Below are 56,049 nucleotides of genomic sequence, written 5' to 3'. Positions count from 1 at the left end.
GCGACGTGGATGTCCGCATGGCCGTCGACGCGACGGAGGGCGTCGTCTCGGGCCAGATTGACGTACTGGCCGTCGCCTCACGGGACACGGACTTCAAGCCGGCGCTTGAGGTGGCGGCTCGGGAGGGGGTCAGGACCGTCGCCATCGCACCGGGCGAGTACGGGCGCTCCGATGCGTTGCGCAACGCTGCCGAGGACGCGGTGACGCTCTGAGAATTCCAGGACGCCAACTGTTTTTTCGGGCAGTGCCATTGGGCACGTATGGACATCGACGACACGCCGGTACTCGACAATCACCTCCACCTCGACCCGGTCAACGGCCGGAACGTCGAAGCGGCCGAGGAGTTCGCCGACCACGGCGGGACGCACCTGCTGGTGCTCAACAAGCCGTCCTGGCATCTCGTCGAGAAGGCAACGGATGAGGCGACGTTCCGCGAAGTGTTCGACCTCACTGTCGAGGCCGCCACCGCAGCGTCGGACGTACTGGACGGCCGCGCCTGGCCGGTCCTCGGGGTCCATCCGGCGCTGATTTCGAAGCTCGTCGGCGACGGCTACACGCCGCCAGAAGCGCGGGACATCATGCAGACTGGCCTCGACATGGCGGCAGAGTACGTCGCCGACGGCGAGGCACTGGCGATGAAGTCCGGCCGGCCACACTACGACGTGGACGACGCCGTCTGGGAGGCCTCGAACGAGGTGATGTGCCACGGGTTCGAACGCGCCGCCGACGTGGGCTGTGCAATACAGCTCCACACCGAGGGCGGCGAAGACTTCGAGAATGTCGCACAGTGGGCCGAGGAGCGCGGTCTAAACCGCACGCAGGTCGTGAAACACTATTCCGGGGGCCGGCTCTCCGGCCCGGTCAAATCAGTGCTTTCGGACAAGGACGAACTGGAGATTGCGGTCGAGACTGACGAGCCGTTCCTGATGGAAACGGACTATATCGACGACCCCGACCGACCCGGGGCGGTGCTCGGACCGAAGACCGTCCCACGGCGCGTCCGCTGGCTACTGGAAAACGGCCACGAGGACGCGGTTAGAACGGCACACGTCGAGACGCCGGCAGAGGTGTACGGCATCGACACGGAAGCGACGTTGCAGCGATAGCGAAAAACGTTACCCGAACTTGCCGGTAATGTAGTCCTCGACGCGCTGGCTGTCCGGATTCTCGAATATCTTGTCCGTGTCGTCGAACTCGACGAGTTCGCCGCCGGTGAGGAACACGGCGGTTTTGTCGGAGATTCGGGCCGCCTGTTGCATGTTGTGGGTGACGATAACGACAGTATACTCTTCGGCCAGTTCCTCAATGAGGTCCTCGATTTTCGACGTGGCAATCGGGTCAAGCGCCGACGCCGGTTCGTCCATCAGGATGACATCGGGGTCGACGGCGATGGCGCGGGCGATACAGAGCCGCTGTTGCTGGCCACCAGAGAGGTCGAGCGCGCTCTTATCCAGTTGGTCTTTGACCTCATCCCACAGCGCCGCACGCTTGAGCGCCGTCTCGACTTTCTCGTCCAGATTCTCGGTCTGGTTCTGAATCTGGAGGCCGTAGGCGACGTTGTCGTAGATGCTCTTGGGGAAGGGGTTGGGGTGCTGGAACACCATCCCGATGCGTCGCCGCAGCGCGACGGGGTCCACGTCGTCGTCGTAGACGTTCTTGCCCTCGAAGTAGAGGTCTCCCTCGACCCGCGCCGCGTCGATGAGGTCGTTCATACGATTGATACACCGCAGGAACGTGGACTTGCCACAGCCGGAGGGACCGATCATGGCCGTCACCTGCTTTTCAGGGATGGCCAGGTTGACGTCTTGCAGCGCCTGCGTCTCTCCGTAAAACACGTTCAGGTCGCGTGATTCGATGACTGGCTTCCCCGTCGTACCCGTGGTTTCGTTGGTCCCCTCAACGTCGATAGACTGTTCGACGAGGGGGTCACCTGACGGGTCCGGCGACGACGCAGCAGCTTCGGCGGTCGATGTGGACTCGGTACTCTCGTTGCTCGTCATCTCGTTCTCTGTCATGAATTATCCTGTTCGTTGATACCGATTCCGGATGACAATCGCTGTCGCGTTCATCACCAGCAACACTGCAAGCAGCGTCACCACGCCGGCGGCCAGCACGCCGTGGCGGAACGCCGGGTCCAGCTCCGACGACCACGTGAATATCTGCCGGGGCATCATGCTCGCCACGTCGAAGAAGCTGTTGGGGGCAAGCCGGACCGACGCCGCCGCCCCGATCATCAGCAGTGGGGCCGTTTCGCCGATGGCCCGACCCAGCGCCAGTATCGTCCCGGTCAGAATACCCGGAATCGCTTCCGGGAGGACGACCTGTCGAATCGTCTGCCAGCGGGTTGCCCCCATCCCGTAGGAGGCCTGCCGTAACGAATCGGGGACGGACCGAATCGCTTCCTGGGCAGAGATAATCACGATGGGGAGTATCAACAGGCCGACGGCAAGGCCGGCGACGATGACCGAGCCTTGTGGCCAGTTGAGAATCCGGATGAAAAGCGCCAACCCGAGCAGGCCGTACACGACCGACGGCACACCCGCGAGGTTTCCGATGTTGATCTCGATGAGCGTGACGAACTTGCCCATCAATCCCGTTGAGGGAGCATACTCCTCGAGATAGATTGCCGCCCCGACGCCGACCGGGAACGTGGTAAGCACAATCACAATGATCATCATCACCGATCCGACCATCGCGGGATAGATACCGGCATCAGCGGCGGTCCGCGAGGTCGCGCTCGTCAGGAACCCCCAGTCGAGCCAGGATTCCGGGCCGGCGAACCCGAGTACGCCGGTGACGACGCTGCCGACGGCCACGCCAAGCACGGCGATGACCGGGAAGGCGAGTCCGCGGACGCCCTCACCGCGACGGACCACGCCTTCGACGTAGACACCAAGCGGGAGGATGGCGAACGTGATCAAGAGCAGCCAGATGTCAGTCCCGATTCCGAGCAGCGGCCCGGCGACGACCCCTAGCACAGCAAACACTGTCGTTATCCCTACGACAGCCAGGCTGTCACGCCGCGAGTCGCGACGCTGTCCGACGAACCAGCCTGCCGCGCCGGCCACCGGAAGCACGAGCGTCAGGAGCAGCATGGCCCAGTCTGTGGGCACGAACGGGAGCAACATGATAGCCTCCCGGAGGCTAATCACGCGGTAGTACAGTCCGAAATCGAGGCCGAGCGCCGCGGCGGCGTCAGTGACGAACCAGTTGAACTCGGTGGGTGGCAGACCGAACACCGTGAGTATCGGGGCGAGAAACATTACGGCGAGGCGTTCGAGTGCCGCCTTCGACCGCAGTCGGCCATGTGCAACGATCAGCCCACCCGCCACCGCCAGCGAGATGAGAAGCGCAAACCATTCGAGGACTGAAAGCAGTTCGATGAACAGCACTGCAAACCCACCCGTGAGCAGGAGTCCAACGACCGGGAGCCCGCTCGTCACATACGCGACTTCGCCGGCCGGTTCGTCCAGTCGGTAGTAGTAAACGCCCAGTGCGGCCAGCGGGACCAGGACGGTCGCAGCGTAGGTCGCCAGCCACCCCGTATCCGCGGAAAGGGGCCGAAACGCGTCCTTGGCGACGAACAGCAGGAGCAACAGGACCGAGACGAGTCCGAACGCGGTCAGCGCGAGACAGGTCGCCTCGAAGGCGCGCCCACGCAAGTGGTTGACGTCGCTTTGCTCCCCGTGCCACCCTGTTTCAGGTTCTCGTGTTGCCATCAGTTCAGTCCCTCGTAGTTCATTCGTACTCCTCCCGGTAGCGCGCCGCGATACGGTTGCTCAGCAGGTTCAGCAGGAACGTGATAACGAACAGCGTCAGGCCGATGGCGAAGAGGCTCGTAAAGCCCAGTTGGCTGACGGTGTCGGCGCTGTTTATTTGAACCATCGCCGCCGTCATCGGCTGGTATCCCTGGTAGATGTTCGCGAGCGGGTCCGAGAGGTTCAGCATTCGAGGTCGGCTGCCGGCCGCGACGACGACAATCATCGTCTCGCCAATGGCTCGCGACAGCGCCAGAATGAACGAGGAGAAGATACCCGATGCCGCCGCGGGGACGACGACGCCGGTGGTCACCTCGAACTTCGTCGCGCCCATCCCGTAGCCGGCCTGACGCAGCGAGTCCGGCACGGCACTCATCGCGTCTTCGCTCAGGCTGGAGACCATCGGGATTATCATGATACCGACCATGATGGAGGCGCTGAGGATGTTGAACGTGTTCACCGGGAGTCCGATTGACTGGAGGAACGGCGTCACGTAAACCAGCGCGAAGATACCGTAGACAACCGTCGGGATACCGGCCAGGATTTCCAGCCCTGGTTTCAGCACTGAGCGCATCCGGCTACTGGCGTACTCACTGAGATAGACCGCCGCCGCAAGGCCGGTCGGGAGTGCGATCACGGCGGAGATAACCGTGACCAGGAGTGTCCCGCTCAACAGCGGAAGCAACCCGTAGACGTCCCGGCTGATGAGAAACTCCGTCCCGGTGAAAAAGTTAACCGGATTCACCAGCGTGAAGAACGTGATTGCGTCGCGTGCGAGCAACACCACGATACTGACGGTGACGAGAATCGAGGTGGCAGCACACATGAGCAGGACGTACCGATACATGCGCTCGCGTGCTGCACGCCCGCTCGGTCTGGACGTGATATCCGGCCCGGGCGTCTCGGTACTCATTGTGTTGTCTCTCGTAATTTCTCCATGTAAATAGTCCGATTCCGTGCTGGGTTAGCCGGCGATTTCCGCAAGCTTTTCAAGGTTTTTGTCGCGTTGCTCCGGGCTCGAAGGCACGTACCCGATCTCCTGCACCACATCGGTTTCGGCCTGTTCGAGGTAGAACTTGACGAACTCGTACACCGACTCATCCTGAAGGGCCGACTCAGCCACGTAGATGTACAGTGGCCGGGCCAGCGGGTAGGAGCCGTCTTTGGCGTTTGCCAGGCTGGGCGGCGTACACTCACCGCCGTCGCCGTTTTTGATTTCGACGGCTTTCACAGCCTCGGAGTTCGATTTGTAGTAGGCGAAGCCGAAATAGCCCATGCCGCCCTTGTTGTCACGGATCCCCTGGACGATGGTTTCGTCTTCCTCGGTGGGCTGGTATTCGGTCGTGTGTTTGGTGTCTTCGCCGACGACGTTCTCGTTGAAGTAATCGAACGTCCCCGAGGTCGATGCTGGGCCGTAGCGTTCGATTTCCATATCAGGCCACTCGTCGCGCACGTCCGACCAGTTCGTGACCCCGCCCTCGCTCCAGATCTGGCGCAGTTCCTCGAACGTCAGGCAGTCGACCCAGTCGGCGTCGTTGTTGACCGCAACCGTCAGCGCGTCCCCTGCGATCTCGAACTCGACCGGCTCGACGTTGTTGCTCGAACACTGCTCTATCTCGCCGTCTGTGATGGGGCGAGAGGCCCCATTGATGTCGGAGTCGCCGGGACAGAACCAGTTCTTGAAGCCGCCACCGCTCCCCGTGGAGTCCACCGTGACGTTGACACCATCGTGTTCCGACATGAACTCCTCAGCCATCGTGTCTGAGATGGGGAACACTGTGCTGCTGCCCTTGATAATGACTTGGCCCGAGGACCCATCAGACCCGCTTCCGCCGTCTGAGCCGCTGCTGTCGGAGCCATCACCATCTCGTCTCGTGTTCTGAACACAGCCGGCAAGTGCCAGTGCCCCAAGCGAGCCGGACCCTGCCAGAAAACGACGACGTGAGAGACCACCGGTCGGTGAATCTGTCATCACGTGAACGGAGATGAAGAGTGGATAAGTACCCTACTATTAGCCCTATAGCTGGATATAAATACTATATAGAAATATATAGGTATTTGAGCGGACTCGTACTACATCGTCAAACGGGTTTCTTGAGAGTGTATTCCGGTCGTAGTGGCCACTACTGGGTCTCGCTTCCATCACTGGTCCGCCCTCGTTGGCCACGTCCTTGTGTTGTGGCCACATGACAAAGAATGCCGTATTTTCGGCCGGTAGTATATAGTTAGGGCATCTTTTATGCACCACAAACGCTTATTACTAGTACTATGGAGACACGCAAAGTACAGCTGACGGGCGGGTCTACGTTTACCGTATCGTTGCCGAAAGAGTGGGCAACCGAAAACGGTGTCGAGACCGGCAGCATCGTCGAATTCTACGCCGAGGACGATCTGCTCCTGGTCTCGCCACAGCACGAGGACGATCACGTCGAGGGTACGCTTGACGTGACCGGGTTCGAAAACAAACACGAACTCACGCGGGCAGTAATGACGATGTACGTCAGCGGCTTCGACATCATCAGACTGGAGGCCCCCCGAATAACGGCTGAACAGCGACGGATCATCCGCGACGCCACACAGGGACTTGTCGGCCTGGAAATGATCGAGGAGACGGCTGACCGGGTCGTGCTGCAGGACCTACTTGATTCGTCGGAGCTATCGGTTCTCAACGCCATCACGCGCATGCGACTCGTGTCACTGACGATGCTTTCCGACGCCGTCGAGGCGCTCATCGAGGACGACAGCGACCTCGCAACAGACGTGATACAGCGCGATGACGACGTGGACCGGCTCTGGTACATGGTTTCGCGCGTGTTCCGCACCGTCCTGCGGAACCCGACGGCCGCCAACGAAATCGGCTTCCCACGCGAGACGGTGTTCGACTATCAGTCAAGCGCCCGCCAGCTAGAGCGTATCGCCGACCACGCCACCAAAATCGCCAGTCTTTCCCAGGAGATCGGTGAGATCACCGGTGAAACCGCCGATCTGCTCGACCAACTGGAAGCCGAGGCCACGTCGGTTCCCGAAACGGCAATGGACGCCCTGTTGGCCGACGACAACGACGAGGCCGTCGAATTAGCGAACGAGGCCCGCGCCCGGATTCCCGACGTGGACGAAACGGCCCGCGAGGTCGACGGGAAGGTCAGGGACCTCGACCCACAGAGCGCGCAGTTGCTCGGCCGCGTCGTCGACTCGCTGTCCCGGACCGCAGACTACGGTGGCAACATCGCCGAGAGCGCGCTGCAGAAAGCCGCGCCACGACCCTGATAGCTGTCGCTCCGTAGTCCCAGGACGTTTTGAGAAGACAGTCGCTCGTTACGTTACTCGACCAGCACGGCGTTGACCTGGCCGTGCTGTCCGGGACGGGAGGTCACGCGGGCGCGCCCTTCGGAGGTCTCGATGATTGCGCCTTTCGTGATGATGTTCCGTCGGGCGTAGTTCGGGTTCGACGGGTTCTCGACGACGTTCTCGATAGTCGCTTCGACGGTTTCCGCGCCGTCAGCGATGCTCGCCACGTTGGTCTGGACCGCACGGACCTTCTGGGTGTTGCCGCGGGCGTCGACGGTCTTCAGCCGCTGTTCGCCGACCTGGGCCTCGATGGTGTCTTTGCCCAGTTCGTGTTTCTTCTTCTTGTGGTTCGGTCGTCGGCGGCCGCCTGTCCGCTTGCGAGGGGAGCGTCCCTGGTCTTTCATACGGGAAGGAAGACCCAGCGGCTACTTGAACCGTTCGATGCCGACTCGCCATCGAAATCGTTACCCCCGCGCCGACCGGTTGTGCTGACGATGAGTCTGAAGACGGCCGTCGCCGCACCCTTCCGTCAGCGCGGGACCGACCGGATGGCGGAAAGCGAGTTCGTCGTTGCGCTCTCGCTGGACCGGAACTGGTTCTCGCCAGACCAGGCCAAGACGTTAGTCGACGTGGCCGCGAGCGAGGGGTTAGTCGAGCGAGACGACGACGACCTGGTCGTCGCCTTCGACGCGACACACACCGACATTCCCGACGGGTTCACGCCGGGCGAGGAGATCCTCCAGTCGCGGTCGACGTTCGAGCGGGTGCTCGATGCGGTCGTCGAGGCCGGCATCGAGAAGCAGACCGCCGTCGCCGGTATCAACGCCCTCCAGTCCGACATCGGCGTGACGCTTGAGGCCGCGGCCGTCGTGTACGCACGGAGTGAAGACATTGCTGTGGACGACATCGCCGCGGACGTTCGGGAGGACCTCTGATGGTGAAAGACAGGATTGCTGACGGCCGGCGCATCGGACAGCTACTCGCCTCGGAACTGACCGGGCTCCAGCGCGGGCCACTCTCCGATGTTTCTGTCGTCGATGCCGACAGGGACGTGGAACCGACGCCGGATGGAGCCTTCGCCTACCGAGTGACAGCCGACGACACCGAGGTAGCCGTCGTCGAGGTGACACCGGAGACGGCCCGACTAATTCTAGAACAGGAGCCGGCGGGTGTCCCGGAGCGTGATGACCTCTCCGTCGACGGGACGACCGTCGTTGCACACAGCGGTGCGGCGGTGAAAGCCGCGGTCGACGTACTGGAGCAGACACTCTCGGAGTAGGGTGGTTTTTCTGACCGGGAGAACTGCGTGGCGGAGGCTTCGGTTTGCGGCTAGTGACGACTCGGCTCGGCGATCGCTGCAGATGTCCACGCGACGAACCCGGTGAGGATGAGGACGGAGCCGACCACAGACATCGTGGCGGCGATAGCAAGCACCAGCGTCGGGAGTCCAAGCGGCGTCCCGGCGGCGAGGACAATCGGTGTCATGGTGATACAAAGCGAGCCAAGCGCGACGGCCCGGCGCTGTGTCGCCGACAGGTCGATTCCGAGGTGGAACAGCGACCCTTGGTCCGGGTCGGGCGCGGCGAGGCCGAGACACAGCAGCGGGACGCCGATGAACACGAGCGTCGCGGCGACGGCGGACGACCAGAACAGCCACTGTCCGGACGCGGGCGCGAGCGACAACAGCGCGCCGACGGCGACGAGCGCGACACCGCCGACAAGCCCGAACTGTCGGAGCCGTGGGTCTTCCAGCGCATCGCTCAAATCTGGGAGCGTCTCGGCCACGTGGCCGACATCCATGAAGCGGTCCATGAGCGGTCTTGCGCCCGCGCTGTGAAATAGCCAGGGGGCCGGAGTATCAGATGTGATTCTGCTGTAGCGGGCGACGCCAGAGGGAAACGCTTGTATCGCTGCTAGCCGGCGCAGTATCTATGCACTTCTTCGACCGTCTCGCGGACCGCATCGCGGCCGCCGACAGCGTGGTGTCGGTCGGGCTCGACCCGGACCCCGCCCGCCTCCCGGACAGCGTGCGGGACGCCGACCTGCCGCGCTGGCAGTTCAACCGCCGCATCATCGACGCGACCCACGAGCACGCCGCCTGCTACAAGCCAAACGCCGCCTTCTACGAGGACCCCGACGGCTGGCGCTCGCTGCAGGAGACCATCGCGTACGCACACGGGAAGGACGTACCCGTGCTGCTGGACGCCAAGCGGGGCGACATCGGCAACACCGCACGACAGTACGCCCAGATACTTGATGACGATGAGGGGCCGGCGGCCGACGCCATCACGGTCAACCCATTCCTCGGGCGGGACTCGCTTGAGCCGTTCCTCCAGCGCGCAGATAAGGGCGTGTTCGTCCTCGGGCGGACATCCAATCCCGGCGGCGAGGACCTCCAGGACCTCGAACTGGCCTCCGGCGAGAAGCTATACGAGCGCGTGGTCCACCTCGCGGACCTCTGGAACGGGAACGGCAACGTCGGGCTGGTCGTCGGCGCGACCAACCCCGACGAACTCGAAGAAATCCGCGAGCTAGTCCCGGACATCCCGTTTCTCGTCCCCGGCGTCGGTGCACAGGGTGGCGACGCCGAAGCGGCGGTCGAACACGGCCTCGCGGACGGCGTCGGCCTCGTCAACTCTTCCCGGGGTATCATCTTCGCCGGCGAAGACGCCGACACGCGCCGCGACGACTCCGGCGACGCGTTCTTCAAGGCCGCCGGGCAGTCGGCAAAACAGCTCAAAGAGCGGTTGAATCAGTTCCGCTAATCAAAACCGGTACGTATCCACGCCGTCGGGCATATTTTCTGACGGGACGCGGTCGCTCGGCCGGCCGACCTCCGCGCCACACTCGACGCACATGCCGGTGTCGTCGTCCCAGTGGCGGTCACAGACGAGCCGTCCACACCTGTCGCAGTTGTGGTCCACGTCGGGGCGTTCACAGAGTTCACACAGTCCGGCTACGCTCATGCCAGTAGTTAGCACGCCGATATGTTTGAATCTTTGGCGAACGTGGCCACGAAGTATTTCCCCGTGGGCATTCCTATTTGTACTATGTTGCCACTCCTCCAGCTCGGGGCGCTCCCGTCACTGCCGGCGTTACTCGTCGGTCTGCTGGCAATCGCCGTCGTACTGCTTGTCGGTCGACTCGTCATGAAAGTGGCGTGGCGGCTCGTCATCATCGCTATTATCGCCGTCGCTGTGCTCTGGCTGCTGGGAATGCTGGGTTTCCAGGTTCTTTAGAGCCCGGCGAGGAAGTTCCGGATCACGTCGTGGCCGACCGCGGTCAGGACCGACTCCGGATGGAACTGCACAGCTTCGATGGGGTGCTCACGGTGGCGGACGCCCATCACCAGCTCCGTGCCGTCCTCAGTTTCTGTGGTTGCGCTGACGACGAACTCGTCGGGAACGTCTTCGGCGATGAGTGAGTGGTAGCGCCCGCCCTGGAACCCCTGTTCGAGGCCCGCGAAGACGCCTTTCTCGTCGTGGTCGATGGGGAACGCTTTGCCGTGAATCGGTTCCGGCGCGCGGCCGATTGTGCCGCCATAAGCGTACACCGCCGATTCGAGGCCAAGGCAGACGCCCAGCGTCGGCACGTCGGGGCTGACCTCCCGGAGCACGTCCAGCGTGACACCGACATCCCGCTCGTTCTTTGGATGACCAGGGCCGGGCGAGAGCACAATCGCGTCCGGGTCGAACGCCTCGACATCGTCGAGTGACGCCGTGTTCCGGACGACTTCAGTTTCGGCGTGTTCGGACACGTACTCGACGAGGTTGTAGGTAAAGGAGTCGAAGTTGTCCACGAACAGGACCCGCAGGTCGTCCCTGACGGCGGCCTCGCCGGCCGGCTGTGACGTGCTCATCGGGCCACCTCCTCGGGATCGGCGTCGGCATCAGCGGACGACTGGTCGCCCTCGTCCTCAATCCGCTCAAGCGCCGTCAGCACGCCGTCCATCTTCTGCTCGGTCTCGATGTACTCGCTTTCGGGGTCCGAATCCGCGACGATGCCGGCCCCGGCCTGGACGGTGATGCGGTCCCGGTCGCCCTCGTCTTCGACCGTCGCCGAGCGGATCACGATAGCGAAATCAGTGTCGCCGTCCCAGTCGAAGTAGCCGACGCCGCCGCCGTAGGGGCCACGCGGCGAGCGTTCGAGTTCGTCGATGATCTCCATGGCGCGGATCTTCGGCGCGCCCGAGAGCGTCCCCGCCGGGAACGTCGCACGGGCGGCGTCGAAGGCGTCCTTGTCCGCGGCCAGTCGCCCCGTCACTGTGGACTCGATGTGCTGGACGTGGCTGTACTTGAGGACGTTCATGAACTCCGGAACGCGGACGCTGCCAGCCTCGGCGACCCGGCGTACGTCGTTGCGCGCCAGGTCGACGAGCATCGTGTGTTCGGCCCGTTCCTTGCCGTCGGCGAGCATCTCGCCGGCGAGGCGGCGGTCCTCGACGGGCGAGTTCCCGCGCGGGCACGTCCCCGCGATGGGGTTGGATACGACGTGGTCACCGGCGACCGAGACCAGCGTCTCGGGACTTGCACCGACAATCGTCAGGTCGTCGTAGCCCAGCAGGTACATATACGGAGAGGGGTTCACCGCCCGGAGCGCCTCGTAGAAGCCCAGCGGGTCGACCTCGCCGTACAGCTCCCGCGTCCGGGAGATGACGCCCTGGTAGATGTCACCTGAGAGGACGTACTCCTTGGCGCGCTCGACGGCGTCCTCGTATTCGTCTTGGGGCCCGGCATTTTCGTCCTCACGGCGGAAACCGCCAGTCGAAAGCGGAGCCAGATCCGAGAGCACGTCCTCAACGCGCTCGGCCTCGGCGACCAGTTCGTCGTACCGGTCGCCGGCGTCCTCGTCCTGTCTGATGACAGGGGTAAACACCAGCGAGACGGTCTCCTCGACGTGGTCGAAGCGGACCGTCGACGTAGTCAGGACGAACTGGGCATCGGGGAACCGCGAGTCCGGGCGGTCCAGACCCACCTCGTCGAGCCAGAGGTCGTAGACGGCGTCATACGAGAGGAAGCCGACGAGGCCGCCTTCGAGATGCTGGCGGTCCATCGCCGGGAAGTTCCGCAGCGCCACGTCGGGCATCGCCGCCCGGAGGTCGTCGACCACATCGCCGCCCTCGGTCGTCACGAGGTCGGCGTAGCGGTCGTCGAAGGCCTCGACCTCGCTCTCCTCGCCGGTCACGGTAACGACGGCGCGCGGGTCGTAGCCGACGAAAGAGAAGCGGGCGTGGCGGTCGTCGGTCTCCGGCGCGAACGCGCCGTCGGGGTCGCTGGAGGCGACCTTCTCGGCGCTTTCCAGCAGGAACGTGTAGTCGTTTGCGGCCACGTCGCTCGTGCGACCGGTCAGGGCCGCGTACGCAGTCAATGGCTCCACATCCACGTTCAGTTCCGCGGCGGCGCGGACGACGACCGGGCGGTCGGCCTGTGCGTGCTTGACAAATTCCTCGCGGGAAATATCGAGGGTCATACTGCGCCCTCCGACGCCTGCGTGGCGTTCCGGACGAACCGCTCGACGGCGTCGTGGTCTTTCACCCCGCCCGAGGATTCGACGCCGCTGGCCACGTCGACGGCGAACGGCCCGACCGTCTCGACGGCCGTCGCGACGTTCTCCGGCGTCAGTCCGCCGGCCAGCACGATTGGCACGTCCAGCGAGTCGACAAGGTCGCGCGTGCGCTCCCAATCGTGTGTCTCGCCGGTGCCGCCGCCGCCGTCGGCGGCGACCGAATCGACGAGCAGGGCATCGGCGTGGTCGGCGTAGTCCTCGATGTCCGGCGCATCCGCCTCGACCACAGCGACGATATTCTGGGTGATGCGGCTGTCGAGTGCCCCGAGTTCCGCCGGCGAGAGCCCGTCGTGGACCTGCACCGCGTCCGGTTCGATTCTGTCCACGCGCCTGACGGCTTCCTGAACCGTCGTCGGCATCGTCACCAGCACGCTCGTCACGAACGGCGGGACGCCGTCGACGAGCGTCTCGGCGGTGGCCTCGTCGACTTCGCGGGGCGTGTCGACCGGGACGCCGTGGATGACGCCGACCGCGTCAGCGCCAGCCGCGACGACAGCGTCGCGGTCCTTACCGCCCGTCACGCCACAGATTTTCACGCGCGTCATGCCCCGATCAGATCCTCAAGTTTGTCGGCCGCCGCGCCCGACTCGATGGCCTGTCTGGCTTGTTCGACCCCGTCCTCGTGCGTGTCGGCGACCCCAGCGACGTAGATGGCCGCGCCGGCATTGGCGAGGATGATGTCTCGCTTCGGGCCGGTGACTTCACCCGAAACGATGCCGCGGAGGTCGGCCGCGTTCTCTTCCGGCGTGCCCCCGGCAATCGCCTCGATGTCGTGGGTCTCCAGGCCCATGTCCTCCGGTGTGATGGTGTATTCGGCGATCCGGTCGCCGGTGACCTCCGCAACGGCCGTCTCGCCGTGGATAGCGATCTCGTCGAGACCGTCGCCGTGGACGACCAGCGCCCGCTCGACATCCAGCCGGGCCAGCGCTTCGGCCATCACGGGAACGAGGTCCGGGTCGTAGACGCCAAGCACCTGCGCGTCCGCGTCGGCGGGGTTCGTCAGCGGCCCGAGGATGTTGAAGACTGTGCGCATCCCGAGTTCCTGTCGCGGGCCGATAACGGCCTTCATCGCCGGGTGGAACACGGGCGCGAGCATGAAGCCGATACCCTCGCGTTCGATTGTCTCCTCGACTTCCGGCGGTTCGGCCTCAATGTCGACGCCGACCTCTTCGAGCACGTCGGCGCTCCCCGACGAAGAGGACACCGAGTAGTTGCCGTGTTTGGCAATCGGGACGCCGGCACCGGCCGCGACGATGGCGCTCGTCGTCGAGACGTTGATGGTGTTGTAGTCGTCACCGCCGGTCCCGCAGGTGTCGACCAGCCCCTCCCGGTCCGGCCGGATGGTTCGTGCGGCGTCGCGCATCCCCTGGGCGAAGCCGGCGATCTCGGCCTCAGTCTCGCCCTTCGCCCGCAGTGCCGTCAAGAGCGCGCCGATCTGGGCCTCGGTCGCGTCCTCGAAGACAGTCGTCGCAACGGTCCGTGCTTCGTCCTGTGTCAGGTCCTCGCCGTCAGTGACGCGTTCGATGTACTCTTTCATTGTATTCACCAATGGACTATTTCGTGTTGTGATGTACAAATCCGTACATTGACTTAAGGCTATCGGGACCCCTGTCCGTCAACGGACATGTGTGAGCAATCAACAGACGACGTGGCGGTACTGAATTCGAAACCTTCAATTACACCCACCGGGAACACTGTAGTGTACCTCGCAGTGAGGGTTCGTGGTCTAGGTCGGTTATGACACCTCCTTGACATGGAGGAGGCCGGCGGTTCAAATCCGCCCGAACCCACTATTTCTGTCGCAACCAATTCGGGAGCGGCGGAAGCGTTCGTGAGGGCCATTTGAACCCTGAATGACGAACGAAGTGAGTCTTTCTCTGGTTCACAATCCGCCCGAACCCATTACTGACGGCGCAACCGACGAGCGTAGCGAGCGTTCCTCGATGACCGTACGTGTGCAGTGGTAAGCTGACCGAATCGAACGTATCTGAACGTCGCCTGCTGTGGGGTCTCGACCGTACAACCGCGATACCGGGGGCTCGGAGGGGTCGTTATACAGTGATTACGCGGCCCTGTCAATCCAGGCCAGAAGGGCCGTCGGTAGTTACTTCACTTATCAATCACTTATTTGGCTTAACAGCCAGATAGTGATATTGGAGACGGTCGTTCATTCACTCCCCACCGGGACATATGACTTCGCCAGTCTTCAAGCAACTGTACGAATCTGCCCTTTCAGATTCTCTGGACGAGGACGCCGTCCTCCTCGATATCGGTGCCAAGGACGGGAAGATCGCGTCCGAACTCGCCGAGAGCATCGGTTGTCGGGCCATCGTTCTCGACATCGACTTCGACGACGAGGCGGCCGCATGCAACTGTGACGCCGTGCAAGCGGAGGGGGAGACGATGCCGCTGCCGGACAACAGCGTTGACGCGATCATCTCTAACATGGTGTTCGAGCACGTCCCGGACGAGAAGCGACTCATCGCCGAGACAGCCCGTGTCCTGACAGACGATGGGGTCTTCGTGTCGATCTGTCCGAACCGTGCCTGGCCAGGCGATGGCCACGGCTATCCGTTCGGGATGCCCTGGCTGCCAAAAGCGCTCGGGAATCGGATCGCAAAGCCATACGACAAGCAGTACGGCCGAGGCGAGAAGTGGTATCAGGTCGCCTACCACCCCGTGTGGTCGGTCACGGTCCGCAGGGAACTGTCGGAGCATTTCGACAGCGTCGAGTTCCGGTCGGCGGAGTTACTTGAAGCCGACCTCGACCGGTCTAACACGAACCAGCGCCTGCTCGATACGTTCGCCAAGCCGCTGGAACTGGCCCTTGCCTCGGACGCAGGGGAACGGCTCGTCGAAGCCGTGTTTCCGACACCGGTGTACGTTTCGACGAAGCCGCGGTGACACTGCGAACTGGCACGGGTGCACCGTCCAGTACCTTCTTGCCCTGACCGTGTAGAGACATGTATATGCGAGATCAGGTCCAGTCGGCGGACGCGTTCGAACAGTTCGTGCTGCTCGCGGTTGCGGAACTCGAAACGGCCGACGAAACGCCGGCCCATTCCTATCACGTGACACAGACCATGAAGGCACATCTTGCGGACATCGAACGCCAGCCCTTCGGCGGCGTCGAGCGCCAGGAAGTCATCGCGACATTGGGTCGACTCGCGGACGAGGGTCTGTTGGCGAACGAACAGACGGAGTCGCCGACAGGGAAAGGGCGACCGGGGTACGAACTGGTCGGGGACGCCGACGACGTACTCGAAGCACTGTCGGAGGCAGAGGAGTTCGAGCCGTACGTCGAGACGATCCGGTCCTCGTAGCGAGTATCAGAATAGTTTCTTCAGACAACGCTCACGCCACTGTGTTCCGTGTCGAGCGCGGGTGGCTGGCCCGCTTTGAGGCGCTCAAGCCGGTCCATGATCGTGTGGACAACGTCGTCTTTCGTACAGGGTGCGACGTGGGCGAGTTCGTTGCCGTCGTACTCGGCCAGCCCCATGACGGGCAGCGCCATGGCATCGTAGGCCGACGCCGCCGCTTCCGAGTCAACGGTCGTGTCCTGATAGAACGATTCGAGCGAGACGTTGTTGGTCAGTGCCCACTGCTTGAACTCGGCGACGCGATTGAGAATGTACTTGCCTTCTTCTGTCCGTGCGGCGGCCGACTGGGGCGCGATCTGTTTGCCCCAGACGATGACGTTGAACCCGTCGATGTGGTCGTTCTCGTCGAGCGTTTCGAGTTGGGTGATGACTGCTTCCTGTCGCTCGTGTGCGCCGTCGGGGAGCATCGACCGGACGTACAGTTCGAGGTGAGGTGTCGGCGTCGTATCACTCATAGATATCTGACAGCACTCTCGGCTGTCACATATAGCTACTGTGAGAGATGTCTGCATAGCTCAGAAACGGGTATCAGGGCCTCAATCGTGTAAAATAGACATATTTAGTGAGCGGCTCTGTTTCCAGTTGTAACTCCGAGACAGTATCAGTTAACGGTCGAAACAAACGTCGGGTCGCTAACTATTCGCTGTTGGAACCGGAGGAACGACCGTGCACGTTTTCGTGGATGCCGAGGACGAGCGCGGGAACCACGACGATGAAGATGTGTTCCTCGATAGGGATGCCGAGGAAATCGACGCCGGTCCTGAGCGTGATTGCGAAGATGCCGACAGTGAGCGTGTACCAGTCCCAGACGTACGCGATGGGATAGAGGACGGCAATGGTCGTGGCTGCCCGTCGGAGCGCCCCTGCACGCCACAGCAGCGCGATGGCGACAGCGCCCCAAACGACCTCCGTGACCAGATACGTGTAGGGACCGAACACGCCGATGTCTGGAAGCACACCCATACGTCGGTTCCAGGATCCTAAAGGTTGGCCCGTCTCCCGGTTCTCGGGGATTAAACCAACCTTGATAACCCTTCACGTAGAACCTTCGAACTGTGAAGCACGATGGATATTGCTGATATCGCCACCAGAAAGTTTGTCGAGGTCGACGCCAACAAACGCCTGGGGAAAGTCCGGTCTATCTTCGAGCGCGAGAACCCCAAAGGCATCATCGTCAGGGAAGACGGTGAGTACGCTGGCGTTATCACGCAGAAACAGCTGGTCCAGTCCCACGTCGAGGACAACGCGAAAGCGGGGGCGATGACGCGCTCGGCGCCGAAAGTCGAGCGCACCGACGACGTGCGCGAGGTCGCGCGCGTCCTCGTCGAGGGTGGTGTCAAGCTCGCACCCGTCTTCGAGGCGGGCGAGCTCTGGGGTATCGTCACCGAGGACGATATCCTCGCTGCCGTCCTCCACAACCTCGATGCGTTGCGCGTCGAGGACATCTACACCCGGGATGTCATCACGGTCTCTGAGGACACCAACGTCGGGCAAGTCGTCAATCTCCTCCGGAAGCACGGCATCTCCCGACTGCCGGTGCTCGACGACGATGACGACCTGAGCGGGATGGTGACCCGCCACGACATCGTCGATGTCGTCGTCCGGGACATGAACAAGACGACTCGGGGCGACCGTTCGGGCGAAATCGAGCGCGTGCTCGACATGCCTGTCTACGATGTGATGAGCAGCCCGGTCGAGACGGCGAAGCTCGACGACTCCGTCGAGGACGCCGTTGCGCGGATGCTCGAAAACGACTTCGCTGGCCTCGTGGTCACGCCGGCAGACGACGACGCACACGTCGCCGGCATTCTCACGAAGACCGACGTGCTCCGCGCGCTGACCTACACCGAGGAAGAGCACATGGACGTGCAGATCACGAACATCAAACTGCTGGACACCATCTCGCGTGCGGACATCCGGTCGGACATCGAGACGGTCGTCGACAAGTACGGGGCGATGCAGGTCCAGCACGCCCACGTCCGCTTCCACGAGCACAAGGAGAAGCTCCGTGGCACGCCGCTCATCCAGTGTCAGATCCGGCTCCGGACCAACAAGGGCCAGGCGGCCGGCTCCGGCGAGGGCTACGGCGCTGAAACCGCGTTCAACGTCGCGCTCGATAAGCTCGAACGGAACGTCCTCGAACTGAAAGGCGTTCAGGCCGACGAGGAGTACCGCGGCCAGCTCCTCCGCAAACTCGGCGAACTGTAACTCGGCCAGTCGGTTTTTCTACCGCTCTGCGACCTGGACGAGCTGCTTCCCGATGTTCTCGCCCTCGAACAGCCCGAGGAACGCGTCGGGGGCGTTCTCGATGCCTTCGGTAACCGTTTCTCGGTACGAAATCTCTCCCGAGGCGACCCACTCCCCGAGCTGTTTCGTCGCTTCCTCGAACCGCGGCTCGAAGTCAGAGACCAGAAGTCCCTGGACGGTCGCGCGGGACTGGATGACCTGGGTCAGCTTCCGGGGACCAACCGGGACATCTTCGTCGTTGTACATGGATATCTGTCCACAGACGGCCACGCGGGCGTCGGTGTTGAGCCGCGTGAACACCGCGTCGGTGATCGGCCCGCCGACGTTATCGAAGTAAGCGTCGACGCCGTCCGGCGCGGCCTCGTCCAGTGCGGCCTGGTAGTCGTCGGTCGTCTTGTAGTTGATACCGACATCGAAGCCCAGCTTGTCTTCGAGGAACGAGACCTTCTCGTCGGAGCCGGCGAAGCCGACGACATGTGCGCCCTGGAGTTTGGCGAGCTGACCCGCGACGGAGCCGACCGCCCCGGCAGCGCCGGTGACGACGAAGGTGTCGCCGGCAGCAGGCTGTGCCACCTCTCGGGTGCCGAAGTACGCTGTCAGGCCTGGCATGCCCAGCACGCCCAGGGCCGTCGAAATCGGTGCGAGTTCGGGGTTGACCTCAGTCAAGGCCGGTCCGGGCGCGGTGGCGTACTCCGCCCACTCCAGGTCACCGGTGACAACGTCGCCCTCGTCGAAGCGCGCGCCGTTTGACTCGACGACCTCACCGACGACCGCTCCCCGGAGTGCGTCGCCTACGTCCCACGGGTCAGCGTACGATTCGCCGGCACTCATCCGGTCGCGCATGTACGGGTCGACAGAGAGATATAGCGTCTTGACGAGTACCTCGCCAGGCCCCGGCTCGGGAACATCCTCCTCTGAAAGCTCAAATGTGTCATGGTCAGGGGTCCCTTCAGGGCGCTTTGCTAGCCTGTAAACGCGATTAGTGTTCGGCATCACCCCCTATACAGTCGGGTCCTGAAAGGGGGCTTCGAAAGGAGAAACAAACACCGGTTGTATAATTTATCTAATAATTATACACAGGTGTTGTGCGGCCAGCGGTCGTTGCATCGCTCGGGAGCGTCGAATCACACGGCACGGCGAAAAAGCGCAGTCGACTCGCAGTGAAGAACAGCAACCGAAAGCGCCGGAGCCTTACTGGAAGCCGATACGGCCGCCGGTGCCAGCCTGACGCTGGGGACTGGAGCCGCCTCTGAACTCCTCTTCCATCTGCTCGTAGTACTCGCGGATGTCGTCAGTGATGGTCGGGCGCACGCTGTCCATCGCCTGCCGGAAGTGGCGCATCTCGACTTCCTCCGCGTCGTCGTCCTCGCGGAGCGCCTCGATGGCGGCTTCCCGGGCGATGGATTCCAGATCTGAGCCCACGAATCCATCACTGACCTCGGCCAGTTCACGCAGGCTCACGTCGGGCGACAGCGGCGTGTCGTCCGTGTGGATCTTCAGTATCTGCTCGCGGCCCTCGATATCTGGCTCGCCGATCATCACCAGTCGGTCGAACCGGCCCGAACGGATCAGCGCCGGGTCGATCATGTCCGGCCGGTTGGTCGCGCCGATGACCATCACATCCTCCATCTCCTCTAGCCCGTCGAGTTCGGTCAGGAGCTGGTTGACGACGCGCTCGGAGACGTTCGACCCCATCTCGCCGCCCCGACCCGGTGCTAACGAGTCGAGTTCGTCGAAGAAGATGATGGTCGGGGCGACCTGGCGGGCCTTTCGGAACGTCTGCCGGATGGCCTTCTCGCTCTCACCGACCCACTTCGAGAGCAGCTGCGGGCCACGGACCGAGATGAAGTTGGCGTCGGTCTCGTTGGCGACAGCTTTCGCCATGAGCGTCTTCCCGGTGCCGGGCGGACCGTACAGCAACACGCCCGAGGGCGGCGTCACGCCCATGCGCTCGAACTTCTCCGGGGAGTTCATCGGCCACTCGACGGCCTCCTGAACCTGCTCTTTGGGATCGCTGAGACCGCCGACGCTGTCCCAGGACACCTTCGGGAGTTCCACCAGCACTTCCCGCATCGCCGATGGACTCACCTCGTTGAGCGCCCCTTTGAAGTCGTCCCGTTTGATTATCATCCGGTCGATCAGACTCGGCGGGATGTCCTCCTCGTCGAGGTCGATTTCGGGGAGGTAGCGCCGCAGCGCCTTCATCGCGGCCTCCTTGGTCAGACTCTCGATGTCAGCCCCGACGAAGCCGTGCGTGTCCGTCGCCAGTTTGGCGAGGTTCACGTCGTCGGACAGCGGCATCCCGCGGGTGTGGATCTGGAGGATTTCCTCCCGACCCACTTCGTCGGGCACGCCGATTTCGATTTCGCGGTCGAACCGGCCCGGGCGACGCAGCGCCGGGTCCACACTGTCGACGCGGTTCGTCGCGGCGATGACGATGACCTGGCCCCGCGATTCGAGGCCGTCCATCATCGTCAGCAACTGGGCGACGACGCGGCGCTCGACCTCGCCGGTCACGTCCTCGCGCTTGGGCGCGATGGAGTCCAGTTCGTCGATGAAGATGATCGAGGGCGACTCCTCGCTCGCGTCCTCGAATATCTCGCGTAACTGCTGTTCGGACTCGCCGTAGTACTTCGAGATGATCTCGGGGCCGGCGATGGAGAAGAAGCTGGCCGAAGTCTCGTTGGCGACGGCCTTCGCCAGCAGCGTCTTCCCGGTGCCGGGCGGGCCATGCAGCAACACCCCCTGTGGCGGCTCGATGCCGAGCTTCTTGAAGATCTGGGGGTGTTTCATCGGCAACTCGACCATCTCTCGCACGCGCTGGATCTCGTTCTGGAGGCCGCCGATGTCCTCGTAGGTGATCCCGCCGCCGGTCTTCTCGAAGCCGGAGATGGGTTCCTCGCGGAGTTCCACCTCGGTGTCCTCGGTGATAAGACAGACGCCCTCGGGCTCGGTTTCGACCGCGATGAGCGGGATAGCCTGGCCCGGCGAGCGCATGAACGGGTGGTTCGTCGAGGACATCACCGGGACGATGTCGCGCTCGACGACCGGCCGTTTCAATATCTGGCGTTTAACCATGCCGGCGGCGTCGGAGCCGAACTGGACCGACGCCTCCTCGGGCGGCGCGAGGACGAGCTTGTCGGCCTTCTCGGCCTCGGCCTTCCGGATGGTGACGCGCTCGCCGATACCCACGTCGGCGTTCTGGCGCGTGAAGCCGTCGATGCGGACGGTGTCGGTGTTCCAGTCCTGGCGGTCAGCGCGCCACACCTTCGCCGCGGTCGTATCGCTCCCCTCGATCTCGATGATGTCGCCCGGAGAGAGCTTGAGATGCAACAACGTGTCGGGGTCGAGTCTGGCGATACCGCGCCCCGAGTCGTTCGGGTACGCTTTCGCCACTTCCAATTGGACTTCGTTCATAGTAGAGCCTGCTTACACCGAACTCGGGTAGCCCCGGAGATATGCTTTATGCTACCGGCGGGCAAGACGCTCGGCGACGGGTTTATATGTTACCTAATAACATGCCCGACGGACGGAAGGAATATGTACCGGCCTGGGTGGGGGACACAGGCTGCCGCCACCGCCGCGTTTCATAAGGCTGGGCGCGATAGCGCCGATATGGTATTTCTCGTTCCCTTCGATGGATCACCGCTTGCAGACGCCGCGCTCGACCGCGCCGTCACCTACGCCGAAGCGCTCGGTGAGGATGTCGTCGCCGTCGCGTTCATCCCGACCGGGGCCGACTACGCCGAGCGCCGCCGCCGCGTCGACCCCACCGAGGACTTCGCCGCCGAGACCGCCGCGGACGACCTCCGGCGCAAGATCGAGGAAGCGACTGACGACTCCGAACTCCGCTACGACGACGTGAGTGCCCACTCCACCAGCGAACTGTCGACGACGATCAGACAGACTGCCCGCGATGTCGACGCCAGCGTCGTGTTCCTCGGCAGCGACGACACCGAGGACATCGTCGTCCCTATCGACGAAGTCAGGGACGGCGAGACCTACGACATCCACATCGTCCGTCGGGCCTGACCGCACCACGCCGTCGGTGGAATCGTAGCAGGAGGGCTTTTACTGGCGCGGCCTGAGCCTCCGGGTATGCGAACACTCGCTTTCGACGGCCGCATGGGCGCGGCCGGGGATATGCTGCTTGGCGCGCTCATCGCCGCCGGGGCCGACAGGGAGGTACTGACGCCGGTCGAAGACGAAATCCCTGTCGAGTACGCCGTCTCCGAGGTGGACCGCTGCGGGATCGCCGCCACGCGCGTCGAGGTCCTGCTGACCGACGCTGACAGCGATGGCGACGGGACCCACGACCATGCTGGGGAGGATCATTCGCATTCTCACTCCCAAGATCACGACGAGGGGCACGGTCACGATCATGAGGATCACGACCATAGCCACTCCCACGACCACGACGACGATGACCACGACCACACACACGCTGAGGGCCACGGCCCGAGTCGAACGTACGCCGAAGTGGTCGAACTCGTCGAGGGGATGGACCTCCCGAAGGCCGTCAGAGCGGACGCGCTGGCGATCTTCGAGATACTCGGCGAGGCCGAGGCGTCGGTCCACGGCACGGACCTCGACGGGACGCACTTCCACGAGGTCGGGGCCGACGACGCCATCGCCGACATCGTCGGGGCCTGTCTCTTGCTCGATGACCTCGACGTAGATCAGGTCGTGACGACGCCGCTGTCGACTGGCGGCGGCACCGTCGAGATGAGCCACGGCACTTACCCGGTCCCTACCCCGGCGGTGGTCGAGATCGCCGAGCGGGCCGACTGGTCCCTTCAGGGTGGCCCCATCGACAGGGAACTGGTGACGCCGACCGGCGCGGCGATTCTCGCCCACATCGCCGAGGGGATCGAGTCGCTGCCGCCGCTGAAGGTCGATACGTCGGGCTACGGCGCTGGCGGCTGGGACCTTGCGGACCGTCCCAACGTCTTGCGGGCGCTGGTCGGCGACGGCACGGGGCGGCTCCGCCGCGACGAAATCACGGTACTCGAAACGAACGTCGACGATGTCTCGCCCGAAGTGCTGGGCGACCTCCAGCGTTCGCTCGCGAAAGTCGGCGCACGCGACGTGTCGATAGTGCCGACGACGATGAAGAAGTCCCGCCCCGGCCACATCGTCAAAGTCATCTGCAAACCGGAAGACGCCGAGCGGGTCGCGCGCCGCCTCGCCGAAGCGACCGGGACGCTGGGCGTGCGCGAGTCCGGGGCCGGCCACCGCTGGGTCGCCGACCGGGAGTACGAGACGGTCGCGCTCTCTATCGACGGCGAGCAGTTCGAAGTCACGGTCAAGGTTGCAAGCGACAGCGACGGCACGGTGTTCGACGTGAGCGCGGAGTACGACGACGCCGCGGCTGTCGCGGATCAGACGGGGCTGTCCGTCCGCGAGATACAGCAGCGGGCCGAACAGATGGTGCGAGAGTAGGCGCTACTCGTCGTCCGAATTCTGCTCCGACTGTTCGGTGTCGCGCTGCTGGTCGTCGGTCGCTTCCGAATCACTATCGTGTTCCGCCAGTGCCTCCTCAACGGTGAGCGCGCCGGTGGCAACCCGGCGGGCGAGTCCCTCGCTTATAGCCCGGTTCGTGTCACTTTCCTCCCGCGAGCGGTCCTTGATCTTCTGGAGTTCGCCGGCCGTGGGTTCGATGGTTCGACTCTCGATCTCCTCGCCCTCCAGGCGGGCAATGTTGACCGCGGCCAGTACGTCGCCCATCCCGCGCGCGCCGGAGCCGAGATACGGCGTCGTCCCCGTTTCGTCGACCAGTTCCACCGGGACGGACTGGATGTCGTCGATGATGCGCGCGCCGACGAGCCGCGCACCGTCGCCGATGCGCACGACCGGATCGACGGCGTCTTCGACCTCCTGGCGGACGATATCGCCGGCTTCCGCTGCGGGCACCTGAAACGCCGCGACGACCATGTCGCCGTGGAGAACCGCGACGCCCGGCCGTTCGCCGGGGTCGATACCGACGATAGTCCGGCCGTCGCCGCCCCGAAGCGTCGAGATGACCGATTCAACGGCCTGTCGCGGGGCGTCCGGGTCCGCCTGCACCACAGCCACGCCGTCGGGGATCTCGACCGACTCCCCCGCTGTGATGACCGCCACGTCCGCCCCGTCGGGCCACTCGTCGCCAGGCTCGATAGTGGTAAAGGCCACGCCGCGGTCGCGGAGCTCGTTGACGACGCCGTGGTACACCTCGAAGTCCTCGGTAGCGACGACTATCACTGGCCAGCACTTGGTCCGGTATCCACTTACCGTTGTGGCCGCCGGCCCCGGAGAGTTTTGTCCGAGCGTGGACATTGTGGGGGTATGCCGCCCTCCACCGTCGAGACCGTCACAGAGCGACCAGGGGACCCGCTCTTTGCTCTCGTCGTCGGCCTCTACGTCGCGCTGCTTGCGATAGCGCCGACTGTCTTCGCCGTCGCCCGTCTCGTCTCCGGGGACGCGGCCGTGTTATACGGAACGGTGATAGCGACGGTCACTGTCGGGACTGGAGTCGGCTGGTGGGCGACTGAACGGTTCGGGTGCCTCCCTCACCGTCTCGGAGCGACACAGATGCGCTGGGTCCCCGGACTCGTCGGTCTGGGGTATGCCTTTGCAGGGCTGCTCTCACTCGACTGGGCCGGTGTTGTCGGCGTCCTCGCCATGTTTTCGGGGATGGGTGCGATGGCCCTCGGAAGCGTGGTCGGTGTGATGGCTCGCACACGCTACACCGACGCCCTTCTCGGGGACAGCGAGCGCCACTGTGTGTTCACCGCCGGCTGGCCCGACGCGGCACGGAACCGCCTCTTGGCCCTGGTACTGCCGCTGTGGGCGGTCGGTGTCGCCGGGTTCGCCTCGGTGTACGTCGCACCCGATCTCTGGCCGCTGACGTTCGCACAGATACTGTTCCCGGTGGGGATCGGGATCTTCATGCAGACCCAGCCCAGAGAGTACGCCGTCACCGCCGAGGGGCTCGAACAGCGACTCCCTGTCGCCAGACGCCTGCTTCCATGGGAGCGGTACACGGGCTATACCCGTACTGCAGACGCGCTGGTCGTCCACCGGTCATGGTGGTTCGACAGCCGGTTCGCGCTTGCGGACTTGGACGACCCCGACGCAGTCGAGGGCGCAGTCGCCCGGTATCTCTCGGCGGCGTAGGTGCGAGCGTTTTTATCCGAACCTGACTAACCCCCCGTCGTGAGCGAGTACGTCCCGACCGGGTGTGACGCCATCGACGACCTCCTGGGTGGTGGGCTGGAGCGCGGCGCGGTCACGCAGGTATACGGCCCGCCAGCGGCCGGCAAGACCAATCTCGCGCTGTCGGCGGTGATGGAAGTCGCCGCCGCAGGCGACGCCGCGCTGTACATCGACACTGAGGGCCTTTCGGCCGACCGCATGGAGCAGGTCGCCAGCGGCCGCGCACGGGGGACGGCCCAGACTGTCGACGACCTCGCTGGCCGACTCATCATCACTGAAGTGCTGGACTACGACGAGCAGACCGAAGCCGTCCAGGACGCCGCGGAGTTCGCCGCCGAGGTCGAACTCATCGTGCTCGACAGCGCGACCGGGTTCTACCGGCTCCGCCGCGACGACGAGGACGGCGGCGAGACGCTGCGTGACGTGGCCCGCCAGATCACCCACCTGCTCTCGCTGGCCCGTAAACACGACATCGCCGTCCTGTTTACGAACCAGGTGTTCACCGATCCGGACAGCGACCGCTCGACAGCGCTTGGCGGCCACACGCTCAATCACTGGTCGGGCGCAATCGTCCGGCTGGACCGTTTTCGCGGCGGGAACCGACGCGCCACGCTGGAGAAACACCGCGCCAAACCCGCGGGTGAGACGGCCCAGTTCCGTATCACCGACTCGGGTCTCGTGGGTGACGACACGCCCGAAGCACCGCAGTAGACCAGTCGAGCCTCGCCACCGTTCTCAGGCGCGCGCCGTCGCGGCGACGGCCGCGTCGCAAACGCGAGGGACGAGTCGCACAGGCGAGCCCCGCGAGCCGAGCAACGCAGTCGGCTGGGGAGGGTGTGGCTGTCGCGGTTTTGTGGCTGTTGTAGGTACCGCATACCGCGCGAGCGGAGCGAGCGCGGTTTCACCGGAATCGAGGCCTGTGGCCGAGATTCCGGCCTTTTTCATGAACGTTTTTCGAGGAGTGGTCGCCTTCGGCGACCCGACGATGAAAAAGGTTCAGTAGATGAGATCGTCGTCGTTCTCGACCATGTACAGCGTCCGCGCGGCGATGTTGACGGCGTGGTCGCCGACCCGCTCGATGTCCCGAATCGTCAACAGCAGCCGGGACACGTCGGCCATAAGCTGCTCGATCTCGGCCTCGCTGGAGTCGGCGTCGATCTCGCGTTCGATGAGGTCGCGCACGACCGTCTCGGAGGCCGCTTCACAGCGCTCGTCCACCTCGTCGTCGATATCGGCGATCGTGTAACACTGGTCGGCGTCCTCCTCGCCATAGGCGTCCATAGCATTCTCGACCATCTCGATAGTCACGTCAGCGACATCCTGGATGTCGACCTCGGGGTACACGTCGCGTTCGGCATCCAGTGAGTACTCACCGAGGTTCGTGGCGAGGTCACCGATCCGTTCGAGGTCGGTGATGATCTTGAACGACGCGGCGATAAACCGGAGGTCCGAGGCGACCGGCTGTTGCAGCGCCAGCAGGTCGATACAGTCCTGTTCGAGGTCGAGATACAGCTGATTGATCTCGTGGTCGCCCTCGATGACTTCTCGGGCCATCGCCTCGTCTTTCTGTTCGAGCGCGTCAAGCCCCAGCCGGAGCCGTTCGAGGACGATCTCTGACATATAGAGGACATCCTCGCGGAGCGAGTTCAGTCCCTCCTGATATGAATCGCGTGGCATAGTCCGGAATGTGCTAGTCCCATGCATCAGCCTTTCCCTTCTCCCAATATATCCCGATACCGACCCGCGTGGCGGTGCCAACAGGTGGGGTATTCAGGGATTGGCACATTCGACAGCGAATACGGCTACTGTGACACCGCTTCGGCGTCATCCCGTGGGTGAATATCCAGAGTCGTCGTATCGCCGAGGACCGTCCCACCCTCGACGCGTTCGACGCGCAACACCACGTCCTGTGGTGTGGCACAGCCACAGCTCACGAACTCGGACCACTCATCGCCGACGGTCACCGGACCGCCGTGGGCGCGCCGGAGGTACTGCCGATAGGCGTCCCCGCGCAGTTCATCCACAATCCACTCGGTGTCGACACCTGACCACGGATCTCCGCCGGCGGCGCTGGGGGCAAACGAGAGAACGATGCGGTCTGCAATCGAAGCCATAGCCTAACCGAGGCGATAGCGAAGCTTAGTCCCTGGGGCACGGTCCCGCCGACACGACTACAGTTTGTCGTTGACCGCTTCCAGACAGGCAGCCTCGACGAACACGACGACGTGGTCGCCGGTTTCGATGACAGTGTCACCGCGAGGGATGACCAGTTCGCCGCCGCGGCTGATAGCCCCGATGACGACACCGGTTGGGAGTTCCTGCACCGACTCCCGGATCGGCCGTCCCGCGAGGATGCTCTCGGATGAGACCTCGATTTCGAGCACTTCGGCGCGGTCGGACTCGATGATGGCGACCTTTGTCGCGTCGTACTCCCGGGTGAACCGCGTAATCTCCTCGGCAGTCGTCTCGCGGGGATTGACCGCCACGTCGACGCCGACAGCCTCGAACAGATCGACGTACTCGCCGGAGTTGACGACGGCGACGGTCCGCTCCGCGCCGAGTCGCTTGGCGAGCAGCGTCACCAGGAGGTTCTTTTCATCGCTGTCGAGTGTCGCGACCACGGCGTCGGCGTCCGCGACATGTTCCCGTTCGAGGAACTCGCTATCGGTGGCGTCGCTTTCCAGCACGGTCGTCCCCTGAAGGTCTTCCGCGAGTTCGCGTGCCCGTTCGTGGTCCTGTTCGACGAGCCGCGGTTTGATCCCGCGGTCCTGGAGCAACCGTGCAGTGTGGTAGCCGACATCGCTCCCGCCGACGATGAGGACGTTCTGGGTCGTCTCGGTCTCCGGTGCGATCTCGGTCGCGAACAGGTGGACGCTCTCGCGGCTGCCGATGACGACGATATCGTCACCCGCCTTGATGACCGTCTCCCCGCGCGGGATGATGACCTCCTCGTCACGCAACACGGCGGCGAAGGTCAGGGACTCGTAGCGGTCGGCCTCCGCGACGGTCAGATTCGCTATGGGACTGGATTCGAGGACCTCGAACTCCCCCATCTGGACCTTGCCGTCGACGAATGTCTCCACGTCGCGAGCGCCGGGCAGGCCGATTACGCGAGCGAGGTTCTCCGCGGTGAGCAGGTTCGTCGCGACCATGTGGTCCACGCCGAAGGCTCCCTTGGAGTTCTCCCAGGTCCGGAGGAACTTCGCACTCCTGACGCGAGAGATTGTGAACGGGTCAGCGGCCGTGACCGCCGTCCCGCAGGTGACGATGTTCGTTTCGTCGTCGTCAGTACTGGCGATGAGTACGTCGGCCTTCTCGATACCGGCCTCGGAGAGCGTGTCGAGTTCCGCGCCATCCCCCTCGATACCGAGCACGTCGGCGTCGTACATCAGCGCCTCCACACAGTCGGGGTCGATATCGACGACCGCGACTTCGTGGTTCTCCGCGAGGCTCTTGGCGATGTTCGAGCCGACTTCGCCCGCGCCGACGATTACGATATACACGGCTGTGCCTCCGCCTGATACATGTGCACCGTCTTTCCACCGATAGGTGAAGTGTATTTTCATCCGGCCAGCAAACGACGTGGCCGCACGACGTGGCGGCCGAGCTACCGAAGACGACGGTGCACAAGGACGACACGTCGGTCGAGGCGTTCTGACCGGCGTTGGGAGGATGTCACGTCTCGTCGCTGAGCGGCACGTCTAACCAGGGACAGAGGGGAGACCGACGTTGGAACCGTTCGACTGCGTCGAACGATTCTTTCGTCTCTTCGATCGCCTTTCGCATGCTGGCGTAGTCGGTCATACTCGCTTCATCTGCCTCCCCACCGCTTGATTATGCGCCTCTTTACAGCCAGTGTCCGGCCAGTAGACGCGAACTTCTATCAGTTGCCCGCGGGCCGCTGCAACGAGACAACCAGAAATACGGCGTCCGAACCTGTCCCCGATCTGCGGGACTGTCCAGTGTGTCCCGGGGACTCACCTGTAGTAGCAAGTGACTACTGCAGTGTCGGTGGTCGGCATGAACATCGTTCCGCCACAGGGACGGTCAGTAACCAACTGGAGATATGGACGTGGACGTTACTGCGAGTATGAAGAGATGAACCGCGACGAGTCCGAAAAGCAGTATCGGTCTGGCCGCCGGCGGACTCACGGCCGCGGCCGCACTTACCGCGATCGTCAGGACACTCGCAACTGGGCCGGCTCGAACGGTGTCACTCGACCGCCCCTCGATTGTGCGAGCCGCTTCGAACTGCTGTCTGATAGCGTCGAATCTCGGTCCCGGCGCGACCTGTTTTCGGTCGTGGTCGTACTCGACCAGCCCGACAGCGTCGAGCTTGGGCAGGTGCGTCTGACAGAGTGAGATGTACACGCTGTCGTATAGCTCGTCACTATCAGTCCCTGCATCGGCGACCGCACGCGCCACCTGTCGACCCAGCGAACTGACAGACATCCCTGTCTCGTGTTCGGCGAGACAGTGGAGACAGGCTCGGCGACGCTTGTTACCGAGTATTTCGAATATCGTCGCATCATCGAGCCCGTCCTGGTCTGTGGGCGCAGTCGTCCCCTCGGCATTGAGAACCGCGTCGAGTCCAACAGTCGGTCGCATACGGTTCATCGCCCTCCGGATGTGCCGCTGTATACACGCATCTGTCCAGTACGCAGCTTACGACCTCTGACTGACAGTCGTCCTGAGGCGGTCAACGAACGACTGCGTTCCCGAGAGTGAGAGTCGATGACCCAGCGCCAGAGCGAAAAACACCGCACTTACGACGAACGCGAGCACGACGCCTGAGACTGTGATCCCGCTGAGTGCGAGTCCACCGACTGCCACCAACGTGGCCCCCGCGGTCCCGAGATATCGCTTTGACCACTGCTCATCGGTCGACGTGTGAGCCGATGGCTGGTCGTGGCTCGTAACAGCCTCGGTCGACGGCGTCGACTCCGCAGCCGTCGTCGACAGGAGCGATGGTTCCTCGTCGAGATACCCGTCGAAGGAGTCTGCGAGCGCGGTCGCTTCGACGAGTCCGCGGTCCTGGTTGTAGTTGATGACGCCCGCGTCGTCCATCTTCGGGAGGTGGGACTGATACAGCGCGATGTAGACGCGCTGGCGCTGTTTCGAGCGGAGCGAGTCGACTGTCGTGTCGTGTTCCAGCGCCGCGATGTGTTCAGCGATATCGCTCATATCAGCCGGCTCATCGCCGGGGTGTTCGTGGAGGTACTTGAGGACCAGGCGGCGGCGACGACACTGGAGTACGTGAAAGAGGTCGTCGCGAGTGAGTTCGTCGTTCGACGCTGACTCCTCAGACTGCGACCCGTCACTCCTGGATTCCTCGGTCTCTGTTGTCGTGGGTTCGGTAGTCGTTTCAGCTATCGACATGTTCGCTTCGTCCTTTTCCAGCAACCGACATATACCGGGTCGACTGTTCCGCCGGTTGCGACTGTTTCACCGATTTAACGGGTCGATAATGGCTGACTTACCCCGAGCATGATATAGTAAATCCGGACCCTAAGGCAGTGAGGGGCCAAATAACGGACAGTTGGATCGGGAAGACGTTGTCACCGCTGTTTCACACAGCATACCGAATCGTTTCGTCGCTATGACTGTAAATCATGTCTTCAAAGAGACATTTATGCCGTTACGGCGGGATTCCAGATATTTGCTGATTCTACCGTTAGCTGGAGATAGATAGACTCAGAAGGCGAAATTGTGTCTTCCTGTGCCCATCGACCGCTGCAGGGGGCTGCAACAACGAGCGCCGTGACAGTGACGGACAGTTACATTCGGAAGAGAATCGATCGGAAACAACGTCTCAGGACAGCGATATCACTATCGACCCCGCTATCTCGGGACGCGGGCCGGCTTATCCGCCGGGCGTCGGGGGCTTGATGTCGCCCGCGTGGGGCGAGTTCGCAGCTGCGGGCTTTGCCCGCTCCAGACAGATGAGGTTCTCCCTGCCGAGCCGGATCTTCACGACCTCGTCGTCGTCGACCATCTTCGAGAGGAGGCGGCTGACCTTCGCTTTCGACCAGTCCGTCGCCTCGACGATGTCGGTCTGGTGCATGCGGCCGCTCTCGGCTCGCAGCATCAGTTTGACCAGGCGCTCGTCGGGGATGAACTCCCTGTCGGCTTGCTCGAAGGCCGCAGCCGCGGTGTCCGCGTCGATGTCCGCATCTTCGGACCCCGCCGTCTCGTCCGCGGCTTCGATTTCACGGTTGATCTCGATTATTTCCCGGTCCAGTTCGAGGCGACGATAGACGAACAGTCTGGCCGCTGCGGAGAGCTCCGTGATCCAGCCACGCCTGATCGCCAGGACCGTCAGTCCGGTCCCGATAAGGAACCCGAAAAGCGAGCTCGTGACCCAGGCGGGCGTCAGCGCGCTGTTCGGGTTCGTTCCCCAGGCTACTTCTTGCCGGTCAGTCAGGAAGTCACCGTCCGAATCGGCCGCGAGCGGGTTCGTTCCGAGTTCCGAAACCTCTCGCCCGTCGCTGAGTCCGTCACCGTCCGAATCAGCAGTAACCGGGGACGTTCCGTTATCCAACTCTTCGCTGTCGTCGAGACCGTCGCCGTCGGTGTCTGCCACCGTCGGGTCAGTCCCTTCATCGAGTTCTTGCCCGTCGGTGAGGCCATCGCCGTCAGTGTCTGCCACCGTCGGGTTCGTATCCAGCGAGAGCTCGCGGCCGTCGGTGACGCCATCCCCGTCAGTGTCAGCTTCGACCGGATTCGTCCCGATTTCCAGTTCCCGGCCGTCGGCGACACCGTCGTTGTCCGTGTCCGCGTCCGTCGGATTGGTCTTGCCCGAGACCTCTCGCTGGTCGGAGAGGCCGTCGCCGTCGGTATCAACGACGGTCGGGTTCGTTCCGACGGTCATCTCGCGCTTGTCCGCCAGCCCGTCTCCGTCCGTGTCGACGGCGGTCGGGTCAGTCCCGTGCTTGAGCTCGGCCGTGTCGGCGATGCCATCCTCGTCAGTGTCCGCGACCGTGGGATCGGTCCCATGCTGGTGGATCTCCGCGCCGTCTGCCAGCCCGTCGCCATCAGTGTCGGCGTTCGTGAGATTCGTTCCCGCGGCTATCTCGTTGCTGTTATTGAGTCCGTCGTCGTCAACATCGCCGGTACGCTGAATCGACTGGAGAGACACCGACTGCCGATCCACCGTGGTGTCGGAACTCGTGTTGTAGAGAGAAACAGAGAGAGAGTCGAGGCCGACAGTCCCGGGAGTCGTAACGGTCGCGGTCCCGTTCGGACCGACCGGCGTACACGTCGCTGAGCCGTTGGCGTGCGTACAGACCGAGAGGTTTGCCTGCGGCGAACTAACGGTCACCGCGATTCGGTAGTCGTTGGCAGGCTCGCCGTCTATCTGTTCCCAGACAAACGCGGTTCCGTTCGGTCCCTCTGCGATAGCCTGTGTCGGCTCAGCCGCCTGTATCGACGGAGTCGTTTCGTTTGCCGTCGCTGTGTACGCAGTGTACTGACCGGCTCCCTCCGCGGCAGCGACACCTACGGAGACAGACGCGACTGTCGAGATGAGAAGTAAAGCGCATATCCCGCTCACGATTCGGTGTCTCATACAGTACGAGTGTCACAGTAGGGCAATATCCTTTTTGGCACATAGACTGATTGTCACTTCGTACCACACTTGAAAATTCAATGATACGTGCCGCCGCGACGCGCGCTCACTCCTCAGCCAGTCCGAGTTCCGAGCCGATGACCTGATCCATCCCGCGTCGAATCCGCTGGGACACTGCCGATGGGGAGATTCCGAGTTTGTCCGCGAGTTCAGCCTGCGAGATGCCCCGTGGCACGTCGAAGTAGCCCGCTTTGTGTGCCGCCTCAAGCGCAACCTGCTGATCCGCGGTCAGTCCACACGCCCCGGCGTTTGCTTCGCCGGTAGTCCAGTACAGTCGGTCGAGTCGGAACGTGATGTCTCGGTCGGAACACTCGGATCGAAACTGCGACAGCGCCGACCGCGACCGGAACTGTGCGTGTACCTGCCACTGTCCCTCCGTCCCCTCCATATCGAGTACCCGACCGCCAGCGCGGACAAGTGTCGGCGAAATCCGGACCGCGCTGGCTGCCATTTCGACCCGATAGACGCGGTTCGTCTCCGTCCAGTCTAACACCACGGGATCACACACTGTATCATCCATCTCCAGTCCCGTTTCGAACCGGTCCAGCGTTTCCCCCTCAGCCACTATCACCAGAAAGCTCGCTGTTCCATCGTCGACCATCTGCTCCGGACGCACCGTCACGTCCGGACTGTTCTCGATTGCAGCCGATAGAATCAGGTCCGGATGACTCAGACACAGATCGACGCCAAGACTCTTCTCCCGCGTTGTCCCATCCGTTTCCGATGGGCTAGCCGGCCCATATCCAGCGCCATCAGCTGGCTGGTCGGCCTCGGTCGTCGACCCCTGTTCACCGGTGTTGCGCATACAGAGTCCAGACGAATCTCGCACAAGGCCATTATCACTATACAAATAGTGTCTGAAATTCGAGAGACTATATTAATAGCCATATCTGTGATTTACTGGTTCTCACAACTGCATTCTGGAACGATATTTTCAGTAGTCAGTTTCACCGTCTTCGAGGCGGAGGCCCCACCTTCAAAGAGCGCCGGGCTTCCGATACGTCGGAAGAGCAAGCGAGTAGGGTGGGGAGGAAGCCGATACGGTATTGACTAGCCACTCGACTGTTGTCTTCTAGCTCCCAACTACCAAGTGACTACAAGTCTTTATGTGAAAGTACAGTGGAGTACCGTCGAACCGCCGTCATCAAGCTCGACACGCCCGAAGGCGCGGATACACACCTGCAGGAGACTGTCGAGCAATTCAAATACTGCGCCAACGCCGCGAGTGAGTGGTGCTGGCACGGCGATGACGGATACCACGTCACCTCGAAAGCAAAGGCTGAAGATGGTCTGTACGACCAGCTACGCGAGGACACCGAGTTGACCGCGAATCTCGTCCAGAAAGGGATTCGCCAAGCCGTCGAAGCCGTCACAAGCGGCGTCGAACGCCTCAACAACGGCCAAGATACATCTCGCCCGACGTTCACGGCAGATACCGCTGTCTACGACAAACGAAGTGCCACGTTCCACCGTGACCACGTTTCGCTGTCAACAGTGGACGGACGAGTCGAGTGCGAGTACATCCTTCCTGACGACGCCGAAAAGCCGCCAACGAAGTACGTCACGGACGAGGAGTTCGAGTTTCGGCGGGCGACACTCCATCGACGTGACGGCGACTGGTATCTCCATGCGTCGATGCTCAAAGAGGACGATGACACCGATACCACGACCGGGCACAGAACAGTCCTCGGTGTGGATCTCGGTATGAAGCAACTTGCGGTCACTTCGACCGGACGGTTCTGGTCGGCGGAGGAGTTCAACCACTGGAAGCGAGAATACGAGAACCGGCGTGGCGACCTCCAACAGTGTGGGACGCGAGCAGCACACGATGCGATAGCAGGTGTTGAGCGCAAAGAGGATGGCCGCTTCGAGATATTCCTGCATCGTGTCGCCAACGAGATCGTCGCTGAAGCCGTTGAACACGGCTGTTCGCATATCGTGTTTGAGGACTTGACAGACATTCGTGAGAACGTGCCAGCGGCGTCGTGGCACCATCTATGGGCGTTCCGTCGCCTCTACGAATACGTCGAATACAAAGCCAGAGAGCAGGGCGTTGAGGCCGTCCAAGTTGACCCCAGGAACACGTCAAAGCGGTGTTCGACCTGTGGCTTTACCCACGACGATAACCGCCAGGGCGAAGACTTCGAGTGTCAGGATTGTGGCTACCAGAACCACGCCGACTACAACGCGGCCAAAAACATCGGTTTGCAGTATCTCCGGCGTCGGCAAAACGCAGACGCCAGAGGCGCACCCGTAGACGTGCGCTTGAATCGCGGGACGCTGAACGTGAGTGGGGAGTACAACCCACCTGCCTCTGCTGAGGCATAGAACGGGAGTCCACGCGAAAGCCCTTCCCTCAACGAGCGAGTGGGTCATTCGACCCCGAGCGAAGTAGGGGAGGGTAGTTTACTGCCAACCCTGGAAGCCCCTCCGATGGAAAAGACACAAGCGTCTCAAAGAGTTCCTTCCGGCGAAGACGACTCCTCAATCTGTTTCTTACAAATCGGGTCTCAGATGAGCCCTGAGCACACCCGGCGAAACGCTCTCAAAACTCTACAATGAATACGTAGCTATGGGTGACCCAGCGTGTTACCGCAACTACTGTCCGGCCTGTGATGCCCAGATTACGATCACCGACGGTGAGTGTCCGGACTGTGGAACAACAGTAGAATCCCACGAGTCATAGAGACTATTGAAAGGTGGGTTGACGCTATCGGTAGTACGTAGTATTGTCTGATACAAAACAATATAAATGAAACAGTTCCCGTCGATTCCACGCGCCGATGACGCCCCTGAAGGGCTCTTCGAGGAAGGCCATCTGTGGATTCTGGAGAAGCTCGACGGAGCGAACATGCGCTTTCAGTTGCAGCAGTCAGGACTGCTTCGCTTTGGCGATCGGAGCCGCGTCTACGACGATCCCGATGCGGTACCGGATCCGTACCGCCATGCCATCCGATACATCCGCGAAACCCTCGACCGAGAAGCGCTCCGGCGTGCCGTCGACGATGTCGAAGCGTACGTTTTCTTCGGCGAAGCGATGCACCACCATACAATCGACTACGACTGGGAACGCACGCCGTCGTTTCTCGGCTTCGATATCTGGTCAGCGGCGGACAACCGATTCCTCTCGCCAGATGTTGTCGAGGGAATTTTCGACCGCCTCGGCCTCCAGCCTGTCAATGCCGTCGAACGCGAACGACGGGCACAGGAGTTCGATCCGGCTAGCTACGAGATTCCGCAGTCGGCGTGGTACGATGGGCCAGCCGAGGGTGTCGTGATTCGGAACAAGCGCGGTGGCCGTGCGAAACTGCTCCACCCCGACTTTCGGGAGGTCGAGGAGACGATCCCAGTCAACGCTGATGCGTCAGCACTGGCCCGCCGATACGCGACACAGCAGCGATTTCGAAAGCTCGCCACCAAACTCGAAGATCACGAACAGGCAGTGACGGTCGAGACGCTCTACGAGCGCACTATCGAGGACATCGTCAGGGAAGAGCACAAGCGGCTCTATCACGGTTCGGACCCGGTCGATATGCAGGCATTTCGCTCCGAAGTCGCGGCGCTAACGCGTGGGTTTCTCGACGGGCGGTAAGTGGTCCTCGTCCGTGGTACTGTGCCAAATGCTTTTGCGACGGCTAGGAGTACGTGCGTGTCATGATTGACTTCCCGTGGAGCCGTGGTAGCAGCAATGACTCAGGCGCTGAACCGACGGAGGAGCATCTAGATGCAGCTGTCGTCTGTGAGTTCCAGGACGGGGCCCTCGCGGTCTACGACGACTACGTCACGATTACGCGCGTCGACCGCTCGAACTTCGACAACCGAGAAATCCCGGTTGAGGAGATAACTGGCGTCGACTACAACGGGGGCATCACCATCGGCTACATCCAGATCGAGCAGATCGATGTCCCGGTCGAAAGCGGTGGCCTGCTGAGTGATCCGGTCAATCCGAATACGCTGCATTTTGATCGCGGTGGCCGAGAATGTGCCAAGAAGGCTCGTGATGCGATTCTGGAGCGAGCGCGAGGGTAGGTCCGGCGTTGGGCCCTGCGTGAGCGCTTTCGGAGCGATGTACTCTAATGAGTAGTAACGTCATTTTCGGTAAAGAAGGTTCGGACGAATCGAGCACTGAACGAACGGAAACGCAGACCACCGGGTGGCAGACACAATGCCCGGAATGCGAAGGGCGTGTCATCGCGGTGGACGTTGAGGCGGTGTGTACCGACTGTGGCCTGGTGGTGACTGAAGATACGTTGGATCGGAGCCCTGGGGTGAAAACCCATGGCCCGGACTGTGACAAGCAAACCGGTGAGTGGGCAGTCGAGACGACAAATGACCTCCGAGTGGACAAGGGGTTGCATACGACGTTTTCCTCGCAACCGACGGCAAGGGCAACTCGCTGAGCTCGGAGCGCATGGACAAGATGGAGCGATTACGGCAGCGACACAGGCGCTTCACGATGCAGTCGGATCGACACAAACGAATGAACGAGGGATTCCGCGATATCGGCAGGCTCGGCGCTAACCTCGAACTCCCCGAGCACGTCACGACCGATGCGGCGCGGTACTTGGAGGCGGCGAAGGACGAGCGGCTACCGGGCGGACGGATGGCCTGGGAGTCACTGGCGGCCGGTGCAGTGCTGTTAGCCGGGCGTGCAAGCGGCGTGGAACGAACGCCGGCCAGATCGCCCAGTTCGCAAAGAGCAGTCGTGAGCGGATGTGTGCGGCCGCACGGAAGATCCGGTTGCAGACATCCGTGGACGCGCCGGTGGTTCGCGACAGAGCGGTCGACCGGGTCGTGACGGCCCTCGACGAGGCTGGCATCGACGTGGAAACAGGGATCGAACTGGTGCGGGTCGGCAAGCGGTTGCTGGACGTGGCCGATACGGTCCCCATCGGGGCGGGCAAGACACGGATGACTGTCGCCGGGGCGGCTGTCTACGCGGCTGACCGGCTCACATCTGGAAAGGCGCTCACCCAGGCCGACGTGGTTAGGGCGGTTAGTCAAACCGTGCCGACCAGCAAACACAGAATCAAGCACTACTCCCGAGAGGTGTACGAGGCAGGCGAAACCCACCTCAGACCAACTGACGCGGTCGCCGGGTTGGTCGCAGACGACTAGCGGGCTCTCCCCCCGCTGTTTGCAACCACAGCCCCGCTACCCCACCACCCCTCCCTCCGCTCCGTGCTCGCGATGCTGCGCGCGCAGCCACGACCGAATTGGATTGGAACAGGAGAGGGTTTCGAGAGAGTACTCCGAGCCAGATTGGCCCGATAGCGCTTCCATTCGCTGTTCTAAATCAGTTAGAAATACTTAATACAAAAATAATTTTATAGAAATATATAGCTACTACAGACACAACGCCCGATATCGACGAACTCCAGCACGATATTCACGGGGATCGCGTCGCCGATGAGCACCAGTGTGACTACTATCACCTACCTCGGCGTGGAGTGGTCTGCGTTAGTCTTGAATACTGGACTCAGTAATCGAGATGAGATAGCACATGGTCGCAGTTGTTCGGTTTGTGAGTGACTCCTCTCAAAACGGATCTGTCTCCTCCAATATTCAGAAGTTGCAGTGATCACTCAACGCGCGGATCGATGGACCTCGATACCGGCAACAAGCGATGTGTGAAACCGTCTTCTCGACGATCAAGCGCACGCTCGGCGACGCCGTGCGTGCGCGGACTTGGTAGGTGAATTTCGAGAACTCGTCTTGAGGTGTACGGTTTACAACATCAAGCAGGCAGTGAACCAGTGAAATCAAGCACCATATGGCGATTCACGACGGCCGTTGAGTCTGGATGCGCTGTTATTTCTGAAAGATGTGCTCGAACGGTGCCGCGGTCGGCCCGCACCAGCGGGCGACCACGGCCCGTGGTACGACTGGCCGCTTGAACTGCAACACTGTGAGTACGAACGGGAAACATGGGGAAACCGCTCGCTCATCGAAACTTGGTTCGGCCTGTCCAAATACCGAACCAGACGTTTTGGTACCGATTTCCGTATCGCAGCTCCACCAACTCAACCAGATCGTGGCTCAAAGCCTTCGCCATACTCCACAATGCTGCGCTCTAACCTTGACACCGTTTTGTCCAAAACGGAAGAGATTATAGAGGTAAATTCCGTTTATTGAATATGATCTCTGTGGTGGTCCCTGTATATAACGATCCAGCCGGCGTTGCTAGAACAATTGAGTCTCTTATAAACCAAACATATAGTGGCAAGTATGAAATAGTTGTAGTTGACAACAACTCGGACGATGAGACAGCAACAATAATAAAAAGCTTTTCTAAAAGAGTTGATAATATCAGATATGTATTAGAAGCAAGCAAGCAAAGTTCGTATGCAGCTCGAAATAAGGGTGTTAAAATGTCTAATGGGGATACCGTTGCCTTTATTGATGCTGACATGTGGGTACCAGAAACATATATCGAAGATATCCACAAACTCATTATTAATGAAGAGAAGCCATATGTCGGTATAGATGTCTCACTAAAACCGGTCGGTGAGATTGACACGGTAGCGGGCTTATTTAATCTTGTAACTGGATTTCCAATAAAATATTATATGGAAAATGAAAAATATGCACCTACATGCTGTTTAGTCATAAAAAAACAAGTTTTTGAAGATGTTGGAGGCTTCGATAGTGACTTAGAGTCAAACGGTGATAAGATATTTGGAAAAGCTGCCTATAATTTGGGATACTCACAGTATTTCTGCGACTCGATACAAGTATATCATCCAATCCGTGATTCTGCAGAAGAAATGCTAAGCAAATCTGAGCGAATTGGGCGTGGAACTGCACAGGTACATCGAAATTATAAGCAACTTCTGAATAATACATGGATTGATGTTTGGTTTATGTTTTTACCACCGAACCCATTTTTACTATATGAGCGGATATCAGAATCACAAATCAAAAATTCTCGGTTCCCACAATTGTATTTATTTGCCTTCGCATATAAATATAGCAAATTAAAATCATATCTCTTCTATAGGATAAAACAATCTCTTGCGTAGAAACTTGTTGGTTTCAAACCACTCCCTTCAGAGTATTATGATTCCATCTCAACCTAATTTTCAATATTATTTTGTTCCAGTTAGAATGATCTGTATTACCCTCTAGCCTTATTCTTAGAGCGCGTTGCTTATAGTAAACGTTAGAATATTCACACCTATATAATATCAAAATATATGATAATAGCTTCGACGAAATCTCCGTCGAGGAATTGTAAGACATTCTCGACAACGTGGACAGTAAGAAGCTGACACAGTTGATGTCAGAAGAACTCTGATACAAAATCGCTCATGTGAAGCACGTTGTTGGTGAGTTAGAGCACGGTTCGAACGATTTCTTCGAGAGCATCTCGACCGGGTTTGTGTAAGATTTGGCGGCGCAGTTGGAACGCTCTGAGATACGGCGTGAGTTTGTCTTTTGAGACACCTCGATGTGGCGAGAGCCACGCGTCGCACGAGTGATTAGCGCAACGTCTGAATACGTAGATAGCGTATTCTCTCCGATGACTGGAGTACGCCGGTTGGTGGTCGTTGAGCATCTGTCGCCGGCAGAGTTAGATCGTGCGATTAACGAGGCTCAGGCGGCGGACGAGACCCGCCTCGTCCGGCGACTGTGCTTTGTGAAAAATCTCTACCAGGGGAAAACCCAGCAACAGGCTGGAAATACTGTTGGCGTCTCTCAGCCAACGAGTAGTCGCTGGGCACGCGTGTGGAATGACGGTGGTGTCGATGGGCTACGCCCACGCTTTGGCGGCGGTCGGCCGCCGAAGCTCACACCAGCACAGTGGGACGAGATTTGTACCATCCTCGAAGATGGCTAACCATAGACACCACGCGAGATTCACGCACTCATCGAAAACCGCTACGGCGTCACCTACCATCCGACCTATTTCGCCCGGAAACTCCGCTCTTTAGGGATGCACTACGCAAAACCGCGACCGATGGATCCGCGCAGTCCAGACGATGCTGAGGAGGTTTTCGCCGAGCGCCTCAGTCAGGCACTCGGCGAAGACGAAGCCAGCGACGAGGAGGATCCAGTGATTCTCGGATTTTTTCGATGAAGCGTGGCCACAACCATTCGAGAACTCTCAACGGATGTGGTCGTATGACCGCACCGTCCAAATCGAGAAACCGTTAGTAGCAGTTCCGTGGCGGTCGATTGGTTTCTATGCACTGACTGGTCGAAACGTAATCACGTACAAAGAGCGGTTGGTCAAGGAGACGATCGTCGAAGCGCTTGAAGAGATCCGCGAGCAGAATCCGCGGGGCCGGATTCTGCTCGTGGCCGACAACTACGGCTCGCATCACGCGAAACTCACACAACGACGGGCCGACGAACTCGGCATCGAGTTCGTCTTCATTCCGCCGTACTCACCAACGCTGAACGCTATCGAACCACTGTGGAAAGACCTCAAACGAGAAATCTTGCCAGAGATTTTCGAGGACAAAGACCACTTTAGAGAGTTCGTCACTGAAGCCTTTCTTCGGTTGAGTCATCGCCTCAGTTTTGCGAACGACTGGATCGAAACCTTCCTTCCAGATATTCAGGTGTTACAGTGATTACTCCAGCGACGCGTGGCTCTCGCAGGTATTCACGTGTGCGTCTCCATCGACGTATTCGCCATCACCGTGAATCACCGCTTCTCGCTGGTAGCTTTCGTCGTCTTCGAGTGGGTCGTACGCTCGAAATCGTCGGTGTAGATGGTCAGCGACTCCTCCTCGCGGTCGCCGAGGAGGAGTCACTCGGTCGATTCGTCAGCGGATTTCGCTGGCACGACGTATCGTTGACCACTCCCACGATCAACGAGTGTGAACACCGGTGGCTTGTCCTCGGCATAGTTTCCACGACCGCGTTTCGAGAGGCCGCGTGAGCGCGACTCCTGGTCGCGCTTGCGGCCTTTCAGCCCCGCAGTCACGTAGACTTCGTCGATCTCTACCGGGCCAACGAGGTCGATGGCTGGCGCGTCGAGCGTTCTGGCGAACTGCTCGACGCGCCGTCGCAGCGACCGGTACGAAACGGTAAGTTCAGCGTCCAGCTGGTGAATACTCGTGTTGAACCTGAGGAACGCGTAGAACGCGAACAACAGCTTGTCGAGGCCGATCTTCGCGTGCGCGAAGATCGTGCCGGTCTTGGTGTTAAACGTACGGTCACAATCCTTACAGAGATACCGCTGATACTCTCGATAGCTGCCGTACTTGATTACCGATTCAGACCGGCAGCGCGGGCAGTAGAGGCCATCGCGCCAGCGAACCTGCTCCAGCAGGTTCGCGGCGCTCGCCTCTGAACACAGCACTTCGAATGGGAACATATCGGGTGACGCTACCGCGTCACCCTTGCCCGCTACGCTTCTACAGCGCCAGCTCTACCCGACCAACAACCTGCTTCGGAAGAGCGATCCATCATAATAACGCATGGTCCACCGGTGCCAAGTCTAATCCCGTCAGGCTCTTGCCGTCGGTCGAACTAATTTTGAGCGGGCAATGGGGAACACAAAATGCTAAAATATTCCACGGAAGAATTAATACGAAACGTACGGGTCACAAAACTATTCAGAATATATGAATAGAGTAGTTAACTCACTCAATTATCTATCCACGTCGTCAAGAGTGTATGTGCCAATTGGAGAGCGTATCCATGTGTATTCACAACCAGTTGATGATAGGATGGAACTACATGAAAAATTAACTAATTTAATTGGTCAATGTGGTATTCACGGAACGATTATGTATTGTTTAAAAAGTACGTGACGGAGAGCGGATGTTATAACAGAATACTGACTAAACAATCATGGTAGAACTATATGAAATAATAGAAAAGTCTGTAAATAGTATATGGCAAAAAGGAGCAAAATATCCTATTCAGTCTGGTTGTAATGGACCTTGGCAAAATGATCAGACCCCAATTCGAAATATGGGTCATTTACTAATCTCCTACTTGTCTTTAATTAACGAGTGTAGTGGCACAAACAAACAAATAAGTTCGGAAACGTTACTAGAGAATATATTAGAATCAAAATACCGTCCTTATAATCAAACCTTCCATCATTTGGAAAACCATCCTAACTCCCGCTGTAATGGACTCGTCGGCCAGGCTTGGACGATTGAGGCACTCGTGATTGCTGCCGAACATTTGGACAGACCGGATCTTATCGAACTCTCGGAGGAAGTCTTCCTCCTCCATCCGTTTGACGATACCCTTGCCGCATGGGACTACGTGGACATAGATGGTGAGTTCAGATCGCTCGATAAGACGTTCAATCACCAACTTTGGTTTGCGATGGCAGGAGCAATGTTGGCACGACACAATGTCGATCCAGCCATCGAAAACCAAGTGAAACGGTTTCTCGACGAGTTGCCAGAGAACCTGACTCTCTATAATTCGGGCTTGATATATCATCCATTTAAACCAGAGTTCGACGTACAGAAGTACGCCAGGATCTTTCTTGAGGGTGCCCGTGCGGGCGTCGCACATAAGATGGTCTGGAACCTCGCTAAGGGAATGGTCGGTGGTGAAAGCAGTGACCCAATGAAGGAAACCTCGATCGGATACCACTCGTTCAATATGTACGCTTTCGCTGTCTTCCATGAGATCTATCCGAATCATCCCATCTGGGAACACGAAAAGTTCCAACGGGCACTGAATTACGCACGAAGTGAGGAATTCAAACGACGCCTCGACGGAAATCCCTATGGATATCCGTATAACGTATCCGGTATCGAGATGGCCTATGTGCTGGAAGTGTTCGACGACGACGTCCGGGAACAACAGCAGTGGTGGCTTAAACAACAGTTTGAACGAACACTCAATCCCGACACCATGACTATGTCACGGAACAATCCGGATCCGGCAACGCTTACCGCCCGATTGTACGAAGCGACCCGTCTCCCAGATATTGAGCTATCACTTGACTTCGATACCGACGTGATCGATGACTGAGACGCTTCCATTCGTCTCGGTGATCGTCCCAGTCTACAACGATCCAGACGGAATCCGTAAATGTCTGACCGCACTTACCGACCAAACCTATCCGGAAAGCAGATTCGAGGTACTCGTCGTAGATAACGGCTCCACCGACGACACCCGGTCCGTCGTTTCGGATTTTCCAGTCACTCTCCTCGTCGAAGACGAAATTCAGGGGTCCTACGCGGCACGAAACAAGGGTATCAGGCATACAAATGGAGATATATTCGCATTCGTCGACGCCGACTGTACTCCAGAACCTGCTTGGATCGAAGCCGGGATACAGAAGATGACCGTACAAAATGCCGATTTAGTCTCCGGACGTGTCCGCTTCCAATTTTCCGCAGATCCCACTCCTGCGGAGCGATTCGACGCAATGGTCAACATGCGGAATGACAAACACGAGATAGATGGCTTCGCGAAAACCGCAAACGTCTTCGTCAGACGATCAGTCGTCGAAGACATTGGTGAATTCCCTGCTCAGCTCCGCTCCGGTGGCGACGTCTACTGGACACAGTCTGCCACGGATCGTGGACATAGCCTCATGTACGCACCTGATGCCATCGTTGATCACCCATCTCGACAGCTCGGTCCATTACTCTCCAAGATGTACCGCGTCGGAAAGGGAAGCATCCAGCTCTGGTCGTTACAGGAAGACGTCACGGCGAGCATCGTGTTTTTCGGGCTCCTCAGTTTTCCAGTAAAGGTATTCCGTTTCCTCGTCGAATCGGAGGGAAAGTCCTCGGATTCAGGCCATGAAACGCCACCAGATAGAGACGTTGATGCGAGCGTCTTCGTCTATCTCGTTGGTGTGTTAGTGTATGGCTCGTTGGCGTTGGGCAGACTCGTCGGTGTATTGAATCTCCTGCGTGAAAAGACGGTCAATAAGCTGCGCTAAATCGACCAACGACTTATCTGTCCGTCGTTTCCCAGACGACGATGTTCGATCCGTTCACGAAATTCAAGAATCCTCGCAACATTCCGTAATTCGCATACAGAAAGTAGAACGGAACGTGAGTGATCAGCGGATCGTCCACGCCGAACTGTTCCGCCATTCCCCCGAGTCCCGCCAACATATAAAAGGCGATCTGACCGGCGAGAGCGATCTCATAAGAGATCGACGTCCCACTCAGTACCAGACCGACATTCGCTCCCAGAGCGACCATGAGCAAGAGTGGGGAGAGCCACCGGATGACTTTGTGTGAAATGAGCTGATAGGCGATCTTGGAATCTTGAAGCGGATTGAGAAGATCCGTGTACTCGATGATGCTGTTCCAGCTTCGAGTCACGATCCGGATCCGTCGCGATAGCTCGTCGTCCGGCGACGAACCCGTCTCTTCCCAGGCAACCGCGCTTGGTACGTACCTCACCCGTTCCCCGTTTCGAATGATGGACAACGGTTCGGTAAAATCGCTGATCCTATCCGGTGGTTGCGGCACGTAAGAGGAGGTCCGTACCGCATAGATCGAACCGTTTCCGGTCACGAGCGAGTGGAACTCAGATTCGAGACTTTTGATCCTCGACTCGTACCGCCAGTAGAACGACTCCCCTTCGACATCACTCGAATCCCGGTATCGAAGTTCGCCGACGACACACCCCACCTCCGGAGTGAATCCATGGACAAGTTCGGTAATCGCGTTCGGTTCGTACATGCTGTTCGCGTCCGAGAACACAAGTATCTCTTCGTCGACTCGCTCGGTAACTCGGTTCTGACACTCGGTTTTTCCAACCCGACCTTCAATTCGGATCAGGGTGACTCCTTCGCTTTCGTACTCTTTGACGATCTCGTCTGTTCGATCGCTAGAGGCGTCCGAGAAGACGATGATGTTGAGTTTATTCGAAGGATACTCCAACTCGAGACTGTTTTCGATCTTCTCATGGATCACGTCTTCTTCGTTGTACGCAGCGATGATCAATGCTACACTGGGGAGAGGCTCTGTACGTCTGTCGAGTGGACTACCGACGATCGGATTGAGTACGCGAAGACTCAGCGGATAGAAAAAATAGGCGTGGACTAATCCGATAGCCGCACAGATGAATAGGGATAGAGATAGCCGCTCCAAACTCATGTCTGGTTCCGATCGATCGTTATTCTCACTGCGTTTTCGGCCTTGTTTCCAGCCATATTTCTGTAATTATAAAACAAACATATTATCCAGTTCACTTGATTCGACCATCGCGACCCAAAATATTCCCATCCAAACTCAGATTGTACACCCCAATATACAAGTATGCCGATTCGTCGTCTGGCCGACGCAACCTGCACATGTATATTCTAAGCTGTCTGTTCAGAATCGATATCAGGAAAGTAGTGATACTACCGGGAACGTACCACACGCGGAAGTGAGACGAGCCACAAATGTCGTTTGTCAGACAGTCAGGCAAAGAAGAACAGAATGAATAATGGAGCACTAATCCCCGCTGTTTTCTTGTTTCCACACCCGGATCCCGCCCGCCTTCCGGCTCGACACGGCCCTGTCGGCCTCCATCGACTGCAGCTTCTTGTACACCGTGTTCCGGTCTGCCCCGACCGTCTCGGCGACCTCGGAGGTCGCCGCGATGCCTCCCGACTCCCGGATCGCCGACAGCTACGCCTCCCGAGGGTACTTGTCGACGATCTCGCCGGTCTCCGCGTCCCGCTCCCGTTCGCCCATCTACTCGCGGCTCCAAGAAAATAGCAATCTCAGTGACGCTGACGCCGCTGTGCTCGCCTATGCTGACGCCCACGACGGCGTTGCTGTGATGGATGAAACGTACGGGCGAGACGTTGCTGTTGCCGAGGGATCACCACCCGGGGCACTGTATTTCTCGTCCTGAAATGCATGAAACAGGGCGCGATTAGCAGCGACGATGCGGTACCATCATTGAACTCGCCACTAAGTCGGTTCTGGATACGGTTGTGGAGCCGTTTGCTCTGCAAGTTCGCCCGGTTAGCAAAGAAGACACTCATTACGCGAGTGTCGATGGGGAGTCAATTCCCGGAACGGGTGGCCCGCATCAGCGCGAACCCCGCTGACGCCGCGGGGTTCACCGACCGGGTCCGGTCGAGGAAGACAAGCGTGCGGATCTGATCGTCGTCAACCGAGAGTAACGGGACACTCGTAGCCGGTGAGTGCAAGTATACCAGCAGCGAGATGACCGAAGCGGACCTGGCAGATCTTGAGCGGACTGCGGCACAGGTTCAGTGGACACCACCCAGCGGGACCGACCGCGAGGATCAGTACTGCTGTTTCTGCCGGTCGGGGCTTTCCAGTGGCCTGCAACGGCTGGCTGCAGACCGCGACGACGTATCACTGTTTACTCCAAGCGACCTCGTGCCGAGTGGTGGCACTGAGTGACGACTCGGTGGTGTCGAGACGCCAAGCCAGACTGTAGTGCACGAGCAGCAGGAACGCACACAGTGCGGTCCGTCGACGTGTCTCAACGCCGTACACTACTCCACTTTACCTTGCTCGGGGGCACTGGTCCCGCTCGCTCGTTGGGGGGAAGGCTTTGGCGTGGACTCCCGTTCTACAAACTCGGACATGACACTGTCTCTAAGGTGCTCATCGCCATCCGAGAGTCAGATCGTGTGAATATCGTCCTTGCCGGAACAGAGTGTTGACCGCGAGTGATATTTTGCTACCGGCAGACTGTGTTGCTTCTTCCTTCACCCCACCGTGTCGAGTGTTCTGCCGGTAATGCTTGGCCCTGCCTTTGTGAAGGGCCTATATCACACACCCCACTGCGTCGAATGTTCTGCCAGTGATATCCATCCTCGTCTTTTAAGAAGCCGATGTCACACACCCCACCGTGTCGAGTGTTTGCTTGACCTTACAGTCGGCGTTGGACACGCTGTGGAAGCACAACTCCTTCCAAGTCACCCACAACTTCCTGTACAATTCGTAGATCTACGCTGAACTCGTACTCGTAGTACTGCCCACCTCGCCGTCCTTCGTTGCGTGACTGTCGGTCGAGAATGCCGAGCATGGCGAGGTCAGCGAGGTGGTCGTGCATACGCCGACGGACCAGCGGCTCAATCTTTGAGTGATCGGCGATAGTCCGGTACCGCGGGTATATATCCCGGACTCGGGCGGGCATCTCCTCTTCGAGTGCGAGATGGAGCGTGGCCACGAGCGCCAGATGACCGTGCTTTGTCAGCTCGCACATACCATGTTCGATCTGGCTCTGTTCGAGTTCTTCACGAGCACTGTGGACATGTGATTCCGTGATTATCGACTCACCCTTTGTTCTAGCCATCTCTCCTGCATTATATAGAATATTAAGCGCCTGTCTCGCACTGCCCGGTGTCCTGTGCGGCAAGCGCGGCACAGAGCGATATCACGCCCTCCTCAGCTGCATCATTGAACAGCGCCCTCTCAGCGCGCTCGCGTAAAATCGCCTCGAGTTCTGGCCCGTTATAGGGTGAAAAATGGATCTCTTCCCCACAGAGCGTGTCCTTCACTTTTGGCGAGAGGTCATCTCGAAATCCGAAATCGTTGCTGATTCCAATAACGCCCGGCTTTGCCGATTCCAGATACCCATTTGCCCGGGCACGGGGAATCTCATAGAGAATTTCATCGTCACTTCCGATCTGGTCGATCTCATCGAATACGAGCAGAACTGTTCCACCGACTGCGTCAAGCTCATCGTACAAAATGTCGAAGACGCGTTGCTGGGGGTATCCTGTCGTGCTAATTTGCTCGTCCGGGTCTCGGATTGTGTTCACGAGGTTGACCGCAACCTGATACGAGGACGAAAGATTCGTACAGTTGAGCCAGTACACTGAGAGATCGATACCATCGTACTGTTCTGTATCCTGTTTTAGTCGGTTCAGAAGGAACCGTGAGACGGCGGTCTTTCCGACACCCGTTTTACCATAGAGAAAGATGTTTCGTGGCTGTGCGCCGTTGACTGCGGGCTGAAGTACCTTCTTGTAGTTCTCCAGTTCGTCTTCTCAAGCTGTGATGGACTCGGGCTGGTAATCTTCCCGGAGCATATCTTCGTCGCGGAAGATTTCGGTATCACGAGTGAACGTCGACATCATATGTATCTGAATGCTCTCTCCGTGATAATAAAACCACCGTGTCGAATGCGTCGTATGATAGTCCGACGCAAACAATGCAGTAAGGATATACGACATGATGTGGCGTCTTGGTTATCTGAACTCGTAATACTCTTGCTGTCCATGGAGAAGATCATTCGACGCGGTGGGGTGTCTGGGAGGAACTACCGCGTTTCCTCCCACTCGAGTTGCCCTGGTTAGCCGGCGAGATTGCGTAGAGCAACGATCGCGCTTAGATCACACAGGAGCGCGTCGAACGTAATCGGCCCCGTCTTGAGTAGGAGCGTCGAAAAGGGAATGCGAGCCTACACACAATCGCATCTGACGGGATAACACCACTGTGGTTCCCAGTAGATGGAGTGAATCTGTGTTAGCTGACTTGATAAACTATGAGATCCGCTCAAAAACGCCCACGAATTCTCCACTGATTTCACTTGAAAAGTGGTGTGTCACTCCTGGCTCAGCACGTACCACGGCCGACGCCCACTCAGCGGGAACTAACGACATGCTGAGTGAACTCTCATTCAGTGCCCGCAACCGATTGTAGCCCAGCCAATGGTCAAATCTGCCCAGACTCCGAGAGACTCGGTGGGACCTCCAGCGAGTGCTTCACACAGGTTCGGAGGGCTTCTCCAACGTCGCCCGTGCCATCATCAAGTTCAAGCAGTTGCTGGATACGCATCCACCGCGTCAGGCCCAGATCGCCAAACTCCTTGAGAAGTTGCAGATTCACCAGCGGCGGATAGTATCCTTCGTCGCCGGGTGAGAAATCGACGACCGCTATCGACGACGCGTCGATACTGAGCACGTCTGCGGAGTTCGCGAGTCGGACCTCGATGAGTACCGCCACTCCCTTTTGACCGTGTTGATGCGCTCTGCCAGCACATTGACGTGGAGTTTTACAAGACTGGCACAGTCTTCGAGTACTCGTCGATACCGCTCAGGAAGTGGTATCTGGCCGTCTACACCTACATCCGGCTGAATACGAGTATCAGGCAACTGGACGCCGAACTCGCCGTCACCTACAAAACGGTGTATCGGCGCGTCCAGCGCTTCCTACGGACGCTGGACGCGCCCCGGCTACAACTCGAAGGGCCAGTAGAAATCGACGAACTGTACGTGAAAGCCGGGAAGAAAGGCCGCGAGCGCGACCGACCGTCGCGCTCGCGTGGCCTGTCCACGCGTGGACGTGGAACGTATCACGAGGACAAGCCGCCAGTGTTCGTCCTCGCTGACCGTGGCACTGGAGAAACGTACGTTCATCCGTCGAAAGCCGCCGACGAATCGACGATTCGACTCCTGCTTGGCACCCGCCAGCAGGAGTCGTTGACTGTCTATACCGACGGCTTTCGGGCCTACGAGTCACTTGACTCGGACGACGCTTTCGACCGCCAATACGTCGTCCACGGCGAGGGTGAATACGCTGACGGCGACGTTCACGTCAACACCTGCGAGAGCCACGCGTCGCCGGCGCGACGGTGGCTCTCGCCCATCGGGGTATTTCCAAAGACAAGCTCACGCCGTATCTCAGAGGGCTTCAGCTACGCCAGCGCGTCCGCCGCAAACCCGGTGAGGAAGCACTCAAAATCATCTTGGAAACTTCGCTATGAAGCCACCAACAATCGCTTATCCAAGAGCGAAGGAGGATGGTAACAACAATGTCCTACAGAAGAACACAGGATTGATATGCCTGTAATAGCAGTATTTTCGCATGTCTAACCGAATATTGGTAACAGGCGGTGCCGGATTCCTTGGCAGCCACCTATGTGAACGGCTCTTGTCTGAGGGTCATGAGGTGATCTGTCTTGATAATTTTGGTAGCGGACAACGCGATAACATCAAAGAACTCGAAAAACTTTCTACATTCACTGTTATTGATAGAGATGTTCGGCTCACGGGATCGCTCCCATCTGTGGATCGAATCTATCATCTTGCATCTCGGGCGTCGCCAGCTGATTTCACGGATTTCCCTGTCAACATAGCGTTAGCAAACACGCAAGGAACGCAGCGATTATTGGATCACTCACGAGCATGCGATGCACGGATGGTTTTTGCCAGCACCAGCGAAGTATACGGCGATCCCGAAGTTCATCCACAACCGGAGACATATACGGGTAATGTGAATATCCGTGGAATTCGAGGTTGTTATGATGAATCCAAACGATTTGGAGAAACGCTGACTGTCGCGTACCAGCGGAAGTTCGATCTCGATACTCGCACAGTACGTATTTTTAATACGTATGGCCCGCGGATGCGTCCCAATGATGGGCGAGTTATTCCCACTTTTGTCACGCAAGCGGTTCGGGGTGACGATCTCACGATATATGGAGATGGTGAACAGACTCGGAGTTTCTGCTACGTGGAGGATCTGATTGAGGGTCTTGTCTCACTTATGCGAGTTGAAGGTCCCGAGTATGATGTGTATAATATTGGGAAAGAGAATGAGCACACGATTAAAGAACTGGCACAGGAAGTGCTTAATCTGACTGATACTGAATCTGGTATCGTTCATGAACCGTTGCCTGAAGATGATCCGAGTCAACGCAGACCTGACATCAGCCGTGCCAAGGCAGAATTGAATTGGGAACCAGAGATATCACTCCGAGAGGGATTAAATAAAACAATTGAACAATTTAAACGTAATATGAATTCTGTGTAATATGGGGTCGAATACCATATAAGAGCTATTTATTGCTGAATAAAACGATCGAACCTTGCGTAGTCCTACTTGTCAACCACTTGTTCGAGGGTCTCGTGGAGTCGTGATACATCAATATAGATATCGGGACCATCATTATGGCACTGGATATGGTGATAGTCGAACCCAGCCACTTCAGCGATACGTGAGAAGTTCGGCTTCAAATTATCCCCAAATAGTTCGACAACGGTCACATCCTCGCTGTAGACAAGATTTGACAGACCCGCACCATGAGGGCCAACAACTATTTCAGCATTTGTAAACAATTGTATCTGCTTAGCGACGGAGAGTTCCTCAAGACGGTGGGTTTCGAAACCATATGTCCTAAGCATATCGAGGACGGCAGTATCGTTGTGGATTCGTCGTTCTTGTGCTCCTTCTCGTGAAATATAGATTCGTCGCGGTTGGTTAGTCTCGATATTATCGCGTAGATGCGTCGTTTGCCGTTTGAACCACTGAAGTTCTTCCGAGGAGAGCTTATATATGAATGAGTGAACTAGCACAGCTTCTGAGTTGTAGACAGGCTCCTTTGCGTGCTGTACAGTAAAAATATCTCCGCCAAGAAGGCTAAGTGACTCTAACATCCACGAAGGTGGATCGGGCGGGAGAAGTAGCGTAGGTTCACGATCTGTCTCTTGATAGAACTTCTTGAGAAGTCGAATTTTTGGAAGCGTTTCAATTGTCCAATGATAATAATTCTGATGTCGCGGGATTAGTGGACAGAGCAGATCTTTTGAGCTATCAACTGTATTGAACGATCGAATATTGCCCGTGATGAAGTTTGTGGTAAATCGTAAACCGTCCCGAATAAAATGTTTATTCAAAGGTCTCGTTATATAATCGGGAGACATTGTTGGGGTAGATAATGAATCAACGACAAGTTCTCCTTCTGTGGTCAACACTGTACCACTACCAGCAAGGATATACCCATCAGGGATTGTAGCCACGAATCGGTTCGTCTCTGCGTTGGAATTGTCACTATGTTCAATATTTTTACATATCGAGGTGTTATCTGAATATATGTTGACAGTATTGATAAGCTGATTACGGGGAAGAGTGTTGATAACTCCGTTTTCAAATAGAATGACAAATATCGGACCAAAAAATAATTCCCGAGATACCATTCTCATACTTTCAGTACATGTCGATACTGGACCGTCAGACGCTAGCTTCCGCAATATTCGACGAGTGGACACATCTGTGCTAAGTCTCATTTTAGTATTTATCGTCGTATTCAATCAATAAAACCACTACATTCATACGAACAGTGCAGCGATACTGGCAGTTGGCATTAATGGCCGTGTTGAATCACCACAGGGCGGCGGAATTCACTGTTTGACGGCACGCTTAATGTTATAGACGACACACATCAGCGCAATCTCCCGGAACTCACGGAACCAGGAACGCGCTCGCACGGCGAAGCCGAGCGAGCGCTTCACAGCCGAATTGACGGTTTCAGTCATAGAGCGCTGATTGTAGCGTTGTTTGTCGATTCTGGCGTTGTGAGCGTGATCGTAGGGAGCGAAGATGCGGTGCTTGATGAGTGGTCTGATATCGAGTTCACGCAGTGCTTCGCGGAGTGACTGCTTATCATAGCCCTTATCGGCGGCAAGAGACCGCAGATCGCCCGCATTCCGGCGGGCGACCTGCTCAGCTAAGTCTGCATCGCTTCCTTCCCGAGTCGTGGAGCAGTGTACGTCAAGGACAGCTTGCGTCTCTGTATCGACGAGTTTCGTGACTTAGTTTCTGAACACGGTAGCTGATTCGTTGGCAGTAGTGGCGACTCGCTGCTGAGCGTTCGTAGAATGTGGCGTCGATAGCGGCGTGTTTGGACGGATCGTGCAACTGCGCCGACTGGCGCAGTAGCACTCGACAGACGCTCATACTGATCCGGTCGAACGCTTTACACAACGTGGATGGAGAGGGGAGATCGGCCGTTTCGAGGCCGATCTCCCCGGTTATTTGCGGCATCTCTTTGAGCAGGTCAATCGTCATTCGGTAGGGCGTATCGAGGTAAATCCGCAGACAATGCAAGGAAACGAGAGCATAGTCGGCGAATCCGCCGCCACTTCCCGGGGCGGCGGATTCGTCTCCATCGCCAGTAACTCTTTGAGCAATCGGCACAATCTCACCAGTGAAGCGGGAGATTTGCGTCATGAACAACTGAAGTCTCCCGCTTCAACTCCTTCGATTTAGCGAACGATCCTGCTGCTGTCTAGTGATTCAACAAAGCCGCTGACGAAGAACACCCGGTCAAGTATCTCGCCACAAACAGGATCAACGCGCCGACCGAACACGTAATTCGCTCCACAGAATGTGGTAGCGGATCGAGACGGACTTCGAGGATTCGAAGCAGGATCACGGCCTATGAAACTACGAGATGCAACTCAACGAAGGTGCCAGTTTGAGTGGTCTGCATAAGTTCTGCAGATGTCGGAAAAGACGCTGTGAGGTCATCAATCTCAACGAAGTTTTTCGATGCTTGTGGTCTGCATTCATAATCGCGGTTCAACAGTTGCACTGATCACCCAAACTGACACCTTCTAATGGTCAGTCCCGTTCGTCTTGATCCTGATTCGAACGCCTTAGGGATGGTTCGATCTAAGTGTTATCGCTCCGAACAGATCTTGAAGATTCTCTGAAAAAAGCCGTCTACAACTTTCTCTCGGGAATTTAGGATAACGGTGGTCATGGTGTTGATATCCTCATGATCGAGATCAACGATATCTTTGTTCACTCAACAACCGACACCAACGCACAAAACTGAGTGAAGCAGTTAGAACCACTACACGGAGGCTATGAGACGTGTTCTATAATACATCATTTTATAACATATAGCCAAGATCCTGCAGATGTTCTTCGACTTCCTGGTCGTCTAATTCTTTGTCAGATCTGATGTCTTCTGGGTTAGTATCATATGTATTTAAATCTAGTCCCTCTGTCTCTATCCAAGGAACTCGTTTAATATCTGGAATTGGAACATAGCCCGGATGTCCGTATATTCCCCATTCACCAATCGCATTTCCATGATCTGAGGTAATTGCTATCTTTCCAGACATATTATCTAATAGAATCTCAACATGATCCAATACATTTAAAAGGTTCTGCCCGTAATCTTCCCATACATCGTTAACACAATACTTATTCTTTCTTAAGCCATCCCATACGTTTTGAGAATTCCCGTTTATTGAGTCATATTTCCCAGGACAGTGTAGAAAAGGTGCATGGGGAGGAGCATAATGAATAATATACTTAGATGCGCTGGAATTTCTGTAATGATAGAGAGCTGCGTTTGTTACTGGCTCCGGAGGTACAATATTGAAGTCAGGATCAATTCCATATTCGTACACGTTTTCAACATCAAAAAAGTGAGTTGAATCCAATTCATTCACAAAGCCATTTGCAGTTATATAGAATGTATTTTGTGTTTGTTTTATATTATTGGAGAAAGACTTTTTCATCCACTCTAAGCTTGTACTCGCACATGAATATATCGGCTCAATATCTAAAAACCTATCATAAATTTGGTGTCTTGGCGCATTTTCAGTAAATAAATCGTAGCGGCATGCGTCAAGCACTATGAGAATATCCCACTCCCGTTCGTAGGGGGTTATTCCATAATTCAATTGAGTGCCAAGGGATTGGAGTGCTTTGAGCCAAGTTATTCTGGCAACTTCTTCACTACCGTCGTTCTGATAGAGGTCAACAGCGGTTTCAAATTTTTGCTGTAATTCTTTGAGTTTCACAGCCAAGTTTGATTATTCTGGCGTATATATCTTTTGTAGGGGAACACCGTAGTCTTTACCTATGATTCTGCTACCTGAACAAACCACCGTTGTGAGATAGTATTTTGGACCGTCGCACTGATTGATCCTGAAAGCTAAGAAAGGACCAGACTACAGGCTGAAGGGACTCTATAAAAGTTCGCTGCTACCATTGAACAGTGATTCGATTTTGAGATACATGAAAAACTCATAATTGAATACCATAGGACTTTCAACAGGAGAGACCATTGCTACTGAGGTTTGGAGAGCTATGTGAATGACAATACAATACGTACGTAGGAATACCATCAGCATTTTACCATAACATGTCAATTATCAATATTTAGCGTATAGTCAGAAATCCTAGTTGCCTCATAAATCCTAGCTGCAGAAGTATAGGGATCAACAGCATTTTTATTCATCAGATTGGTATCGAAATCATATGTTTTAGAGATTTGTTGTTCAATCCACCACTTTATTTCTTCTGTATTATTTTCGCTAAAC

At 58.7% G+C, this 56,049-nt stretch carries 56 protein-coding genes, 1 tRNA gene and 9 pseudogenes (1 of these 66 only partly in view); 34 read left to right on the top strand and 32 right to left on the bottom strand.

Annotated features, from left to right (window positions below; translation table 11 throughout):
- Both Harman_RS12400 and Harman_RS12395 read left to right on the top strand, forming a co-directional pair.
- On the top strand, positions 1 to 212 hold the end of the coding sequence (locus Harman_RS12400) for an NYN domain-containing protein (protein ID WP_137684110.1). 235 nt of this gene lie to the left of the window's left edge; the window shows 212 of its 447 coding nt (coding positions 236-447); its start codon lies beyond the left edge, outside the window; it ends in the stop codon at positions 210 to 212.
- Positions 213 to 260: 48 nt separating this feature from the next.
- The gene (locus tag Harman_RS12395) at positions 261 to 1,106 is read left to right on the top strand and encodes a TatD family hydrolase (protein WP_137684109.1); all 846 of its coding nucleotides are present in this window, start codon (positions 261 to 263) and stop codon (positions 1,104 to 1,106) included.
- 9 nt (positions 1,107 to 1,115) lie between these two features.
- On the opposite strand, the gene pstB is transcribed toward Harman_RS12395, so the two are convergent.
- From pstB to Harman_RS12375, 4 genes are read right to left on the bottom strand one after another with little or no spacing between them, the layout of a single operon-like run.
- Positions 1,116 to 2,015 (bottom strand): phosphate ABC transporter ATP-binding protein PstB, encoded by a 900-nt coding sequence (gene pstB, locus Harman_RS12390; protein ID WP_137684108.1) that lies wholly within the window; start codon positions 2,013 to 2,015, stop codon positions 1,116 to 1,118.
- Positions 2,016 to 2,018: 3 nt separating this feature from the next.
- Complete coding sequence (pstA, locus tag Harman_RS12385; RefSeq protein ID WP_137684107.1) at positions 2,019 to 3,719, bottom strand: phosphate ABC transporter permease PstA; 1,701 nt, start codon at positions 3,717 to 3,719, stop codon at positions 2,019 to 2,021.
- A 19-nt stretch (positions 3,720 to 3,738) separates the two neighbouring features.
- Positions 3,739 to 4,671, bottom strand: a complete 933-nt coding sequence (gene pstC, locus Harman_RS12380) for a phosphate ABC transporter permease subunit PstC (protein WP_137684106.1) — start codon at positions 4,669 to 4,671, stop codon at positions 3,739 to 3,741.
- Positions 4,672 to 4,722: 51 nt separating this feature from the next.
- Positions 4,723 to 5,730, bottom strand: a complete 1,008-nt coding sequence (locus Harman_RS12375; protein ID WP_137684105.1) for a phosphate ABC transporter substrate-binding protein PstS family protein — start codon at positions 5,728 to 5,730, stop codon at positions 4,723 to 4,725.
- 296 nt (positions 5,731 to 6,026) lie between these two features.
- Between Harman_RS12375 and Harman_RS12370 the strand changes: the two genes are divergently transcribed.
- Positions 6,027 to 7,025, top strand: a complete 999-nt coding sequence (locus Harman_RS12370) for a phosphate uptake regulator PhoU (protein ID WP_137684104.1) — start codon at positions 6,027 to 6,029, stop codon at positions 7,023 to 7,025.
- Positions 7,026 to 7,078: 53 nt separating this feature from the next.
- Here Harman_RS12370 and Harman_RS12365 read toward each other — a convergent pair whose 3' ends face one another.
- Positions 7,079 to 7,450 carry a 30S ribosomal protein S8e gene (locus tag Harman_RS12365; RefSeq protein ID WP_137684103.1) on the bottom strand — a complete coding sequence of 124 codons (372 nt, stop codon included), beginning with the start codon at positions 7,448 to 7,450 and terminating at the stop codon, positions 7,079 to 7,081.
- Positions 7,451 to 7,540: 90 nt separating this feature from the next.
- Here Harman_RS12365 and Harman_RS12360 point away from each other — a divergent pair, with 90 nt between their 5' ends.
- Entirely contained in the window at positions 7,541 to 7,981 is a 441-nt protein-coding gene (locus Harman_RS12360; RefSeq protein WP_137684102.1) for a DUF2240 family protein, read from the top strand.
- Positions 7,981 to 8,325 (top strand): hypothetical protein, encoded by a 345-nt coding sequence (locus tag Harman_RS12355; protein WP_137684101.1) that lies wholly within the window; start codon positions 7,981 to 7,983, stop codon positions 8,323 to 8,325. The genes Harman_RS12360 and Harman_RS12355 overlap by 1 nt, the downstream gene beginning before the upstream one ends.
- A 50-nt stretch (positions 8,326 to 8,375) precedes the next feature.
- Here Harman_RS12355 and Harman_RS12350 read toward each other — a convergent pair whose 3' ends face one another.
- Complete coding sequence (locus tag Harman_RS12350) at positions 8,376 to 8,858, bottom strand: hypothetical protein (protein WP_137684100.1); 483 nt, start codon at positions 8,856 to 8,858, stop codon at positions 8,376 to 8,378.
- A gap of 119 nt (positions 8,859 to 8,977) precedes the next feature.
- Between Harman_RS12350 and pyrF the strand changes: the two genes are divergently transcribed.
- Entirely contained in the window at positions 8,978 to 9,811 is an 834-nt protein-coding gene (gene pyrF, locus Harman_RS12345) for an orotidine-5'-phosphate decarboxylase (RefSeq protein WP_137684099.1), read from the top strand.
- Here the strand turns inward: pyrF and Harman_RS12340 are convergent, their stop codons facing one another.
- Positions 9,812 to 10,012, bottom strand: coding sequence for a hypothetical protein (locus Harman_RS12340; protein WP_137684098.1), 201 nt, complete (start codon positions 10,010 to 10,012; stop codon positions 9,812 to 9,814). It lies immediately after the preceding gene.
- Positions 10,013 to 10,096: 84 nt separating this feature from the next.
- On the opposite strand from Harman_RS12340, the gene Harman_RS12335 reads away from it, so the two are divergent.
- Positions 10,097 to 10,285, top strand: a complete 189-nt coding sequence (locus Harman_RS12335; protein ID WP_137684097.1) for a hypothetical protein — start codon at positions 10,097 to 10,099, stop codon at positions 10,283 to 10,285.
- Here Harman_RS12335 and trpG read toward each other — a convergent pair.
- Genes trpG through trpD form a run of 4 tightly spaced genes read right to left on the bottom strand, consistent with a single transcriptional unit; the run spans position 10,282 to position 14,148 of the window.
- Positions 10,282 to 10,905: an anthranilate synthase component II gene (gene trpG / locus Harman_RS12330; RefSeq protein WP_137684096.1), complete on the bottom strand. Its 624-nt coding sequence runs from the start codon at positions 10,903 to 10,905 to the stop codon at positions 10,282 to 10,284. The genes Harman_RS12335 and trpG overlap by 4 nt on opposite strands.
- Positions 10,902 to 12,515, bottom strand: a complete 1,614-nt coding sequence (trpE, locus tag Harman_RS12325) for an anthranilate synthase component I (protein WP_137684095.1) — start codon at positions 12,513 to 12,515, stop codon at positions 10,902 to 10,904. Before trpE ends, trpG begins: the two co-directional genes overlap by 4 nt.
- Complete coding sequence (locus Harman_RS12320; RefSeq protein WP_137684094.1) at positions 12,512 to 13,156, bottom strand: phosphoribosylanthranilate isomerase; 645 nt, start codon at positions 13,154 to 13,156, stop codon at positions 12,512 to 12,514. The genes trpE and Harman_RS12320 overlap by 4 nt, the downstream gene beginning before the upstream one ends.
- Complete coding sequence (gene trpD / locus Harman_RS12315) at positions 13,153 to 14,148, bottom strand: anthranilate phosphoribosyltransferase (RefSeq protein WP_137684093.1); 996 nt, start codon at positions 14,146 to 14,148, stop codon at positions 13,153 to 13,155. Before trpD ends, Harman_RS12320 begins: the two co-directional genes overlap by 4 nt.
- 178 nt (positions 14,149 to 14,326) lie before the next feature.
- Here trpD and Harman_RS12310 point away from each other — a divergent pair.
- The 3 genes from Harman_RS12310 to Harman_RS12300 all read left to right on the top strand — a co-directional run bounded on the left by Harman_RS12310 (position 14,327) and on the right by Harman_RS12300 (position 15,934).
- Positions 14,327 to 14,401, top strand: a tRNA-Val gene (locus tag Harman_RS12310).
- Between the two features lie 400 nt (positions 14,402 to 14,801).
- Positions 14,802 to 15,515 carry a class I SAM-dependent methyltransferase gene (locus tag Harman_RS12305; protein WP_137684092.1) on the top strand — a complete coding sequence of 238 codons (714 nt, stop codon included), beginning with the start codon at positions 14,802 to 14,804 and terminating at the stop codon, positions 15,513 to 15,515.
- 65 nt (positions 15,516 to 15,580) lie between these two features.
- Positions 15,581 to 15,934, top strand: coding sequence for a hypothetical protein (locus Harman_RS12300; protein ID WP_137684091.1), 354 nt, complete (start codon positions 15,581 to 15,583; stop codon positions 15,932 to 15,934).
- A gap of 20 nt (positions 15,935 to 15,954) precedes the next feature.
- On the opposite strand, the gene Harman_RS12295 is transcribed toward Harman_RS12300, so the two are convergent.
- Together Harman_RS12295 and Harman_RS12290 are read right to left on the bottom strand one after the other, a co-directional pair.
- Positions 15,955 to 16,446: an HTH domain-containing protein gene (locus tag Harman_RS12295; protein WP_137684090.1), complete on the bottom strand. Its 492-nt coding sequence runs from the start codon at positions 16,444 to 16,446 to the stop codon at positions 15,955 to 15,957.
- Positions 16,447 to 16,627: 181 nt separating this feature from the next.
- Complete coding sequence (locus Harman_RS12290; RefSeq protein WP_200830902.1) at positions 16,628 to 16,948, bottom strand: lycopene cyclase domain-containing protein; 321 nt, start codon at positions 16,946 to 16,948, stop codon at positions 16,628 to 16,630.
- Between the two features lie 108 nt (positions 16,949 to 17,056).
- Here Harman_RS12290 and Harman_RS12285 point away from each other — a divergent pair, with 108 nt between their 5' ends.
- On the top strand, positions 17,057 to 18,199 hold the full coding sequence (locus tag Harman_RS12285; RefSeq protein ID WP_137684088.1) for a CBS domain-containing protein: 1,143 nt from the start codon (positions 17,057 to 17,059) through the stop codon (positions 18,197 to 18,199).
- 18 nt (positions 18,200 to 18,217) lie between these two features.
- Here Harman_RS12285 and Harman_RS12280 read toward each other — a convergent pair whose 3' ends face one another.
- Together Harman_RS12280 and Harman_RS12275 are read right to left on the bottom strand one after the other, a co-directional pair.
- On the bottom strand, positions 18,218 to 19,231 hold the full coding sequence (locus Harman_RS12280; RefSeq protein ID WP_137684087.1) for an NADP-dependent oxidoreductase: 1,014 nt from the start codon (positions 19,229 to 19,231) through the stop codon (positions 18,218 to 18,220).
- Between the two features lie 198 nt (positions 19,232 to 19,429).
- On the bottom strand, positions 19,430 to 21,655 hold the full coding sequence (locus tag Harman_RS12275; protein WP_137684086.1) for a CDC48 family AAA ATPase: 2,226 nt from the start codon (positions 21,653 to 21,655) through the stop codon (positions 19,430 to 19,432).
- 198 nt (positions 21,656 to 21,853) lie between these two features.
- On the opposite strand from Harman_RS12275, the gene Harman_RS12270 reads away from it, so the two are divergent.
- Positions 21,854 to 22,270: a universal stress protein gene (locus tag Harman_RS12270; protein WP_137684085.1), complete on the top strand. Its 417-nt coding sequence runs from the start codon at positions 21,854 to 21,856 to the stop codon at positions 22,268 to 22,270.
- A gap of 66 nt (positions 22,271 to 22,336) precedes the next feature.
- Positions 22,337 to 23,680: a nickel pincer cofactor biosynthesis protein LarC gene (larC, locus tag Harman_RS12265; RefSeq protein WP_137684084.1), complete on the top strand. Its 1,344-nt coding sequence runs from the start codon at positions 22,337 to 22,339 to the stop codon at positions 23,678 to 23,680.
- Between the two features lie 3 nt (positions 23,681 to 23,683).
- On the opposite strand, the gene Harman_RS12260 is transcribed toward larC, so the two are convergent.
- Positions 23,684 to 24,478 (bottom strand): hypothetical protein, encoded by a 795-nt coding sequence (locus tag Harman_RS12260; RefSeq protein WP_200830890.1) that lies wholly within the window; start codon positions 24,476 to 24,478, stop codon positions 23,684 to 23,686.
- A gap of 84 nt (positions 24,479 to 24,562) precedes the next feature.
- On the opposite strand from Harman_RS12260, the gene Harman_RS12255 reads away from it, so the two are divergent.
- Positions 24,563 to 25,393: a hypothetical protein gene (locus Harman_RS12255; RefSeq protein WP_137684082.1), complete on the top strand. Its 831-nt coding sequence runs from the start codon at positions 24,563 to 24,565 to the stop codon at positions 25,391 to 25,393.
- A gap of 39 nt (positions 25,394 to 25,432) precedes the next feature.
- Positions 25,433 to 26,143 (top strand): DNA repair and recombination protein RadB, encoded by a 711-nt coding sequence (gene radB, locus Harman_RS12250; protein ID WP_137684081.1) that lies wholly within the window; start codon positions 25,433 to 25,435, stop codon positions 26,141 to 26,143.
- 285 nt (positions 26,144 to 26,428) lie between these two features.
- On the opposite strand, the gene phoU is transcribed toward radB, so the two are convergent.
- From phoU to Harman_RS12215, 8 genes are all read right to left on the bottom strand, one after another.
- A complete protein-coding gene (gene phoU / locus Harman_RS12245) occupies positions 26,429 to 27,109 on the bottom strand; it encodes a phosphate signaling complex protein PhoU (protein ID WP_137684080.1) in 681 nt (226 codons plus the stop codon).
- A 125-nt stretch (positions 27,110 to 27,234) separates the two neighbouring features.
- The gene (locus Harman_RS12240) at positions 27,235 to 27,546 is read right to left on the bottom strand and encodes a hypothetical protein (protein WP_137684079.1); all 312 of its coding nucleotides are present in this window, start codon (positions 27,544 to 27,546) and stop codon (positions 27,235 to 27,237) included.
- A 57-nt stretch (positions 27,547 to 27,603) separates the two neighbouring features.
- Positions 27,604 to 28,935 carry a Trk system potassium transporter TrkA gene (trkA, locus tag Harman_RS12235; protein ID WP_137684078.1) on the bottom strand — a complete coding sequence of 444 codons (1,332 nt, stop codon included), beginning with the start codon at positions 28,933 to 28,935 and terminating at the stop codon, positions 27,604 to 27,606.
- A 172-nt stretch (positions 28,936 to 29,107) separates the two neighbouring features.
- Positions 29,108 to 29,236 (bottom strand): hypothetical protein, encoded by a 129-nt coding sequence (locus tag Harman_RS21970; RefSeq protein WP_268812800.1) that lies wholly within the window; start codon positions 29,234 to 29,236, stop codon positions 29,108 to 29,110.
- A 243-nt stretch (positions 29,237 to 29,479) separates the two neighbouring features.
- Positions 29,480 to 30,040 carry a DUF7344 domain-containing protein gene (locus Harman_RS12230; protein WP_137684077.1) on the bottom strand — a complete coding sequence of 187 codons (561 nt, stop codon included), beginning with the start codon at positions 30,038 to 30,040 and terminating at the stop codon, positions 29,480 to 29,482.
- Between the two features lie 57 nt (positions 30,041 to 30,097).
- Complete coding sequence (locus Harman_RS12225; protein WP_137684076.1) at positions 30,098 to 30,811, bottom strand: DUF7344 domain-containing protein; 714 nt, start codon at positions 30,809 to 30,811, stop codon at positions 30,098 to 30,100.
- A gap of 484 nt (positions 30,812 to 31,295) precedes the next feature.
- Complete coding sequence (locus tag Harman_RS12220) at positions 31,296 to 32,999, bottom strand: DUF7343 domain-containing protein (RefSeq protein WP_137684075.1); 1,704 nt, start codon at positions 32,997 to 32,999, stop codon at positions 31,296 to 31,298.
- Between the two features lie 106 nt (positions 33,000 to 33,105).
- Positions 33,106 to 33,864 (bottom strand): helix-turn-helix domain-containing protein, encoded by a 759-nt coding sequence (locus Harman_RS12215; RefSeq protein ID WP_137684074.1) that lies wholly within the window; start codon positions 33,862 to 33,864, stop codon positions 33,106 to 33,108.
- Between the two features lie 314 nt (positions 33,865 to 34,178).
- Here Harman_RS12215 and Harman_RS12210 point away from each other — a divergent pair, with 314 nt between their 5' ends.
- From Harman_RS12210 to Harman_RS12180, 8 genes and pseudogenes are all read left to right on the top strand, one after another.
- Positions 34,179 to 35,387: an RNA-guided endonuclease InsQ/TnpB family protein gene (locus Harman_RS12210; protein ID WP_137684073.1), complete on the top strand. Its 1,209-nt coding sequence runs from the start codon at positions 34,179 to 34,181 to the stop codon at positions 35,385 to 35,387.
- A gap of 244 nt (positions 35,388 to 35,631) precedes the next feature.
- Positions 35,632 to 35,745, top strand: coding sequence for a DUF2089 domain-containing protein (locus tag Harman_RS21780; RefSeq protein WP_235007204.1), 114 nt, complete (start codon positions 35,632 to 35,634; stop codon positions 35,743 to 35,745).
- Positions 35,746 to 35,811: 66 nt separating this feature from the next.
- Positions 35,812 to 36,651 carry an RNA ligase family protein gene (locus tag Harman_RS12205; RefSeq protein WP_137684072.1) on the top strand — a complete coding sequence of 280 codons (840 nt, stop codon included), beginning with the start codon at positions 35,812 to 35,814 and terminating at the stop codon, positions 36,649 to 36,651.
- 62 nt (positions 36,652 to 36,713) lie between these two features.
- The gene (locus Harman_RS12200; RefSeq protein WP_137684071.1) at positions 36,714 to 37,088 is read left to right on the top strand and encodes a hypothetical protein; all 375 of its coding nucleotides are present in this window, start codon (positions 36,714 to 36,716) and stop codon (positions 37,086 to 37,088) included.
- Positions 37,089 to 37,539: 451 nt separating this feature from the next.
- Entirely contained in the window at positions 37,540 to 37,857 is a 318-nt protein-coding gene (locus tag Harman_RS12195) for a hypothetical protein (protein WP_160140691.1), read from the top strand.
- Positions 37,824 to 38,177 (top strand): hypothetical protein, encoded by a 354-nt coding sequence (locus Harman_RS12190; RefSeq protein ID WP_137684069.1) that lies wholly within the window; start codon positions 37,824 to 37,826, stop codon positions 38,175 to 38,177. Before Harman_RS12195 ends, Harman_RS12190 begins: the two co-directional genes overlap by 34 nt.
- 469 nt (positions 38,178 to 38,646) lie before the next feature.
- Positions 38,647 to 38,819 (top strand): annotated as a pseudogene (locus Harman_RS12185) (transposase); the annotation flags it as partial.
- Positions 38,820 to 39,196: 377 nt separating this feature from the next.
- Positions 39,197 to 40,081, top strand: a complete 885-nt coding sequence (locus tag Harman_RS12180; protein WP_137684068.1) for a glycosyltransferase — start codon at positions 39,197 to 39,199, stop codon at positions 40,079 to 40,081.
- 311 nt (positions 40,082 to 40,392) lie between these two features.
- Here Harman_RS12180 and Harman_RS12175 read toward each other — a convergent pair.
- Positions 40,393 to 40,548 (bottom strand): annotated as a pseudogene (locus tag Harman_RS12175) (IS1595 family transposase); the annotation flags it as partial.
- Positions 40,549 to 40,581: 33 nt separating this feature from the next.
- Here Harman_RS12175 and Harman_RS12170 point away from each other — a divergent pair.
- The 3 genes from Harman_RS12170 to Harman_RS12160 are packed head-to-tail and all read left to right on the top strand — an operon-like array spanning position 40,582 to position 41,638.
- A complete protein-coding gene (locus tag Harman_RS12170) occupies positions 40,582 to 40,899 on the top strand; it encodes a helix-turn-helix domain-containing protein (RefSeq protein ID WP_235007203.1) in 318 nt (105 codons plus the stop codon).
- Positions 40,900 to 40,917: 18 nt separating this feature from the next.
- Entirely contained in the window at positions 40,918 to 41,139 is a 222-nt protein-coding gene (locus Harman_RS21965) for a winged helix-turn-helix domain-containing protein (protein WP_137684066.1), read from the top strand.
- A gap of 34 nt (positions 41,140 to 41,173) precedes the next feature.
- On the top strand, positions 41,174 to 41,638 hold the full coding sequence (locus tag Harman_RS12160; RefSeq protein ID WP_137684065.1) for an IS630 family transposase: 465 nt from the start codon (positions 41,174 to 41,176) through the stop codon (positions 41,636 to 41,638).
- Positions 41,639 to 41,644: 6 nt separating this feature from the next.
- On the opposite strand, the pseudogene Harman_RS12155 reads toward Harman_RS12160, so the two are convergent.
- Positions 41,645 to 42,387 (bottom strand): annotated as a pseudogene (locus Harman_RS12155) (IS1595 family transposase); the annotation flags it as partial.
- A gap of 479 nt (positions 42,388 to 42,866) precedes the next feature.
- Here Harman_RS12155 and Harman_RS12150 point away from each other — a divergent pair.
- Together Harman_RS12150 and Harman_RS12145 are read left to right on the top strand one after the other, a co-directional pair.
- Complete coding sequence (locus Harman_RS12150; RefSeq protein ID WP_200830889.1) at positions 42,867 to 44,015, top strand: hypothetical protein; 1,149 nt, start codon at positions 42,867 to 42,869, stop codon at positions 44,013 to 44,015.
- Positions 44,008 to 44,937 (top strand): glycosyltransferase, encoded by a 930-nt coding sequence (locus Harman_RS12145; RefSeq protein WP_137684064.1) that lies wholly within the window; start codon positions 44,008 to 44,010, stop codon positions 44,935 to 44,937. The genes Harman_RS12150 and Harman_RS12145 overlap by 8 nt, the downstream gene beginning before the upstream one ends.
- 13 nt (positions 44,938 to 44,950) lie before the next feature.
- Here the strand turns inward: Harman_RS12145 and Harman_RS12140 are convergent, their stop codons facing one another.
- The gene (locus Harman_RS12140; RefSeq protein ID WP_137684063.1) at positions 44,951 to 46,108 is read right to left on the bottom strand and encodes a glycosyltransferase family 2 protein; all 1,158 of its coding nucleotides are present in this window, start codon (positions 46,106 to 46,108) and stop codon (positions 44,951 to 44,953) included.
- Positions 46,109 to 46,598: 490 nt separating this feature from the next.
- Here Harman_RS12140 and Harman_RS21540 point away from each other — a divergent pair, with 490 nt between their 5' ends.
- Together Harman_RS21540 and Harman_RS12125 are read left to right on the top strand one after the other, a co-directional pair.
- Positions 46,599 to 46,856: a hypothetical protein gene (locus Harman_RS21540; RefSeq protein WP_200830888.1), complete on the top strand. Its 258-nt coding sequence runs from the start codon at positions 46,599 to 46,601 to the stop codon at positions 46,854 to 46,856.
- A 269-nt stretch (positions 46,857 to 47,125) separates the two neighbouring features.
- Positions 47,126 to 47,377 (top strand): annotated as a pseudogene (locus Harman_RS12125) (ATP-binding protein); the annotation flags it as partial.
- Positions 47,378 to 47,852: 475 nt separating this feature from the next.
- Here Harman_RS12125 and Harman_RS22140 read toward each other — a convergent pair.
- Both Harman_RS22140 and Harman_RS12115 read right to left on the bottom strand, forming a co-directional pair.
- Positions 47,853 to 48,966, bottom strand: a pseudogene (locus tag Harman_RS22140) (orc1/cdc6 family replication initiation protein).
- 676 nt (positions 48,967 to 49,642) lie between these two features.
- Positions 49,643 to 49,933 (bottom strand): hypothetical protein, encoded by a 291-nt coding sequence (locus tag Harman_RS12115; protein ID WP_137684061.1) that lies wholly within the window; start codon positions 49,931 to 49,933, stop codon positions 49,643 to 49,645.
- A 53-nt stretch (positions 49,934 to 49,986) separates the two neighbouring features.
- On the opposite strand from Harman_RS12115, the pseudogene Harman_RS12110 reads away from it, so the two are divergent.
- Positions 49,987 to 50,693 (top strand): annotated as a pseudogene (locus tag Harman_RS12110) (IS1595 family transposase); the annotation flags it as partial.
- Between the two features lie 101 nt (positions 50,694 to 50,794).
- Entirely contained in the window at positions 50,795 to 51,742 is a 948-nt protein-coding gene (locus Harman_RS12105) for a UDP-glucuronic acid decarboxylase family protein (RefSeq protein WP_137684060.1), read from the top strand.
- A 65-nt stretch (positions 51,743 to 51,807) separates the two neighbouring features.
- On the opposite strand, the gene Harman_RS12100 is transcribed toward Harman_RS12105, so the two are convergent.
- Positions 51,808 to 52,728, bottom strand: coding sequence for a glycosyltransferase family 61 protein (locus Harman_RS12100; protein WP_160140689.1), 921 nt, complete (start codon positions 52,726 to 52,728; stop codon positions 51,808 to 51,810).
- A 381-nt stretch (positions 52,729 to 53,109) separates the two neighbouring features.
- Positions 53,110 to 53,938: pseudogene (locus Harman_RS12095) on the bottom strand (IS5 family transposase).
- An 80-nt stretch (positions 53,939 to 54,018) separates the two neighbouring features.
- Between Harman_RS12095 and Harman_RS12090 the strand changes: the two are divergent.
- Both Harman_RS12090 and Harman_RS21765 read left to right on the top strand, forming a co-directional pair.
- Positions 54,019 to 54,149, top strand: a pseudogene (locus Harman_RS12090) (IS701 family transposase); the annotation flags it as partial.
- A 162-nt stretch (positions 54,150 to 54,311) separates the two neighbouring features.
- Positions 54,312 to 54,548 (top strand): annotated as a pseudogene (locus Harman_RS21765) (IS701 family transposase); the annotation flags it as partial.
- A gap of 58 nt (positions 54,549 to 54,606) precedes the next feature.
- On the opposite strand, the gene Harman_RS12085 reads toward Harman_RS21765, so the two are convergent.
- Positions 54,607 to 55,527: a hypothetical protein gene (locus Harman_RS12085; protein WP_137684058.1), complete on the bottom strand. Its 921-nt coding sequence runs from the start codon at positions 55,525 to 55,527 to the stop codon at positions 54,607 to 54,609.
- Positions 55,528 to 56,049 lie beyond the last annotated feature (522 nt).

This window comes from Haloarcula mannanilytica (assembly GCF_005406125.1).
GTDB lineage: Archaea > Halobacteriota > Halobacteria > Halobacteriales > Haloarculaceae > Haloarcula > Haloarcula mannanilytica.
This window is presented reverse-complemented; position numbering and strand designations above follow the sequence as displayed.

Coding starts and splice junctions, on each gene's coding strand:
- Harman_RS12395 (WP_137684109.1), top strand. CDS start 261: ATGGACATCGACGACACGCCGGTACTCGACAATCACCTCCACCTCGAC.
- pstB (WP_137684108.1), bottom strand. CDS start 2,015: ATGACAGAGAACGAGATGACGAGCAACGAGAGTACCGAGTCCACATCG.
- pstA (WP_137684107.1), bottom strand. CDS start 3,719: ATGGCAACACGAGAACCTGAAACAGGGTGGCACGGGGAGCAAAGCGAC.
- pstC (WP_137684106.1), bottom strand. CDS start 4,671: ATGAGTACCGAGACGCCCGGGCCGGATATCACGTCCAGACCGAGCGGG.
- Harman_RS12375 (WP_137684105.1), bottom strand. CDS start 5,730: ATGACAGATTCACCGACCGGTGGTCTCTCACGTCGTCGTTTTCTGGCA.
- Harman_RS12370 (WP_137684104.1), top strand. CDS start 6,027: ATGGAGACACGCAAAGTACAGCTGACGGGCGGGTCTACGTTTACCGTA.
- Harman_RS12365 (WP_137684103.1), bottom strand. CDS start 7,450: ATGAAAGACCAGGGACGCTCCCCTCGCAAGCGGACAGGCGGCCGCCGA.
- Harman_RS12360 (WP_137684102.1), top strand. CDS start 7,541: ATGAGTCTGAAGACGGCCGTCGCCGCACCCTTCCGTCAGCGCGGGACC.
- Harman_RS12355 (WP_137684101.1), top strand. CDS start 7,981: ATGGTGAAAGACAGGATTGCTGACGGCCGGCGCATCGGACAGCTACTC.
- Harman_RS12350 (WP_137684100.1), bottom strand. CDS start 8,858: ATGGACCGCTTCATGGATGTCGGCCACGTGGCCGAGACGCTCCCAGAT.
- pyrF (WP_137684099.1), top strand. CDS start 8,978: ATGCACTTCTTCGACCGTCTCGCGGACCGCATCGCGGCCGCCGACAGC.
- Harman_RS12340 (WP_137684098.1), bottom strand. CDS start 10,012: ATGAGCGTAGCCGGACTGTGTGAACTCTGTGAACGCCCCGACGTGGAC.
- Harman_RS12335 (WP_137684097.1), top strand. CDS start 10,097: ATGTTGCCACTCCTCCAGCTCGGGGCGCTCCCGTCACTGCCGGCGTTA.
- trpG (WP_137684096.1), bottom strand. CDS start 10,905: ATGAGCACGTCACAGCCGGCCGGCGAGGCCGCCGTCAGGGACGACCTG.
- trpE (WP_137684095.1), bottom strand. CDS start 12,515: ATGACCCTCGATATTTCCCGCGAGGAATTTGTCAAGCACGCACAGGCC.
- Harman_RS12320 (WP_137684094.1), bottom strand. CDS start 13,156: ATGACGCGCGTGAAAATCTGTGGCGTGACGGGCGGTAAGGACCGCGAC.
- trpD (WP_137684093.1), bottom strand. CDS start 14,148: ATGAAAGAGTACATCGAACGCGTCACTGACGGCGAGGACCTGACACAG.
- Harman_RS12305 (WP_137684092.1), top strand. CDS start 14,802: ATGACTTCGCCAGTCTTCAAGCAACTGTACGAATCTGCCCTTTCAGAT.
- Harman_RS12300 (WP_137684091.1), top strand. CDS start 15,581: ATGCGAGATCAGGTCCAGTCGGCGGACGCGTTCGAACAGTTCGTGCTG.
- Harman_RS12295 (WP_137684090.1), bottom strand. CDS start 16,446: ATGAGTGATACGACGCCGACACCTCACCTCGAACTGTACGTCCGGTCG.
- Harman_RS12285 (WP_137684088.1), top strand. CDS start 17,057: ATGGATATTGCTGATATCGCCACCAGAAAGTTTGTCGAGGTCGACGCC.
- Harman_RS12280 (WP_137684087.1), bottom strand. CDS start 19,231: ATGCCGAACACTAATCGCGTTTACAGGCTAGCAAAGCGCCCTGAAGGG.
- Harman_RS12275 (WP_137684086.1), bottom strand. CDS start 21,655: ATGAACGAAGTCCAATTGGAAGTGGCGAAAGCGTACCCGAACGACTCG.
- Harman_RS12270 (WP_137684085.1), top strand. CDS start 21,854: ATGGTATTTCTCGTTCCCTTCGATGGATCACCGCTTGCAGACGCCGCG.
- larC (WP_137684084.1), top strand. CDS start 22,337: ATGCGAACACTCGCTTTCGACGGCCGCATGGGCGCGGCCGGGGATATG.
- Harman_RS12255 (WP_137684082.1), top strand. CDS start 24,563: ATGCCGCCCTCCACCGTCGAGACCGTCACAGAGCGACCAGGGGACCCG.
- phoU (WP_137684080.1), bottom strand. CDS start 27,109: ATGCCACGCGATTCATATCAGGAGGGACTGAACTCGCTCCGCGAGGAT.
- Harman_RS12240 (WP_137684079.1), bottom strand. CDS start 27,546: ATGGCTTCGATTGCAGACCGCATCGTTCTCTCGTTTGCCCCCAGCGCC.
- Harman_RS21970 (WP_268812800.1), bottom strand. CDS start 29,236: ATGACCGACTACGCCAGCATGCGAAAGGCGATCGAAGAGACGAAAGAA.
- Harman_RS12230 (WP_137684077.1), bottom strand. CDS start 30,040: ATGCGACCGACTGTTGGACTCGACGCGGTTCTCAATGCCGAGGGGACG.
- Harman_RS12225 (WP_137684076.1), bottom strand. CDS start 30,811: ATGTCGATAGCTGAAACGACTACCGAACCCACGACAACAGAGACCGAG.
- Harman_RS12220 (WP_137684075.1), bottom strand. CDS start 32,999: ATGAGACACCGAATCGTGAGCGGGATATGCGCTTTACTTCTCATCTCG.
- Harman_RS12215 (WP_137684074.1), bottom strand. CDS start 33,864: ATGCGCAACACCGGTGAACAGGGGTCGACGACCGAGGCCGACCAGCCA.
- Harman_RS21780 (WP_235007204.1), top strand. CDS start 35,632: ATGGGTGACCCAGCGTGTTACCGCAACTACTGTCCGGCCTGTGATGCC.
- Harman_RS12205 (WP_137684072.1), top strand. CDS start 35,812: ATGAAACAGTTCCCGTCGATTCCACGCGCCGATGACGCCCCTGAAGGG.
- Harman_RS12200 (WP_137684071.1), top strand. CDS start 36,714: ATGATTGACTTCCCGTGGAGCCGTGGTAGCAGCAATGACTCAGGCGCT.
- Harman_RS12195 (WP_160140691.1), top strand. CDS start 37,540: ATGAACGAGGGATTCCGCGATATCGGCAGGCTCGGCGCTAACCTCGAA.
- Harman_RS12180 (WP_137684068.1), top strand. CDS start 39,197: ATGATCTCTGTGGTGGTCCCTGTATATAACGATCCAGCCGGCGTTGCT.
- Harman_RS12170 (WP_235007203.1), top strand. CDS start 40,582: ATGACTGGAGTACGCCGGTTGGTGGTCGTTGAGCATCTGTCGCCGGCA.
- Harman_RS12160 (WP_137684065.1), top strand. CDS start 41,174: ATGTGGTCGTATGACCGCACCGTCCAAATCGAGAAACCGTTAGTAGCA.
- Harman_RS12150 (WP_200830889.1), top strand. CDS start 42,867: ATGGTAGAACTATATGAAATAATAGAAAAGTCTGTAAATAGTATATGG.
- Harman_RS12145 (WP_137684064.1), top strand. CDS start 44,008: ATGACTGAGACGCTTCCATTCGTCTCGGTGATCGTCCCAGTCTACAAC.
- Harman_RS12140 (WP_137684063.1), bottom strand. CDS start 46,108: ATGAGTTTGGAGCGGCTATCTCTATCCCTATTCATCTGTGCGGCTATC.
- Harman_RS21540 (WP_200830888.1), top strand. CDS start 46,599: ATGCCTCCCGACTCCCGGATCGCCGACAGCTACGCCTCCCGAGGGTAC.
- Harman_RS12105 (WP_137684060.1), top strand. CDS start 50,795: ATGTCTAACCGAATATTGGTAACAGGCGGTGCCGGATTCCTTGGCAGC.